Origin of the sequence: Chromatium okenii (assembly GCF_016583745.1) — a bacterium.
Classification (GTDB): Bacteria; Pseudomonadota; Gammaproteobacteria; order Chromatiales; family Chromatiaceae; genus Chromatium; species Chromatium okenii.
On sequence record NZ_NRRQ01000007.1, the window covers coordinates 57,672 to 104,391 of the forward strand.

Sequence of the window (46,720 nt, forward strand, 5' to 3'; positions counted from 1 at the left end):
CCATCTGACCAAGGAATTCGCCATTTTCCATTGGTGCCAATGGGTCTTGATTGGTCAACTGCGTGGTCATTAACTTAAGGAAATCATCTTGCCCAAGTTTATCATTTTTTTCTTTTACAACAGGCGTTGATGAATACGTTGTTAGTCCAATGCCAGTGTAGGCTTCTGCGGATACATTTGCCACGAGTGATACTCCTAATTCTGACCAACTTGCAGGGTACGTTGTAATAATTGGCGCGCAGTCGTCATTACTTCCACGTTGGCTTCATAGCTGCGAGATGCTGACATCATATTTGCCATTTCTTCAACCACGCTAATTGCTGGTCGAAAGACATAACCGTCGCCATTCGCTTGGGGGTGATTGGGTTCATAAGTTGGAATTGGTTGTGACGGAGCGTCAACAATATCAACCACGCGCACTGGCATTGCTGCTTGATCGGGGTCTTCTTTATCCAAAATCGTTTGAAATAACACCTGTTTGGATTTATAAGTTGCATCCGGTGTTTTAGAGGCAGTATTCGCATTTGCTAAATTCGATGCAACCGTATTTAAGCGGATAGATTGCGCAGTGAGCGCCGAGGCGGAAGTATTAAAAATGCGAAACAAATCACCACTCATGGCATTACTCCTTACGCAACGCAGCGCGAATTCCAGAAACGCGGCGACTTAAAAATTCAAGCGTGCTTTGATAGTGCATCGCATTATCTGCAAATGCTGCGCGTTCCAATTGCGGGTCAACGGTATTCCCATCAAGTGCAGGCTGGGCAGGAATACGATATAACAATGTTGGCGTAGCATCGACAGTGCGCCCGGGTAATTCCAAATGATTTGCCTGCGTTTTTACAATGTCTAATGTATTTCCTTTATCAACCAGCGTGGCTAATAAACCGCGCACATCAAAATCGCGTGACTTATACAATGGCGTATCAGCATTGGCGATATTTGATGCCAATAATTCCGTGCGATGCGCCTGTAATGTCATTGATGCCGGCAAGATGCCAAATGCTTTATCTAATGACAGGCTCATAGTCGAGTGCTCATCGCCAATAAAAGCGTATTGATCTGTGATGACATAGGAATCAGCAAAGGTTGTGCCAGTTGGGTTCAGGAGATGCCAATTCATCGTGGCGTTGTCGCGCCATTGCAGCCACCAGTGTTGTTATCGGCTGCTGAGGATGTCCGCTTGAGCGGCGGGGATGGAAATGAAAAAAGCTGAAGAAAAAGCGTTAGTTAGCGCCGGCGCAACATTGAGCCTTGCGGGGTGCGCAGAATTTCAAACGCATCGGTGTAAGAACCAACTGCTTCAGAAGCGCCGACAAACAGATAACCGCCGGGATCCATCTGGCGGGCAATGCCGTCAAAAATTCGACGTTTGGTATCGGTAGAGAAATAAATCAAGACGTTACGGCAAAATACGATCTCAAATTTTCCCAACGCGGTGTAGGAATCCATCAGATTGAGCTTTTGAAAGCGCACCCGCTGTTGAATATCCGCTTTGATGCGATGTCCGTTGGGCATCGTTTCAAAAAACCGCTGCCGCCGTTCTGCACTCAGCCCGCGCACGATGCTGAGACCGTCATAAATCCCCGACCGCGCTTGTGCTAACACGCCTTCCGACAAATCAGTCGCCAAAATGCTGACTGGTACCAACTTCGACGGATGACTGGTTTCCCATTCGTTCACGATCATGGAAATGCTGTAAGGCTCCTGACCGCTTGAGCAGGCCGCCGACCAGATGCGAATCGGCTTTTGTTTAGCTGCCAGCTCAGGAAAGACGATTTGTCGAAGCATTTCAAACGGATAGTTATCACGAAACCATGAAGTTTCATTGGTGGTCATCGCGTCGATGACCCGCGATTTCAGCGTCGGATCTGCCGAACGCCGCAAGGCACGCAATAGGTCTTCAACCTTGGCAAAGGCGAATTCATCGAGCAGACGCGACAGGCGACTAGAGACGAGATATTGACGGTTTTCACCGAGCACCAAACCACAGCAATCGGCAAGAAATCGGGAAAACTCGGCATAATCCTGCGCATCAATCACGGCTGAACCTTTGTGCTATGGACATCAATAAGGGAAACAACAGCCGCGCCCAGCGTTATATTGGGGTGCAGCAGGTTGCAATACGCGCATCAATTATGTTGGTCGCGCATGTTTAAGCACCGTTGATGCCAATTCATCAGGATCAAATTTGGCTAAAAACGCATTGGCACCAGCGCGTTTAACCATGTCGTGATTGAATTGACCACTGAGGGAAGAATGCAAGATGACATGCAAGTCTTTTAACTTATTATTTTCCCTAATTTTGCGGGTTAGTGTATAGCCATCCATGCGTGGCATTTCAATATCAGCAATGATCATCTCAATCGTGGAATTGACCAAATCTTCAGCGGCAAGTTCTTCGAGATATTGTAGTGCAGAAGCGCCGTCGGAGCGCGTTTCGGTGCGGAATCCCATTTCCAAAATGGCGCGTTCAATTTGCTTACGCGCCACCAATGAATCATCAACAATTAAAATCCGCCGGTCGTGATCTAAGGTTTTTGCTTGCTTTTGTACGTCTTCAGAAACGTCGCTTTTCAAATGATTGATTTGTGCAAAAACGCGCTCAACATCAATAATTTCTACCAAACGATTGTCCACTTCCGTCACTGCGACGAGATAACTCTCGCGTTCCGTACCCCGCGGCGGCGGTTTTACGGTTTCCCAATTCACATTCACAATACGATCAACCGCCGATACCCAAAATCCTTGTACGGAACGATTAAATTCAGTCACGATGACTTTTGCATCCAGATCATCGGCTGCTGGTTGTCCCGCCAAGCCAATTGCGAGCGCCAAATCAATCACCGATACCGTGCGCCCGCGAATGTTGGCAACGCCGCGCACCGTCGGATTGGAGCCGGGCAAATGACGCAAGGTGGGTTTGGCAATGACTTCGCGCACCTTAAACACATTAATGCCGAAGGCCTGTTTATTACCAAGATGAAACAACAATAATTCCATGCGATTATGACCAACCATACGAGTGCGTTGGTCAACATCATCAATAAAATGACTCATCAACAGTTCCCCAGATCAACAGTGATCGCGTTTAAGTCTAACAGGATGAGCGCGGCGCTTCTCGGCCGCCAGCGTTTCCGGTTGCGTTGCGCATGGCAAGGGTTGCGAACTTGGTTTGGGATCGGTCTGCTCCTGTGCAGTGCCAGTCTCAGCGCCCAAAGCGCGGGCACGGAAGAAGCGGCAATTGAACCATTGGAGCGGATTATGGCGACAGTGCGCTCCTTTGTGTTGGCATCACTCGGTGACGCGGCGGCAACCGCAACGCGGATTGACATCGGTCAATTAGATAGCCGTTTGCGCCTTGCTCGCTGTGCGCATCTGCCGACTGCTCAACTTGCGCCCGGTTCTCGCTCCCTCGATAACGGTACCGTCAACATTCGTTGCACGGCTCCGGTGACATGGTCAATTTTCGTGCCAGTGCAAGTTGAGCGAGAAGTGGCGGCGGTGGTCGTCACGCGCCCGTTGTCGCGCCAGCAGGTGATTACTGCCGCTGACGTGCGTTTAGAAGCGACCAGTTCGGCAAAACTTGCTAACGGCTATTTCGACACGCCAGAAAACGTGATCGGGCTGCAAACGAAACGGGCGCTGCTGCCCGGGCAGGTGCTCAATGATGCGCTGCTCACGCCCGCCAAGGTGGTGAAACGGGGGCAACAGGTCACGTTGATTGTGGTCACGCCCGGCGTGACGGTGCAGATGAAAGGGGAAGCGTTGGAAGATGGGGCGGTGGGGCAGCGGATTCGTGTGCGCAACAGTACATCCAAACAGATCGTAGAAGGTGAGATTGAGGCATCGGGGATGGTGCGATTACAGTTGTGAACTGCTACAACAGTGCGAACTGGTCTACAGTTTTCGCATCACCAGTCGTTATTGGACGCAAGGCTTGTGTTGATGCAAATCACAACTTTTTTCTGAAATCCAACTTAACGGAGGCAGCGAGACGAGCGACCTCACCGCGCCATGCACGGGGCGCTATTCCGCCCCGCCCTAAAGGTCAAGTTCTCGCGTAAAAATTATGAATATCAACGGCATAACCAACATCAGTTATCGCACTGAGGTGTCATCCTCAACCAGCAAAACGCGGCTCACTGAACCAGCCAGTACCGCGCCCGCCGTGAGAAGTGGCGGCACGAGCGAATTGCTCACCCTGACGCCGGCAGCACTCACGCTGAGTGCCGCTCGTGATGGAGCGGGTACCGTGCCCTTTAATGAGGAAAAGGTGGCGTCAATTCGGGCAGCAATTGCCGAAGGTCGTTATCCTGCCATTGATAATAAAAAGCTGGCGCAGCAAATTCTTGATTCTGATCTTGATTTTGCTCCGAAGCATTTATTCAAATAATGACCGTCAATTCAATTTAATACAGTCAACGGGTTCAAATTTAATTGCGGCATTCCACTGAGGTCATTGATCAATGAGCAGCCAGCCGACACTCACGCCACAACTGATTCATCATTTCGTGCAGGCGCTGATGCAGACGCTGCGGCTGCTGCAACAGTTGGAAACCACCATGCTGGATGAGACGCGGGCACTCGCCAGCCGTGATCCTGAACTGTTGCAACAAATCGTCATCCGCAAAGAGGCGCTGGTACACGCGGTGGAGCAGGAAACGCTCAAACAAAAGCAAAGTGTTGAAACGGCAGCGTATTCTTTCACCCCGGCTGGACTGGCGGCTTTCTTTGCGGCTGGCGCGGCACCGCAGATGGTGCGCGAGCAGTGGGCGCAGGTGTGTGCGTTGGGGCTGCGCTGTGCGCAACTCAATCAAGCCAATGCCCGTTTAATTGAGCAGGATCGCAAGCGCATTGCCGGTCTGTTGCGCATCCTCAGCGGTGATGACGCACCTTCAGCGACCTACACGCCGCAAGGACGCACACAATCAGCAAGTTCCCGCAGTCGCACCCTGATTCGCGCATAATTCGCGCATAATATGTGGAACACAATCGGCATTGGATTCACAGCTTGTTTAACTTTTTTTTATTAGATGCAACACAGTCGTCGCGGCGGGGTCATCCATGACAGCGACGAATCAGCCCGCAGCGCAGGATGCCAACAGTCATGTCGTCACCAATCCTGAGCGCATCACCGCCGTTCTCCATGAACTCCGCCAACAGTTGGTGTTGGTTGGGGTGCGAATCGGCACCGATGGTCCGTTATACAACTCGCTGTTGGTGCGGCTCGATCCCGAACAGCAACTGCTGTATTTAGATGAAATCAATTTGTTTGATGCGCGTGAGCAGATCGTGCTGGGCACCGAGATTCATGTGTATGCCAGTCTGCGCGGGATCGCCATTCATTTTCAGATGACGGTGGAACGCCTCATCAGCGAAGAGAATAAACAGCTTTACATCGGCGCTTATCCCAAACAAATCAATTATTTACAACGGCGCGATGTGTTTCGTGTCTCCCTGCCGCCTCACGAGCGCCGCAGCGTTGTGTTACAGCACGAATACTCCACAGAAGACTTCACTGCACGTCTCATTGATATTTCAGTAAAAGGTTTTTGTGTGGGGCTGTTGGAAGGCACCCTTGAGCGCAGCTTGTTAAAAACCCGCTTTCGCTATTCAGGCATGGAACTGCCCGGCTTGCGCACCCCGCTGTCTGGACACGCCCGCTTTGTTAATCTCCGTCCGTCAGCGCATTTAGGGATTGTTTCTGCTGGTTTTTATATCCTAGACCTTGATCCGCAAACCGAACGACTGCTCATGCGGGCGGCGCTTTACTATCAACGTGAGGCGCGGAAATTGGAATTTCGCCATGACTGATGTCGCTGCAAGCGGGCGCTGTCAGCGCATTTTCGCAGGTGTTGAGCGATGCCCGAGCCACTGCTGCCTCCTGTAATCAATGCTCGACAACTCACCGCACTTCAAGCTGCCGCCCCCACACCGGCTGCCAAGTTATCTCCCGCTCCTGCGCTTTCACCCGCGCCATCTGCCACCGCCGCGCACACTTGGCTTGACGGACAATTGCGCCAGCATTTGCCCCGCGCCCAGCCGTTGCGAACGACGCTAGAACGCTGGCATACGGCACTCGCCGCTGCCCCTAACACCCAGACCCGCAGCACTGAACATCAATTGTTGGCGACCTTTATCACGCAGTTGCCAACCGCCAAAGATTTGGTGACGCCACAACGCTTGGCGGACACCTTCCAACATTCCGGTCTCTGGCTGGAGGCGCAACTGGCAGAAACTGCGGCGTCGCCGTCACAACCAGCGCCTGATTTCAGTCAAGACCTCAAAGCACAATTGCTGTGTCTTGCCGCCGAGCTGCGAGCAGCCGCCAGCGCCAATCCGTCGCCGCCTCCCGCTGAAGCAACCGAGGTCGCAGTGGCGGAAATTATCAGCAGCGCGATCTTGGCGGAAGCAGCACCGGTCGTTGAGGACGCCTCAACCGCTGACAGCGAGACAGATGCTGACGCGGACTGCGAGGTTGGCGATGAATTGGACTGTGACGACGAGATTGATGAGGGAGATGACGACGATACGGAGCTGACAGTGGATGCTGACGGCGACGATGACGCCGATGCTGAGGATGATGGCGCAGCGACCTTTGCCGACGCGGAAGGTGATCCCAATTCCAACTCAGCAGAAACTGCGCCACAACTGCCTGAAATAATAGAAGAAGATGAAATAACCGCTGCAACGTCCGCTCCGCCCGCCGCTTCTGCTGCGGCAGCCAGTGACCGCGCATCAACGGCACAGGCGCTGCTCCGCGACATTGATGGTGTACTCGGACAGATGGTGACGTATCAACTGCTCAGTTTGGATGCGGCAACCGGACAAGCGCATTGGCAGTTGGAGCTGCCATTTCGAGCGCCCAGCGGGGCGATTTTTACCCTGACGACGGAATTGCACCAAAACCCGCGGCGGGATCCGAGCGGCGCTGAAAGTTGGACATTGCGGCTACAGCTTGATTTGCCGCGCCTCGGCCCGTTGGTGATTCAGCTCAGTGTCCGCGCTGACCGCCTTGATGCCGCTTTACAAGCGGGCACCGAAGCTGGCGCGGCAGTGTTGCAGGAACATTTGGCCACACTCCGCGCCCAATTGCTGGCGCAACGGCTGGAAGTGGCGAGTCTTTATGCTGGCTATCGTCCGTTATCTCCCGCGACTCCGCTGCTGCCGCCGCACTTGGCGCTGATTCGTGAGCTGGGTTGATGACGACTGCTGATCCGTCTCCGTCTCCCGCACCCACGCAGGCGGTGGCGCTCCAGTGGGATCGGCACCGCGCTCCGCGAGTGACGGCAATTGGTGAAGGGAAAACGGCGGAGGAAATCATCCGCATCGCCGAAGCTGAAGGAATACCGTTGCAATCGGATCCAATATTGGTGGCGGCGCTGGCGCAAATACCGCTGGGGCGCGAGATTCCGCCCAATTTGTATCTGGCAGTGGCAGAAGTATTGACGTTTGTATTTTTATTAGAAGGAATTGATCCGTATGCAGAAAACGAATAACAACGCACTAAAAATGCCAATAAAAAACCCCGCTCTTTCATCACAAAGAGCGGGGTTTTTATTGGATCAAAAATTACAGCGTCTTGGCTTGTTCGGCCAGATAAATCCAAGTATCAATCACGGTATCAGGATTGAGCGAAATGCTGCTGATGCCCTGCTTCAATAACCAATCCGCGAAATCTTTATGATCGGATGGCCCTTGACCGCAAATGCCCACATATTTGCCCTGAGCACGGCACGCAGTAATTGCCATCGACAGCATCTTTTTCACTGCCGGATCGCGCTCATCAAAGCTCTCCGCAACCAAACTGGAATCCCGATCTAATCCCAGCGTGAGCTGCGTCATATCATTGGAACCAATTGAGAAGCCGTCGAAATACTCTAAAAACTCATCGGCTAACACGGCATTGGATGGCAATTCGCACATCATAATTAACCGCAATCCATCTTTGCCGCGTTCCAATCCCTGCGCCGCCAATGCTGCAACAACTGCCTTCGCTTGTGCCAACGTCCGCACGAATGGAATCATAATCTCGACATTGGTTAATCCCATGTCATTGCGCACTCGTTTTAATGCCTCGCATTCCAATTCAAAGCACGCTTTGAAATTGTCGGCGATATAACGTCCAGCGCCACGGAAGCCAATCATCGGATTTTCTTCTTCGGGTTCATACCGCTTGCCGCCAATCAAATTGGCGTATTCATTCGATTTGAAATCCGACATCCGCACGATCACGGTATTGGGTGAAAAAGCCGCTGCCAGCGTCGAAATGCCTTCTGCCAACTTGGCAATATAAAACTCACGCGGGCTTGCATACGCAGCAATACGCGGCGTGATCTGCGCTTGTAATTCCGCTGGCAATTGATCGAATTCCAGCAGCGCCTTCGGATGAATACCGATCATGTTATTGATGATGAATTCCAGCCGCGCTAATCCCACGCCCGCATTCGGTGTCGCCGAAAACGCAAAAGCGCGATCTGGATTGCCGACATTCATCATAATTTTAACCGGAATCTCTGGCATCGCGGTTAATTCGATGGTTTTGTAATCGAATTCCAATTTGCCATCGTAAATATAACCGGTGTCACCCTCGGCACAACTGACCGTCACCAATTGCCCTTCTTTCACAATCTCAGTGGCGTTATTGCAGCCAACTACTGCCGGAACGCCCAATTCACGCGCAATAATTGCGGCATGACAGGTTCTTCCCCCACGATTAGTCACAATCGCCGCCGCCCGTTTCATAATCGGCTCCCAATCGGGATCGGTCATATCGGTAATCAGCACATCGCCGGGCTGGACGCGATTCATATCGGCGATGCTTTCCACCACCCGCGCCACGCCCGCGCCAATGCGACTGCCGATGCTGCGTCCGCTGGTCAGAATCGGCGCTTTTTCGCGCAGGATGTAACGCTCGATGATGTTGCCGGAGCGACTTTGCACCGTCTCAGGCCGCGCCTGCACGACGTAAATTTTGCCGTCCATGCCATCTTTTGCCCATTCGATGTCCATCGGACGACCGTAATGCTGCTCGATTTGCATGGCCTGCTTCGCCAATTCCTCCACTTCGGCATCGCTGATGCTGAACAACGGGCGCATCTCTTCCGGCACTGGCTCCGTGCGCACCGGGCTGGCAGCGCCAGCTTCGGCGTACACCATGCGGATGGCTTTATCGCCGACGGTGCGGCGCAAAATCGCGGGGCGACCGGCAGCAAGTGTCGGTTTATGCACATAAAATTCATCGGGATTGACCGCGCCTTGCACGACCATTTCGCCCAAGCCGTAGCTGGCGGTGATGAATACGGCGTCGCGGAAACCAGACTCGGTGTCGAGCGTGAACATCACGCCAGATGCCGCTAAATCGCTGCGCACCATGCGCTGAATGCCAGCGGACAGCGCGACGTTGCGATGCTCAAAACCTTGGTGAACGCGGTAAGAAATGGCGCGGTCGTTGAATAGCGAGGCGAACACTTCTTTGATGCGATGTTTGATGTGATCCAAACCTTTGACATTCAAAAAGGTTTCTTGCTGACCAGCAAAGGACGCATCCGGCAAATCTTCCGCCGTCGCCGACGAGCGCACCGCCCACGACACTTCGCTGCCAGCGGCGGCAGTCAATTGGGCATACGCGGTATCAATTGCGGTTTCCAGCGCAGTCGGGAACGGTTGCTCCAACACCCAGCCGCGAATGCGCGGGCCAGCTTCAGCGAGCGCAGCAACGTCATCAACATCCAGCGTGTCGAGAATGGTTTGAATCCGCTCATCCAAGCCTTCGTGCGCGAGAAATTCGCGGTAGGCATCGGCGGTGGTGGCGAATCCGCCCGGCACTTGGACGCCGAGATCGGTGAGGTTTTGGATCATCTCACCGAGCGAGGCGTTTTTGCCGCCCACGACGGGCACGTCTTCCATTCCTAAGTCTTTGAGCCAGCGGACATAATCGGTCATCGTTTGCGTTCTCTAGGTGGTGAAAAAATGCGAGCCACTCCATCAAACGCCCAAAGCGTCGCCGAACTGCTCGCTGTACGTTTGGTTATGATGCAACTGCAACATGATTAAGATCAATGAAAATTGCTGCACTTGCGAAAAAGCCGTTATTAAATCAGCAATAACGCACCACGCAGGATTTTGATCTGATCCCATCTCCGCATCTGAGCAACCAGACCAGACTTGTATTAACCTTGCTGTTTATTTGACGTTCTAACGATAGGATCAACCTCAATGAGTGAAGTAACCCCCGGCTTGATGCCCGCAGCTTTAAGCAATATCGGCAGCACCAAAGTCATTATCGGCGGCGTGATCGTGCTGGCAATTTTTGGCGTTTCACACGCGATTTCTAACGGCATGATTGGTGCGGAAGCGCCGAGCTTTACGACCGAACAATTGAGCGCCAACTTGGCGCGGATCGGCACCGTCAACCTCACCAAACCCGTCGCACCACCAGCGCCAGTCGCTGCGCCAGCTCCAGCGGTCGTTGAAGCACCAGCTCCGGCAGTTGACGCCGCACCTGCGGCTGAAGCGCCAGCTCCGGTTGACGCCGCACCAGCAGCAGAAGCTCCGGCAGTTGACGCCGCACCTGCGGCTGAAGCAGAAGCGCCAGTAGTCGAAGCCGCACCTGTGGCAGTTGAGACCGCACCTGCGGCTGAAGCGCCAGCTCCGGTTGACGCAGCATCTGCGCCAGCAGCGGAAGCTCCGGCAGTCGAAGCGCCAGCTCCAGTTGAAGCTGCACCAGCAGCTCCGGCAGCAGTTGAAACTGCGCCTGCTCCAGTTGCCGCTCCGATGCCGCATCCGCAACCGGAATGGATGCTGCACATGGCACCACTGAGCACACCAGCGCGGTCGCCACGATAACCTGCCAGCCGTCATCACGCAGTCGTTTGGCTGCGTGATGATCCGTTTTAATCAAATCAATTCAATTATTTATCTTCGCGGCGCTGCCGGAAGTGCTGGCGCAGGATTAACGCTGCGCGGCACGGCAATTTCGCCACTCCACGCTTGCAGCATTTGCACCAGCGGCGCAATCGCCACCGGCTCAGGATCGGTCGATACCGCCCGCGTGAGCAGCCCGCGATGCGATGCCGGCAGCGCGAGCGGCGCTGGCGCATTCGGCAGCGCGAGCGCCTCCAGCGGTAACACGCCATCGCCGAGCTTGGCACCCAACTCTGTCCACCACGCCATCAACGCTTCTTGAAACTCCACCACCGCCGTCGCCTTGACCAAGGCCGCGATGCTGGCGGTCATTTGCGGCGTTGGTGCGGTCAACACGCCACCAATCAGTTGCAATCCCACCGTTTCCGGCCACGCTTGTGCATTGAGCGCAGTGAGCGTGGCGCTGCCGGGCTGCACATCAAGAACGGCAGCAGCGGTGCCATCGCGCAGCGCCGCAAAGAGCGCAAACCGCCGTTCTGTGTCATATAAAAATTGATCGCGCAGTTCCAACCACACCCGCAGTCGCGCCCAGTCGGTGCCTTGATTGGGCGTCGCAATCAGCACCGCGCCGCGCACCACCGCACCCGTGCTGCGCGGCGGACTGCCGACCGGATGCCGCCAGCGGGTGATGAACTCGCGGAGCACCAGCCCGCCCAGATCGTGACCAATCACAATCACCGGGCGTGTCGTCGGCAGCGTTGCCCACCGCTGCGCAAAATCCTGCGTGATCGCGTCAAGGGATTGATCTTGCGGGTAGCGAAATTCCCACACCTCAAAACCAGCGGCATCCAACACCGGAAACAGGTCATGCCAGATGTTGCCGGGCTCATCCATGCCATGCACCAACACGATGCGCGGTTGTCTTGAATTCACCGCCCGCACCCGCTGCTCCAGCCCGTACCAACCATCATTGACGGGAGTGGGCGACTGCGGGAACCAGCGCCGTAATTGTTCCTGCACGATCACGCCCAGCGTGCGATTTTGGAACGTGCGCTGGTGCGAGTCGTTGCCCCACCACGTCAACGGCAGCGCCAATGCAATCAGCGCCAATAAACCGATCAAGGTCGGACGAATCCAGCGCGGCGGCTGGCGCAGTAGGTTTTGACTGCGGCGCTGAGACAGGGGTCGCGCAGCAGAACGAGGCGGTGGTGGTTTCATCAAAAACGATCCTAAACAAGAAAATAATTGCGACTGTGATGCGGCTCAATGGCGTGGCAGTCGTGGTAAAAAAATGACGAACTGCGGCGTGGACAAAAAAATCTGGTTCCAAGCGTTTGGCGTCGGTGTTGCACAAATTAGAGTGACGCAGTTGCGGATATAAGTGATTGATTGCGTTGTCAGTTATTACTGATCGCTAACAACCGTGCTTTTCACTGCCAACCGCCAACTGACAACTGACAACTTTTTTGCAACTGCGCCACCCGTAAGCAACTGTCGCATTCAAAAAACATTCGTGGTAAATATGACACGAAGGCAGAAAAAGTTGCTCTTTTGAGGCAGTTGTGGGCTAAAATGTCTGTGGTTTTACTTTGCGACTTGATCTGGTTCCGTCGCAAAAGCATGACGCTGTTGTTTTTTGCAGACGACTTGCCGCATTGTCAGCGTTGGCTCTTTGGTCAACCATCTTCACTTTTGCAATAGGATTTTGAATATGCACACCTCACTCCCGATGTCACGTTTAGCCACCGCGTTGGTGATTGCTCTGAGTGTGACCGCTCCACTGGCGGCACAGGCAGGCGATGATTACAACGATGAGCATTTTTGGTCAGCGCAACCAGAAGGCACTGCCTGGGTGAATAACTATGATGAATGTTGGCAGAGTTTGCATGGCGATGGCGACTTGTCGCCCTGCACCAAAGCTGCGCCAGTGGCAGCAGTTCCCAAAGAATTCACGGTGCGCTTAAATTTTGAATTTGATAAATACCAACTGAGCAACATCGTCAACGATAATGAATTGCGGCGCTTGGATGATTACATTACACAAGTGAAGGAAACGCCGACCCGCGAACAGATTTCATTGACCGGTCACACTGATGCGAAAGGATCAGATGAATACAATTACCGGCTGGGACAACGCCGCGCTGAGACCGTGCGTGAATACATGGTGAGCAAAGGCGTTCCTGCGAGTGACATCGTGTCAGTAAAAAGTCGCGGCAAGCAAGACATGATTCCCGGGGTTGATATTTATTCAGTTGAGCAACGTCGGGTGAAAATTAACGCCGAATACGACGGTTAATGTCAATCTTCGCTACCAGTTCGCTGTGAATAAAAAGCCGATTTCAATCACGAAATCGGCTTTTTATTGTCTATCAAATGCTCGCCAGTCGCCTTATACCGCCAGCGCCAATTGCGCCGCAATTCCTACATAGGTCGCCGGCGTTAATGCCCGCAATTCCAATTGCGCTGCGATTGGCAATTCTAAGCCAGCAACAAACGCATCTAATGCTGCCGCACTGATCCGCTGCCCGCGTGTCAATTCCTTGAGTTTTTCATAGGGTTCCGCCACACCATAACGGCGCATCACCGTTTGAATTGGCTCGGCGAGCACTTCCCAATTCGCCTCTAAATCTGCGGCTAATCGCGCTGGGTCTGCTTCTAATTTACTGATGCCTTTCAAAGTCGAATGCAAAGCAATGGTTGTATGCGCAAAGCCAACGCCGAGATTGCGCAATACCGTTGAATCAGTGAGATCACGCTGCCACCGTGAAAGGGTTAATTTGCCGGCGAGATGTTCCAAAATCGCATTGGCTAAACCGAGATTGCCTTCCGCATTTTCAAAATCAATCGGATTCACTTTATGCGGCATGGTTGAAGAACCAACTTCACCAGCGACCGTCCGTTGTTTGAAATAACCGAGCGAAATATAGCCCCACACATCGCGGCAAAAATCACTCACAATGTTATTAAACCGCACCACACCATCAAATAACTCCGCCATATAATCATGTGGCTCAATTTGCGTGGTGTACGGATTCCAAGTTAAACCCAATGAAGTGACGAATTCCTGCGCGAGTTCTGGCCAATTCACTTGCGGATAAGCAACGTAATGGGCGTTGTAATTTCCAACTGCACCGTTGATTTTTCCAAGCAAGATCACATCGGCAATGCGTTGACGCTGCGTGCGCAACCGATACACCACATTTGCGATTTCTTTACCGAGTGTAGTTGGCGTAGCAGGTTGCCCGTGAGTACGCGCCAACATGGGTTGCGCCGCATAACGATGTGCAAGTTCACGCAGCGCAGCAATTAATTGATCCATATCCGGCAATAGCACTTGCGCACGTCCTTCTTGCAACATTAACCCGTGTGCAAGGTTATTGATGTCTTCTGAGGTGCAGGCAAAATGAATGAATTCGCTCACCGCTGCCAATTCAGCATTATCAGCGATCCGTTCTTTCAAAAAATACTCAACAGCTTTCACATCGTGATTCGTGGTGCGCTCAATCTCTTTAATGCGTTGCGCATCAGCGAGCGTGAAATTGTCAGCAATGTGATTGAGTAATTGCATCGCTGCCGCAGAAAAAACGGGCACTTCCGCAATCGCAGGATGCTGTGACAAGTGTTGCAACCAGCGAATTTCAACCCGCACGCGCTGGCGCATTAAACCGTATTCACTAAACAGCAAGCGCAATGCCGCTGTGCGGGCAGCATAACGCCCGTCAACTGGTGAAATAGCGGTGAGCGTGGACAGTTCTATCGACATCATTTCATTCCCCAAAAATTGTATTTTTATTTCATCTGTGCAGGCGGAAATTCACCATCTGCCCAAGTACGGCGAGCGGGCACACCCAGCACTGGAATCAATAGCGGTGCGAATTGTAGCAGTGACCAGAGATTGAATTCTAGCGCATCCCAGCCGCCAAATGCGACAATTGCCCATACGATAGACAGCATAAATAACGTATAGGGCGCTAATAATAATTGCCAATATGGGCGCAATGGATGCCGCCAAGGAGCGCAATAATAAATCATTCCACCCGCCACTGCGGTCAATAGCAATCCACTTGCGCTTGCTCGCCATTGTCCTTGCCAACCACACTGCATTGCCAGCGCCGCGACCCATATAAAACCGCCCAGCCAGCCGAGTGTCCAGCCGAATTGTTCACCGCGCCGCCGGTTGATGCGCATTTTTTATTCTCCTGAATTCCGCGCCGCGCCGCCTAATCAGCCGCCGAGCGGAAAATCCAGTATGATTCAACGATTTTTCTAACCAGGTATTCATATTTCTCCGATGGTTACTCGTCTGTTTAAGAAGATTTTTGGGAGCCGCAATGAGCGGCTGGTGAAAACGCTGCTGAAATCTGTGGCGCAAATCAACGCGCTGGAAACGCAGCTCGCGCCGCTTTCCGACGCGGAATTGACCGCTAAAACCGCAGAATTTCGCCAGCGGTTGACCACCGGCGCAACACTTGACAGCTTGCTGCCGGAAGCGTTCGCCGTCGTGCGCGAAGCGGGCAAGCGCGTGCTCGGAATGCGCCATTTTGACGTGCAAATGGTCGGCGGCATGGTGCTCAACGACGGCAAAATCGCCGAAATGCGCACCGGCGAAGGCAAAACGCTGGTCGCCACCCTCGCCGCTTATCTCAATGCGCTGCCTGCCAAAGGCGTACACGTCGTCACCGTCAATGATTATTTAGCGCGTCGTGATGCCGCGTGGATGGGGCGTTTATATCATTTTCTCGGTTTATCAATTGGTGTCATCAATTCATCTGGCGGTTTAGGCCCTGATGTCTCCTCTTATCAATTCGATCCGCAATACGAAGCGCATGAAAATGATGGCGGTTATCGTCATTTGCGTCCAGTCACGCGCAAACAAACCTATGCTGCTGACATTACCTACGGCACGAATAATGAATTCGGTTTTGATTACCTGCGCGACAATATGGCATTTACGCCGGAACAGCGCACGCAACGCGAACCCTTTTTCGCTATTGTTGATGAAGTGGACTCCATTTTAATTGATGAAGCGCGGACGCCGCTCATTATTTCTGGCACCTCTGAAGGCAGCACTGAACTCTATCAACACATCAATAAACTGATTCCGCGTTTAACTCGGCAAGCGCCGATCACCAACGATGAAGGGAAACCTGATTTTGGTCCCGGTGATTATTCAGTTGATGAGAAACTGCGGCAGGTGTATCTCAGTGAAGAAGGGCATGAAAAAGTCGAGCAGATGTTGGTAGAAAGTGGGCTGCTTGATGAAGGCGCAGTGCTATATGATCCCAGCAATATCGTATTGATGCACCATGTCTATGCGGCATTAAAAGCGCATGTCTTGTTTCAAAAGAATGTCGAATATATCGTCCGCGATGGACAAATTATCATCGTGGATGAATTCACTGGACGCACCATGCCCGGGCGGCGCTGGTCAGAAGGATTGCATCAAGCAGTAGAGGCGAAAGAAGGCGTCGCTATTCAATCCGAAAACCAAACGATGGCGTCGATTACCTTTCAAAATCTATTCCGTTTATATCCCAAGCTCGCTGGCATGACTGGCACGGCTGACACTGAAGCCTATGAATTCCAACAGATTTATGGGCTAGAAGTGGTCGTGATTCCCACCAATCAACCGATGATCCGCGATGATCGTGGTGATTTGGTGTATTTAACGCAGAATGAAAAATATCAGGCCATCATTACTGATATTCAGGATTGCGTGCGACGCGGGCAGCCGGTATTGGTGGGCACTGCATCAATTGAAACTTCGGAATTGGTGTCGGCGCTATTAAAACAACACGGCATCACTCATGAAGTGTTGAATGCGAAACAGCATGAGCGTGAGGCGGGAATTATTGCGCAAGCCGGTAAACCCGGCGCAGTGACGATTGCAACCAATATGGCCGGTCGCGGTACTGATATTGTGCTCGGTGGTAATTTAGAGGCGGAATGTGCTGCTGCGGGAGTGAATGAAGATATTGATCACATTCGTACAACTTGGCAAGCGCGTCATGCACAAGTGATTGCTGCTGGTGGGCTGCATGTCATTGGTACTGAACGCCATGAATCGCGGCGTATTGACAACCAATTGCGCGGGCGTTCTGGGCGACAAGGTGATCCGGGTTCATCGCGCTTTTATTTGTCATTGGAAGACAATTTGATGCGGATTTTTGCCTCCGAGCGCGTCGGTAAAATGATGCAGCGGCTTGGAATGCAAAATGGTGAAGCGATTGAACATCCTTGGGTCACGAAGTCGATTGAAAATGCGCAGCGCAAGGTTGAAGGGCGCAATTTTGATATTCGCAAGCAATTATTAGAATATGACGACGTGGCGAATGATCAGCGCAAAGTCATTTATCGGCAGCGCCGGGAATTGATGGATAGCGTGGATATTTCCGAGACCGTTGATGCCATGCGCGAGGATACGTTGCAGGCAATTATCAATGCGCACATTCCACCAGAAAGTTTGGAAGAGCAATGGGATATTGCGGGCTTGACGGCAGCATTAACTGATCTATTCGGCGGTGAGTGGCCAATTCAATACTGGCTGGATAGCGATGACCGTTTGCATGAAGAGAGTTTGCGCCGCCGTATTCACGATACGCTCATTGCCCGCTATACCGAACAGGAAGAACAAGTTGGGGCAGCGCAATTGCGGCAGATTGAAAAAGCGGTGATGTTGCAAACGCTTGACAGTGAATGGAAAGATCATCTGGCGGCAATGGATTATCTGCGCCAAGGAATTCATTTGCGCGGTTATGCGCAAAAGAATCCGAAACAGGAATACAAGCGCGAGGCATTTGAAATGTTTTCGGCAATGCTCGATACCATTAAACATGATGTGGTGACGACGTTGGCGCGATTGCATATTGGCGCTGCGCCTGCGCCGCTTAATTTCGCTCCGCCATTGCCGACGTTTGAATTCAAACATGATGAATTTCATGGTTTTGCGGATGATGAGACTGAAGCGCCAGCCGCTGCGGATGCAGAACATAAAACGGCTCCCGTATCACAACCGTTTATTCGCACGAATGAAAAGATCGGGCGCAATGATCCTTGTCCGTGCGGTTCGGGTAAGAAATACAAACAATGCTGCGGTAAAGCGAGTTGAAAATGAACGGAGTTGAACTTTCATTTTTACCGGTCGCCGGAGTGCAATTGGCGACCGGCGCGGCGGGTATTCGTTATCACGGGCGCGATGATTTGCTGGTGTTGGCACTCGCGCCGGGCAGCAGCGCCGCCGCCGTGTTCACCCGCAATGCCTTTTGTGCTGCGCCGGTCACGTTGGCGCGGCAGCATTTGGCGACGACTGCGCCGCGTTATTTGCTCATCAATTCCGGCAACGCCAACGCTGGAACCGGCGAGCGCGGGCTGATTGACGCGCAGGCTTCGTGCGCAGCGTTGGCGGAGCTAACTGCTTGTTTACCTGAGCAAATTCTGCCGTTTTCGACCGGCGTGATCGGCGAACCGCTGCCGGTGGAGCGCCTCGCGGCTGCGCTGCCGGAGCTGTTGACGCGGCTGGATGCGAGCGCGTGGCCGCTCGCAGCGCGGGCGATTATGACGACCGACACGGTGCCCAAACTGGTCTCGCGTCAATTTGAGTTGAATGGTCAGACGGCGACGGTGACGGGCATCGCCAAAGGTGCGGGGATGATTTGCCCGAATATGGCGACGATGCTGGCGTTTATTGCCACTGATGCCACTGTTGCGCCTGCGCTACTACAACGTTGTTTGGAGCAGGCAGTTGCCGGTTCATTCAACGCAATTACGATTGACGGCGACACATCAACCAACGATTCCTGCGTGTTGATTGCCAGCGGTGCGCTCGGCAACCCGTTGATTGATCACGCAGAAAGTGCCGAATATGCGGCGCTGCAAACCGCCGTTGATGCAGTGTGTCTGGAATTAGCCACTGCGATTGTCCGCGATGGCGAAGGCGCAACTAAGCTGGTGACGGTGCGGGTGGACGATGCGGCAGATGTTGCGGAAGCGCGACAGGTCGCCTACACCATCGCGCACTCGCCGCTGGTGAAAACGGCGCTGTTTGCGTCCGATCCGAATTGGGGGCGGATTTTGGCGGCAGTCGGACGCGCTGGCGTGACGGATTTGGACATCGCCCGCGTGCAAATTGATCTCGGCGACGTGCGAATCGTCAGCAATGGCGGACGCTCGCCGGAGTACACCGAGGCGGCTGGCGCGGCAGTGATGGCGGCTGCGGAGATTGTGATTCGCGTCATTTTAGGGCGCGGAACGGCGGCAGCGCAGGTCTTAACCTGTGATTTTTCTTACGATTATGTCCGCATCAATGCCGAATATCGCAGTTGAGCGCCCACCGCTGCACGTCATGGTTGGCATCATTCGGGACGCGAGCGGACGGGTGCTGATTAGCCAACGTCCGCCGCAGGTCGCGCACGGCGGGTGCTGGGAATTTCCCGGCGGTAAAGTCGAGCGCAGCGAAACGCCGGAGCAGGCGCTGGCGCGGGAATTGGCGGAGGAGTTGGGCATTGCAGTTTTAGCCAGCCAGCCGCTGCGGGTGGTGCGCCATGTGTATCCGCCGCAGACCGTGTTGCTGGACGTGCGGCAAGTGACTGATTTTGTGGGTATCCCGCACGGATGCGAAGGTCAGCCGCTTGACTGGCAATTGCCGACAGCGCTTGATCCGAGCGTCTTTCCCGCCGGAGATCGCCCAATTATCAATCTGTTACGTCTGCCGCCATTGCTGCAAATCACTGACGCTGATCTGGCGCTGGCGCGGGGAATTCAACTGCTGCAATTTCGCGCTCACGACCGCACCGATACCGAATACAACCAATTGGCGCGTCAACTCTTTGCTCGCTGCGAACAGCACGGCGTGCGGCTGGTGCTCAATCGCGCTCCCGACCGCGTCATCAATGTGCCGCGACACGGGCTGCATCTCACCAGCCATCTATTGATGACGCTGACCGCTCGCCCCGGCAGCGCGACCGAATTGATTGGCGCGTCCTGTCACGATGCCGCGCAGTTGGCGCAGGCCGAGCGGCTCGGTTTGGATTACGCGCTGCTCTCGCCGGTACAAAAAACTGCCAGCCATCCCGATGCGATGCCGCTGGGCTGGGCGCGATTTGCGGAATTGGTGGAACCGCTGGCGCTGCCGGTGTACGCGCTCGGCGGTGTGACGCCAGCGGATTTACCGACGGCGCGGGGACACGGAGCACACGGAATCGCTGGAATACGCGGATTTTTTGGAGATTGCTGATGACGACTTTAACGCTTGATTTAACAGCAGATTTACCCGCTCCCGCCCTGATCGCCGCGCAGGTGGCGACAGCGTTGGCGGAGGATGTGGGCACGGGCGATTTAACTGCTGCGCTGCTGCCTGCCGGACAAACGTTGCGGGCGGAGTTAATCACCCGCGAAGCGGCGACGCTGTGCGGAAGTGCTTGGTTTGAAACGGTTTTCAAACAGCTTGATCCGACGTGCTGCGTGAGTTGGGCAGCGCATGACGGCGAACGCATCGCGCCGGGGCAGCGGTTGTGCAGCGTGGAGGGCAACAGCCGCGCATTGCTGACTGGTGAACGCACGGCGATGAATTATCTGCAATTGTTGTCGGGGACGGCGACGCGAGCGCGGCACTTTGCGGATGCGGTCGCGGGGCTGCCGGTGCAGGTGTTGGATACGCGCAAAACCTTGCCGGGCTTGCGGCTTCAGCAAAAATACGCGGTGCGCTGCGGCGGGTGCCACAATCACCGCATCGGGCTGTTTGACATGATTTTAATCAAGGAAAACCACATCTTAGCGGCGGGTTCGATCCACGCTGCGCTCGCAGCGGCGCAGGCGCTGAAGGCGGGAGTGGCGATTGAGATTGAAGTGGAATCGCTCGCGGAATTGGATGAGGCGTTGGCGGGTGGAGCGCAGTTGATTTTGTTAGATAATTTTTCGCTGGCGCAGTTGCGCGAGGCGGTCGCGCTCACCTCTGGGCGGGCGCAGTTGGAAGCGTCTGGCAATATGAATCTGACGACGCTGCGAGCAGTGGCGGAAACTGGCGTCAATCGGATTTCGGTCGGCGGTTTAACCAAAGATGTGACGGCGGTGGATTTGTCGCTGCGGCTGGTGGCGAAATAAAAAAATCGAATGAGCAATTGCCAATTCGACTGCATTTTTCATAACAACTGATGTCAATCAGTGCGTTTCAAGTTCGCTCTGCAATTCTGTTGTCTTTTCTAAAGCCTCTTGGTTAAGCAGTTGCGCGTAAGGAATTGAACGCCGCAGCTAATCGCTTAATACTTCATGTTCACCGCTGTAATTCTGCCAATTTCATCACCTTTGGAGAATGACAATGCTTGACCGACCATATGCGATCTTTTCATGCACTGGTGCGTGGGGCGGATTGCCAATCAGAATTAGAAGTGCTGTCATTTTTATGAACACACGCGATAAAAATCTTGCTCGAATGCGCAACAATCCACTTAATTGGAGAATTGATGATTTGCATCATGTAGCACAGCATTATGGCATCGATTGGCGCAATGAAGGTGGAAGTCATCATGTATTTTCTTTTCCCGGCATAGAAGAAGATGTCTGCGTTCCAGCACATCGTCCTCTCAAGCCTATTTATGTACGGCGTTTTGTAGCACTAGTCGATCAAATCAGGGAATTAAGCCAATGAGTGAAATTAAAATTGCACATGTTGAAGCTCCATATCCGTTTGAAGCATATACCCGCATCGTCGCGCCATTAACGGCAGCAGATGGTGGTGGTTATTTAATTACTTTTCCTGATCTGCCCGGCTGCATGTCGGATGGTGCAACTGAAGCGGAAGCAGTGACTAATGCACGGGATGCGTTTTCGGCATGGATGTCTGCTCGCGCTGATTTAAATAAACCCATTCCCAAACCCACTCATTACGGTGAAACTGCCGCACCAGTGCGCTTGGTGCAGCGTTTACCGCGTAGCTTGCACGCCAATTTGGTGGCTCGTGCCAAGGCAGAAGGAACTTCGTTAAATACGTTAGTCACGATGCTGTTGGCAGAAGGAGTTGAACGCCGCAGCTAATCATTTAATACTTCATGTTCACCGCTGTAATTCTGCCAATTTCATCACCTTTGGAGAATGACAATGCTTGACCGTATGCAATCTTTTCATGCACTGGCGCGTGGGGCGGGATTGATCGCTCTGCTCGTGCTGACTATTCCCGCATCTGCCGCCAGTTAATTTCATTTTTAATGAACACACGACACAACTCAAAATATAAGGAGGAGCAAACCATGCTGTTTAGCTGCACTGCCAGATATACGCCCTTAAACAAGGGACTCGTTGAGTGGCCAGAAGTCGTGACGGAGGGAATTGATCTTGATGATTGTCGCTTGCTACTCCGCGACGCGCTGAATGAAATGATTTTAGCTTATCAAGCACTCGGTCAGGATATTCATGCCAAAAATTAGAGTGCTAAAAAATCGTCTGTTAAAAGCAGGCTGTGTTTGCGAGAATGCAAAAGGCAGTCATACGAAATGGTCGCATCACCTGTTGGTTAATAAGCTGATTTTATCTGGTAATGATGGCGCTGATGCAAAACCTTATCAGGAAAAGCAAATTACTGACTATCTAAAAGAAATCACGGAGGCGCAATGACTCACCATTACAGTATTTTTATTCAATGGTCTGAAGAAGATCAGTGTTACATCGCTTCGCTGCCTGAGTTTGGATCTTACGCACATACGCACGGCGCAACCTATGATGAAGCATTGCAAAATGCCAAAGAAGTATTGACACTGTTGATGATGGAAACCATGCCGTTACCTCATCCAAACACCTATCACTCACATCAAGCTGTTATTGTTTAGCGGCATTTTCTGACGTTTTGCACTCTCGTCCCGCTCGTTCCCACCACCTTGGAGAATGACAATGCTTGACCGTATGCGACCTTTTCATTCACTGGCGCGTGGGGCGGGATTGATCGCTCTGCTCGCGCTAACTATTCCAACTCACGCCGACGGTCTCAACGACACCGGCATTACCACCTGCTCGAATGCCACGCAAAATGGTTTGCCGTGTCCGGTCGCGGGTTTTCCGCGCCAAGATGCTGAATCCGGCAGCAACGGGTTTAATTTCACCAAGTTAGATGCAACGGGAAATGATTTGCCCGCCAGCGCCACCGATCACACTTGCGTCCGCGATAACGTCACCGGTTTGATCTGGCAAGTGAAATTCAGTGATTCATATTACACCTTCAACCAAGCCGCTACTTATACTGGAACTGTTAATACAACTGGCTTGTGCGGATTTAATGATTGGCGAATGCCGAATATAAAAGAATTATTAGGAATTGCCGATCACGGAAAAACTAATCCTACAATTGATACCAATTATTTCCCAAGTACGCCGAGTTCGCGGTTTTGGTCGGGTTCTCCGTTTGCCAACGGCGCGAGCAGCGCGTGGGGCGTGAATTTCTACAATGGCGACGCCTACAACTACAATCGGGTCAGCAACAGCAGCGTCCGGCTCGTCCGCGGCGGACAGTCTTTTGATTCTTTTGTTGATAACGCGGATGGCACCGTAACGCAGTCGAACACTGGGCTGATGTGGGCAAAATGCAGTGAAGGTCAGACGGGTAGCGGATGTACGGGCACGGCAACAACAATGAATTGGAGCACCGCTTTAACTGCCGCGAATACTTCCCGCTTAGGTGGTTACAGCGATTGGCGGTTGCCTAATTTCAAAGAGCTGCAAGCCTTGGCAGATTACAGCCTCTATAGCCCCGCAATTAACACCAGTTATTTTCCCAATACGCCGAGTTTGTGGTTTTGGTCCGGTTCTCCGAGTGCCAGCATCGCGAACGGCGCGTGGCGCGTGAATTTCAACGATGGAAACGCCCTCAACCTCAAACGGGGCAATGCGCTGCTCGTCCGGCTCGTTCGCGGCGGTCTCGCTGCTGTTTCCTTTTTTGATTTAACCGTCACTAAAACTGGAAGCGGTGCAGGCACGGTGACGAGCGGCGATGGCAAGATCAATTGCGGCAGTATTTGCTCTGCCACATTGAATGGCAGCATTACCCTTTCCGCCACCGCCGATGCCAATTCGACCTTCAGCGGCTGGAGCGGCGCGTGTTCCAATACAACTGGCGATTGCACGGTCACAATGTCTGAAGCGCAAACCGTCACCGCGACATTTACCGCCACCGCCACTCACGCCGCCGGTCTCAACGACACCGGCATCACCACTTGCTCAAATGAAACCGAAAACGGCTTGCCGTGTCCGGTCGCCGATTTCCCCGGTCAAGACGCCGAATTCGGCACCAACGGTTTTGATTTTACGAAATTGGACGCTGCCGGAAATGATTTGCCAGCAACGGCAACCGATCACACCTGCGTCCGCGATAATGTTACCGGTTTAATCTGGCAGGTAAAACTCAGTGATTCATTTTTCGCTCCTTACCAAACCGCTGCTTATGCTGAAACTGTTAATTCAACTGGCTTGTGCGGTTTTAATGATTGGCGAATGCCAAATCCAAAAGAGTTAATGGGAATTGCCGATCACAGCCGCTATTCACCGGCAATTAATACCAATTATTTCCCCGATACGCCGAGTTCGGGGTTTTGGTCCGGTTCTCCGCTTGCCGACGACGCGCAATACGCGTGGGTCGTGGGTTTCAACGATGGCAACGCCCACTCCGACGTTTGGATCTATGAACTGTTAGTCCGGCTCGTCCGCGGCGGACAGTCTTTTGATTCTTTTGTTGATAACGCAGATGGCACCGTAACGCAGTCGAACACTGGGCTGATGTGGGCAAAATGCAGCGAAGGACAAACCGGCACGAATTGCACCGGTGATGCAAAAACAATGAATTGGAGCGCCGCATTAACTGCGGCGAATACATCGCGGTTGGGTGGTTATGATGATTGGCGACTACCGAATGTAAAAGAATTACAAGCCTTGGTCGATTACAGCCGCTATTCACCGGCAATTGATACCACTCAATTTCCCAATACGCAGGGTTCGTGGTTTTGGTCGGGTTCTCCGGTTGCCAACTTCGCGAAGTACGCGTGGTACGTGGGTTTCAATGGCAACAACAACTACATCGTGTATGACGAGTTTGGCGATGCCTACTACGGCTACGCCGATCGGGACTACGACCTCCACGTTCGCCTCGTGCGCGGCGGACAGTCTTTTGATCTTTTTCAATTAACCGTTAATACATCTGGCACCGGCAGCGGTAGCGTCAGCAGCAATCCAGCGGGAATTAACTGCGGCAGTATTTGTTCCGCCACATTGAATGGCAGCATTACCCTTTCCGCCACCGCCGATAGCAATTCCGTATTCACCGGCTGGAGTGGTGGCGGTTGTTCGGGCACTGACAATTGCACTGTCAATATGAATGCGGCGCAAACCGTCACCGCTAATTTTGATTTGTTCAGTTATTTCTCGTTTGAATTAACTGTCAGTAAATCTGGAAGCGGCAATGGTACTTTCAGCAGCAGCGACGGGATAATTAACTGTGACCCAACTTGCTGGTCATTTTCGACCGGTTTTAGCGGTGGCGCTATTGTCAATCTTATTGCCACTGCCGATAGCAATTCCGTATTTACTGGCTGGAGTGGCGGCGGTTGTTCAGGCACTGGTTCTTGCACCGTCACCATGAATGCCGCGCAAACCGTCACCGCTAATTTTGCGCCCACCAGTTATTCGCTCTCAATCAATAAAAGCGGCAACGGATTGATTTACAGCGACGACTACAAAATCAATTGCGGTTCGACTTGTTCCGCCAATTTCAATGGTGGCATCATCGTTAATCTCAATGCCACGCCCGATGCTGGCTATATGTTTAGTAATTGGAGCAATGGCTGTACCGGATCAGGCGCGTGTTCAATTCTAATGAATAGCGCAAAAGCGGTATTAGCAACGTTTAATCCTGCGCCGACTTATGCCATCGGGTTAGTTGCCAATCCCAGCGCGGGCGGCAGCGTGACTTGCAGCGTTAATCCAGTAATACAGGGCGGCTCAACAAATTGCACTGCAACGCCAAATACCGGTTACACATTTACTGGCTTTGGTGGCGATTGCTACGGCACGAGTTGCAGCTTGACGAATGTCACGGCGAATAAAACTGTGACGGCGAATTTCACTGCTAAAAAATTCACCGTTAGCACACTTGCTAAGCCTTCAATTGGCGGAAGCGTGAGTTGCAGCGTTAATCCAGTTAGTTATGGCGGCTCCAGTAATTGCACTGCGACAGCAAATGCGGGTTATACGTTTACTGGATTTGCTGGTGATTGCAGCGGCACGAGTTGCAGCTTGACGAATGTCACCAGCAATAAAAATGTGACGGCGAATTTCACTGCTAAAAAATTCACCGTTAGCATACTTGCTAATCCTTCAATTGGCGGCGGCGTGAGTTGCAGCGTGAATCCGGTTGCTTATGGTGGTTCGAGTAATTGCACTGCGACAGCAAATACGGATTATACGTTTGCTGGATTTAGCGGCGATTGCAGCGGCAAGAGTTGCAGCTTGACGAATGTCACGGCGAATAAAACTGTGACGGCGAATTTCACTGCTAAAAAATTCACCGTTAGCACACTTGCTAAGCCTTCAATTGGCGGAAGCGTGAGTTGCAGCGTTAATCCAGTTAGTTATGGCGGTTCGAGTAATTGCAGCGCCACGCCAAACTCCGGTTACACGTTTACTGGATTTGCTGGTGATTGCAGCGGCACCTATTGCAGCTTGAATAACGTCACCAGCAACAAAACTGTGACGGCGAATTTCACCGCAATCACTTATCCAATTAACGCCACTGCGAATCCTTCAATTGGCGGTAGCGTGAATTGCAGCGTTAATCCAGTGAGTTATGGCGGCTCCAGTAATTGCACCGCAACAGCAAATGCGGGTTATACGTTTACTGGCTTTGGTGGTGATTGCAGCAGCACCTATTGCAACTTGAATAACGTCACCGGCAATAAAACTGTGACAGCGAATTTCACCGCAATCACTTATCCAATTAACGCCACTGCCAATCCGTCAATTGGTGGCAGCGTGAGTTGCAGCGTTAATCCGGTGACTTATGGCGGTTCCAGTAATTGCACCGCAACGCCAAACTCCGGTTACACGTTTACTGGATTTGGTGGTGATTGTTACGGCGCGAGTTGCAGTTTGACGAATGTTACTGCGAATAAAATCGTGACGGCAAATTTCAAGTTAACAGCAGGTTATGTGCTTAATGTCATTAAAAAAGGCACGGGATCGGGTGTTGTCACTACTACTGATGGTAAAATCAACTGCGGCATGGATTGCAATGAAAGCCATACAAATGGACAATCAGTCACACTGAAAGCGATTGCTGATGTTGGTTCTGTATTTACCGGTTGGAGTGGCGCTTGTAATGGCTCAAGCACCTGCACGATCAGCATGAACGCAACACAAAATGTTACAGCAACATTTACTGCAACTGCGGTTGATTTGGCAATTACCAATATGGTTATTACGCCCACGACACCAATCATCAATGGTCTTTTTGATGTGGCAGTTACGGTAAAGAACTTTTCTAAAAAAGCATTGGACGCTGGCAGTTTAACCATTTGGAAAAGTCAAACCAAGATCGGTACTTGCGGGGCATTGGGCAATGCACAAACTAAAGTTGGTAGCTTGGCTGCTGGGGCGAGTCGCACGTTAACAGCGCGATTACGGACTCCCAACGCGGGAACTTATACTGCACGGGCATTTATTGATAGCCGCTGCACTACAACGGAATCCAACGAAGCGGATAATCAACTGACCAAAAGCTATACAGTGAAATAATCACCATTTTTAGTGTGATCTTATCAGCCCTCTTTTATTGAAAGAGGGCTTTTTTATTTTAATAAACATCTTGATGTCGATTCCAGATGTTGGAATACAATAATAGATTTATACCCATCGTTGTCAGTGACTTGTTTTATATTTATCGCTGTGGCTGGTAACGCTGTAGCTGAAATCACCGCAGCGCGGCATAACGCCCCGTCCATTCCAGCAGCCAGCACGGTAATTCCGCTGCTGGCATTGCTTTGGCGACAAAATATCCCTGCGCTAAATCACAATCTTGCTGGCGCAGAAATTCCCAATCCGCACGATCTTCCACCCCTTCGGCGACAGCCTTCATCTCTAATTGGCGGGCGATGCCGAGACTGGCGCTAAAAATGGCGTGCTTGGTGTTGTCTTGATTGGCGTTGTGGACGAAACCGCGATCAATTTTGAGTTCACTAAACGCAATATCGCGCAATTGCGCCAGCGACGAATGACCCGTCCCAAAATCATCAATCGACAGGCTGATATGTTTCAGCCGCAGGCGGGTGAGAACGTCCAACGGAATGCGTAAATCGGTCATCAAGCGCGATTCCGTCACTTCTAAAATCAAATCTTGCGCCGCTATTCCCGCATCAACCAATTGATCCAATACAAAATCAGCAAAATCTAATTGCAGCAAATTATCCATCGACACATTCACCGCCACCCGCAGCGCCAGCCCGGCATCGCGCCAGCACCGCGCTTGCGCCAGCGCCTCAATCAACACCACGCGAGTGAGCGCGTCGATCAGTCCGTGCGTTTCCGCCACGCTAATAAACCGATCTGGGAACACCAGCCCGTCGTCGGGATGTTGCCAGCGCACCAACGTTTCCACGCCAACGAACGCACCGGTCGCCACCTCCACCTTGGGCTGGTAATAGTTGACCAGCTCGCCGTTCGCAATGGCGCGTTGCACCGCCGCTGCGCCATACGTTCGCGGAATTTCCTGCACCATTTCTGACATCTGCTCCGACCAGCGCCCCAGCAATATTTGCAACACTTCAGGCTGAATTGGTTTGTGGAGATGTCCTAACATCATCAACTGATGCGCCTGCCCCAGCCGCACCGCCATTTCCAAAATGCGCTCATCCTCACCGCTAAACAGCACCAACGCGCCGCGATAACTCCGCGCCACAAGCTGGCGGATGAACTTCACCCCGTCCATGTCGGGCATATTAAGATCAAGAAAAATCAACCATCTAGTGGTCGGCTGGGCATCCAACATACCCAGTGCCTCTTGACCAGAAGTGCAGGTCTCGACGGAATTCTGTCCGAGGTTGACGAGCTGGCGGGCGAGCAGCTTGAGCTGAAAAGGTTCATCGTCAACGAGCAGAATGCTGGGACTCACAGATCAAATTCCTATTCTGAAGGAAGGGCGGCAAGCACCGCCGCGAGGTCACGCTCGAATATAAGGGCAAGCGCTTGGATAGTAACGGCATTTTGTGCTTTGCCCGCCTGTTCGAGCTGGGTGCAGCTCTCACCTAACGCCAATGCGCCCACTGAACGCGATGAGGATTTCAGCTTGTGAGCGCCATCCGCTACCGCTTGCCAATCACTCCGCACGAGCGCAGCGCGGATTTCTGCTGCCACCCGCTGCGCTGAAATGCGGTAATCCTGCATAAATTCAGCAACCTGCGCCGGATCATCGCCGATCAGCGTCGGTAACACGGTGCGATCTAACACCGCGAATGCCTGCGTTACCGCTACGGCAGGCAGCGGCAGCCACTTCTCCAGCATCGCCTGCAACCGGTCAAGCAACACCGGCTTGGATAAATAATCATCCATGCCTGATGCTTTGCAGCGCACTTCCTCACTTTTCAGCGCGTTAGCAGTCAGGGCGATAATCGGCAACCGCTGCCCCGTCCCTTCGGCGTGGCGAATCGCCGCCGTGAGTTCATAGCCGTCCATTTCCGGCATATTGAGATCAGTCAACAGCAGCGCGTGTTGCCCCGTTTGCCACCGCTCCAGCGCCGCTTGCCCGTTGTCAGCCACATCCGCCACATAACCGAGCAGCGCCAACTGATGCAAAATCACGCTCTGGTTAATATCGTTGTCTTCGGCAACCAAAATCAGGCTGCCGCGCCGCAGCGTTGTCTCATGCGACAACGGCGTCACCGCCGCGTAAACCGCGCTCTCATTGAGCGATTGTTCCGAAGCTGGCGCGGCGCGACCGGCAGCGATGGCAACTGCGTTGAGCAGCGCCCGGCGCGTCAACACGTTGTCGTTGACCCGCACCAGATTGACATCTTCATCGCAGAAATCGCGCCCAATCACGACAAAATGGGTATCGCTGTCGGGATAAGCACGGGCGCTGGCGCGGAGATCATCCAGCAGGGAATTGGCATTGCGGGCGTCGATGACCACGATTGAGCGTCCGGCAGCATGATTGGCAATCCACTGCCGCGCCGTCGTCAGATCGGCAGCGCGGTCAACGAGTGCTTGATCGTAGGTCAGGTAGGTGGCGAGATCGTCAGCAATGCCATCCGCGCTATCCATCACCAAACACGGCAGTCCGGCGACATTGGATTGCACCGGATCACCGCCACCGCATTGTTGCGTCGGCAACGCAAACGGGATGCGCACACTAAACAGCGAGCCTTGATCGGGTTTGCTTTGCACCGCGATTTCACCGTCCATCAAGCTGGCGAGCTGGCGCGAGATTGCCAGCCCGAGTCCGGTGCCGCCGAAATGGCGCGTGGTGGAAGTATCTGCTTGAATAAACGGCGTAAACAGCCGCTCCAGCGTAATTTCATCAATCCCAATACCGTTATCAGCAATTTGAAATTCCAAAATCACCTGTTCAGGGTGCTGTTCAATCAGGACGGCTCGCACCGACACCCGCCCGGGTCGCTCTTTACCACTGGAAAATTTGATCGCGTTATTGACGAGATTGATGAGAATTTGCCGCAGCCGCCCTGGATCGCCGCTCACGGCGGCGGGAATCGCCGGATCGGTAAACAGCGTTAATTCCACGCCTTTTTTCAGCGCCATCCGATCCATGACTTCGCAAATTTGCTCCACCACTTCCGCAACGCCCATCGTCACGCAATCAAGTTGGAGTTTTCCGGCTTCAATTTTAGAAAAATCGAGAATATCGTTAATCACCGCCAGCAGCGCAAAAGCAGAATCGCGGATGATAATTCGCCATCGCCATTTGTGATTTATTGAGGCTGCTTTGCTGCAATACGTCGATCATGCCAATCACGCCATTCATCGGCGTGCGAATTTCGTGACTCATCGCCGCCAGAAATTCGGATTTAGCAAGATTTGCTTTTTCGGCAGCAATTTTGGCGCTTTCCAATTCGACGTTCTTTTGTTTTAACGCCTGATCAAGCATTTCCCGCTCAATTTCGACCTGACGACGAGCGGTATTATCAGTGCCAATTAACAGATAACCGATAATCGCGTTTTGAGCATCGCGCAGCGCCGTCACTGAAACCACTGCGGGAAAACGGCTGCCGTCTTTGCGGATATAAGTCAGCTCATAAATATCCTCGATGCCGCGAGAGGCCTTAAAAATCAACGCCTCAAAGCCGGGCGTAATTGGCGTTGACAATTCGGCGCTCAATTCCTTGGCGCGGACGATCAATTCTTGTGGATCAGAAATATCGGCGGGTGTGATTTGATTGATCACTTCCGCCGAAGCGTAGCCGAGCATTCGTTCTGCGCCGACATTAAAAATCTGAATCACACCCTTGGCATCGGTAGCAATACTGGAAAAATTGGCGCTATTGAAAATCGCATTTTGTAAGGCTTTCGAGGTGTTACGCGCACTAATGTCGCGGATGGTGGTCTGAATCACAGCGTATCGCTCATTAAAGTCTCACGCGAATGTTATTGCTACAGTTGACCTACTTTGAGCTTGTTTTACACAGATTGCCAACGGTATTTCAGAATGAGGCTTAAATCGCCAATCCAGAATCAATTGATTGCGACCAACAAGTAGGATTGAAAGATTTTCATCGTAAAGAAGGAACAGAGCATGAATGAACTCAGTAAATTATACGATACTGATTACAGCGCGTGGACATTACAAACAGCGGAGTTAATTCGCGCCGGTCGTTTTGCGGAATTGGATATTGAACATTTATTAACTGAACTCAGTGATATGAGTAAAAGTGACCGCCGCGAACTTTATAATCGGCTTTTGATTTTGATTGCCCATTTATTAAAATGGGAATATCAACATCACATTTTATCTGAACGCTGGAAGGATTTTGATGGTCGTAGTTGGCAACGCACTATTATTGAACAACGCAAACGGGTTGCCGTGTTATTTCGGCAATCACACGGCCTAAAAGGCGTTGTGGACGAAGTGGATTGCTGAGGTTTATCCTGATACAGTTGAGTTGGCGAGCGATGACACGCAACTGCCACTCGCAACTTTTCCAACGATATGTTCTTATACGCTTGCACAATTACTGGATAAAACATTTTATCCACAGCAGTAATTTTATTCTATTAACGCATTCACCACTTTGGAGAACTACTAATGCGTCACCACCAATCCATTGCTGTATTGACGCGCAGCGCGGGAGTTGCCGCTCTGCTGCTCAGTTTTTCCATCAGTAACGCCGTCGGTCTTAATGATACCGGCATTACTACTTGTTCAAATGCGAATCAAAATGGCTTGCCCTGTCCGGTCGCTGGTTTTCCGCGTCAAGATGCAGAATTTGGCAGCAACGTATTTACTTTCACTAAATTAGATGCTGCTGGCAATGAATTGCCCGCCAGTGCCACCGATCACGTTTGCGTCCGCGATAATGTCACTCGTTTAGTATGGCAGGTTTACAATAGCAATACGGGTTACACCGTCAATCAAGCGATTGATTATGTTGAAAATGTTAATGCAGCGTGGCTGTGCGGATTCAATGATTGGCGGTTGCCAGAAGTGAAAGAATTGAGCGGAATTGTCGATTATTACGGCAATTATTCTGATCCAACGCTTGATAGTGATGCTTTCCCAAATGCGCCGAATTCGTGGTTTTGGACGGGTTCATCTTATTCCGGCAGCGCGGATTCGTTTTGGTATGTGTATTTCAGTGATGGCGATGTAAATTATGGCGATCCTAATTACAGTCTTTATGTGCGCCCGGTGCGCGGTGGTCGCGCAATTGATACGTTTATTGATAACGGCGATGGCACGGTCACGCAGTCGTATACCGGGCTGATGTGGGCGAAATGCAGCGCCGGTCAAACTGGCAATACTTGTGCGGGTGCTGCAAGTGAAATGGTGTGGAGTGAGGCGCTGAATGCTGCGTACAATTCACGGTTGGGCGGATATAGCGATTGGCGGTTGCCGAATCTGAAAGAATTGCAAGCGTTGGTGAATGAAACCCGTATTGATCCCGCAATTGATACGACTGCGTTTCCGAATACGCCGAGCGCGTGGTTTTGGTCAAGTTCGCCCTATAGCAGTTATTGGAGCTATGTATGGAATGAGGTAAGCTATGTGTGGAATGTGAATTTTTACGATGGTGATTTTTATAATAACTATCAATACAATTTTAATCATGCGCGATTCGTGCGCGGTGGTCAGCCTTTTACTTCTTTTGATTTAAGCGTTGCTAAAAAAGGCAGCGGCACGGGCACGGTGACGAGTTCGCCCGCCGGTATCAGTTGTGGCACCACCTGCGTGGAACGGTTGGGACAGGGAGCCGCAATAACGCTCATCGCCACCCCGGATGCCACGTCCAATTTTGGCGGCTGGAGCGGCGCATGTACCAATAAAACAAGCACTTGCATTGTGAACATGTCAAAAGCTCAAACCGTCACCGCCACCTTCGCGCCCTTGCCCAATGACAGTCTCACGGTCAGCACCGCCGGCTCCGGCAGCGTGACCAGTTCACCGGCGGGCATTCGCTGCGGCACGGCGTGTAGCAAAGCATTTATCAGCGGCACCGCCGTCACGCTCACCGCCACTGCGACCGCTGGCGCGATCTTCAGCGATTGGGCGGGCTGCACGCCGCTTGTGACTAACCCGTTGCAATGTAAGGTTATTTTGAACGGCAAAAAGTCGATCACGGCGACGTTTGGCACGGCAGATATGATCGTCACCGCCATTGCGTTAACGCCAGTTTCACCTGCCGCCAATAGCGCCTTTACTGCCAAGATTACTGTGAAAAATCAAGGCACTGTGAGCGCAAATGGCGGTTATATGGATGTGTGGGCACATCAAGCAGCCAAGCAAGGCTGCGGCGCAGATGGTGAACAATGGCTTGAAATTGGCGTATTGGCTGCCGGTGCAACAAAAACATTTACGGTGTCATTGCCAGCGCAAAAGGCGGGTAATAAAACGCTGCGGGCGCTGGTTGATAGTTGGTGCCAATTACCAGAAACGAATGAAATGAATAATGAGTTTACAACCAGCTATACGGTGAAATAAAAAACAATCGCCGTTAATGCGGTATTCAGTAACGGCACTGCACTTTTTTTGCGCAGAGACAGTGCCGTTGCATTGCTAGGCGTAGCGTGGTTTTCTATCCACATTGTTTCATTGTGAAATCCCGACTCGCCTCACCATGTCCGTTACTTGGCTTAAAGCGCAGCGCCCATTGGCAGGCTTCGCTCTCACCTACACCGTATGGCTCAACACGCTCAACGGGTTATTGGCGATTGCTCAGGCGTGGTGTCTGGCAGTCATTCTCAACGCCGTCATTTTTGACGCCGCCGACCGCACCGCAGTGCTGCCGTGGCTGTGGGGTTTGCTGGGACTGTTGCCAGTTCGAGCGGTCGTGCTGTGGGGCGCAGAACAGACCGCATTTGCGGCAGCGGCGGCGGTACGCATCACGCTGCGCGACCGCGTTTATCGTCATTTACAACTGCTCGGCCCCGCGTATCTCGCCACAGAACGCAGCGGGGCGCTGGTGGAAATCCTGACCAAAGGCATCGACGATTTGGAGGGTTATTACGCCCGCTTTTTACCGGCGATGAGTTTGGCGATGATTTTGCCGCTGGTGCTGCTGATCGTGGTTTTGCCGCTCGATTGGCTGGCTGGCGTGGTGTTATTGATGACCGCGCCATTGATTCCGCTATTTATGATTTTAATTGGTTCCGGCGCAGAAGTGCGCAATCAACGCCAGTGGAAACAATTGGCGCGGATGAGCGCCCATTTTCTCGACGTGATTCAAGGACTCACCACCTTAAAACTGTTTGGCGCAAGTCGGCGCGAAGTCGAAATTATCGGCACAATTTCCGACGATTACCGCGTTAGCACGATGCAAGTATTGCGCATCGCTTTTTTATCTTCAGCCGTGCTCGAATTCTTTGCTTCAATTGGCATCGCCATCGTCGCAGTATTTATTGGTTTTCGTCTATATGGATTGGCGCTGCCAGTGCCACCTTGGTTTGTGGTTCCAGAAATTGACTTTTTACGCGGTTTATTTGTGTTAATGCTGGTGCCTGAGTTTTATGCCCCGCTGCGTAATCTTGGCGCTCAATATCATGCTCGCATGGCCGCCACCGCTGCTGCCGAACAATTGATTCGTCTCTTGGATGCTAAACCCAATCATGCAGTGTTAGCGAATGAACAGCGCACCACTGTCATTCACTTTGCCGCAGAAGAAATGACACGTCCATCAATTGCGGTGCGTTTTGAAGCAGTGGAATTTTATTATGAAGAAGGGCGTCCAGCATTATGCGGAGTCACGGCGGACATTCCCGCGGGACGCCGCATCGCGGTGGTGGGCACCAGCGGCGCGGGGAAAACGACGTTTATCAATCTGCTGCTGGGATTTTTAACGCCGACGAGCGGACGGATTTTGATTAACGATCAAGACCTTGCGCAACTCGATTTGACGACGTGGCGGCAGCATTTGGCGTGGGTGCCGCAGCAGCCGCGTTTATTTCAGGGCAGCATCGCTGACAACCTCCGGCTCGGCGCACCGACGGCGACGTTAGATATGCTGTGTGATGCGGCGCGTCAGGCGCGAATTGATGCGTTTATTGCAACCTTGCCAATGGGTTATGACAGCATTATTGGTGAGCGCGGGGCGGGATTATCTGGCGGACAAATTCAGCGGCTGGCGCTGGCGCGTGCTTTTTTACGCGATGCGCCCTTCGTTATTTTGGATGAGGCGACCGCGAATCTTGATCCCGACAGTGAGCGGCTGGTGCAGGAAAGTATTGATCTGTTGGCGCAGGGGCGCATGTTGCTGGTGGTTGCGCATCGCTTGGCAACGGTGCGCAAGGCCGATCAAATTTTAGTTTTGGAGCAGGGGCGTATTATTGAACAGGGCGATCATGCGACGCTGGCGGCAGCGGGTGGGCGTTATGCGCAAATGATTGCGGCTGATCAAGGGGGAATAAAGCGCGGCGAATAACACGCGCATTTTTAATGTGATGATGTGCGATTTACTGAATACAGAAATCTGAAAAGCAATGTTAAATATGGTGCGCGTGTTGGTTTAATCGGTGCAGTTATTCAATTGATTGCTGACATCGCAACATGCTAATACGCGCCTTATTTTAATCACAATAAAAATGAAGTTTTTGCATTGTCACGGATCAAATAATGACTGAACTTTCCTTGCAAGGCTTTTTAACCGAGTGCGAACGCGAGCAGTTGCATCGCGTGCAAGCGATCCAGCCAGATGGGGCATTGCTCGGCGGGTTGGTCGGTGATCCGCACATTCAATTTGCCAGCGCCAATCTCGCCGCGTGGATCGGGCGAGCGTGGGAAGCGGTGCTCGGCCAATCGTTGCTGGCGCTGGTGCCGAATTTTCCGCCGCCGCTGGTGGGCGTGACCAGCGAAATCACGGCACAGAATTGGATGCTGCCATCACCGGAAAAGCATTTGTATCGTCAACTGTTTAACGGCGTGAACGGTCATTTAGACGGTCTGCTGTCGTGTACGGATACGACTTGGCTGTTGGAGCTGGAGCCGTCGTTGCCGGAGGCGCAGCAACATGAGGCTTATCGTCCGGTGCCGCATCATCTGTATCGAATGCCCTACACCGAAGCGGACTGGACGCAACAGTGTCAAGGTTTGGCGGATGCGCTGCGGTCGGCGACGGGCTTTGATCGGGTGATGATTTATCGTTTTCGTGATGATGAGTGCGGCGAGGTGATTAACGAAAGCGTGATTGACGGGTTGTCGTCGTATCTGGGGTTGCGTTATCCGGCGTCCGACATTCCACAGATCGCCCGCACGTTGTATTTGTCCAATCGACATCGCCAGATCGCGGATGTCAGCGCCGCGCCGGTGCCGATTCACAGTCTCGCCGCGCAGGTGGCGGATTTGAGTTGGTCAGATTTACGCGCCGTGTCGCCGGTGCATCTCACTTATTTACGCAATATGGGCGTGACGGCGTCGCTGTCATTTCCGCTGGTGCTGTATGGACGGTTGTGGGGTTTGGTGGCTTGTCATCATTACAGTCCGCGCCAGTTGCCGCTGTCGGTGCGCGAACGTTGCGCGGAAATGGCGCAGGTGTTCACGCTGGCGATTGGTGGTTATAACAATCATCGGCGGTTGATGGAGGTCAATGGCAGCGATCTGGAGATCATGCGGCTGTTGGATGCGCTGCATGAGGCGGAATATCCGGCGCAGAAGGCGGGGACGAGCGATGGTTTGGTGCATCCGAGTCAGGCGTTGGGACGGGCGCTGCTGTCGTTGGTTGGCGCGGAGGGCGCGGCGCTGATTGATGGTGAACAGGTGATTACGTTTGGAATTGTGCCGACGCTGGCGCAGATTCAGGAACAAGTGCAATGGCTGCGCACCAGTTTGGACGATCAAATTGTTGCGACGGATGCGCTGCCGGAATTGTTGGCTCCGGCGGTGGAATACGCAGATCGCGCCAGCGGGTTGTTGGCCGTGCGGGTGGGGCGCTTCACTCGCGTTGGTCAGCGCATCGAACGGACGTTTTTATGGTGGCGACCGGAGCAGCCGCGCACCGTGTATTGGGCGGGCGATCCGCGCAAAGATGTGCATTTTGATCCCGACACGCAGCATTTAACGCCGCGTTCATCGTTTGAACGCTGGATTGAAACCACGTCCGGTCATTCCGAACCTTGGTCAAGCAGCGATCTGTTGCGGGCAAAGAAATTTCGGAGTTTGGTGCTGCGGGCGGTGAACGCGGAGGTGTTGCTGCACGGTTGACATTAGCAACGCGGAAAAGTGTCAAATTTCCTGACACTTTGTCCGCGTGGCGCACCGGACGCGCCGCAGTGCCACACCAGACAAAAAGGGCGACGTGAATCAACACATCGCCCTTTTTACTTGCAAAAATAACGGGTTAGCTCTTAATCACTGACCGGGCAATTTGTCCGCCCATAATTTGCGCGGAAAGTCACGAGATCGGTGCCGTCAACATCGCCATCCTTGTCAAAATCCGCCCGCACGTTATAACGCGCTTGACCAGTGCGTGATCCAAAAGCAGCGCCAAAGACCGTTTTATCGGCGTCATCGACATCGCCATCACTGTCAAAATTTCCGACACAGAGCGCAAGCGCTGCGGCTGGCCATTCAATAGAATTCACTGCCTTGGCTAAATTGAGCCGCCCGTGTGCGGTCATTCCAGTGAGTGGATCAATTAAATCGGTATTTTCCAAAATCCGGTTAATTCGATCCGCCATTGGTTCTTTATACAGACTTGCCAAGAAACCAATTGCACCAGTGACGTGTGGCGCTGCCATTGAAGTGCCGCTCATCCAAGCGTAATTATGTGTAGGCATTTCCTGACCAATACCGATGTCATCCAAATAAACACCATCGTCTACGTTAGAACTATCGGTATTTAAGACAAATGCAACACGGAAGTTAGCGGTATATAACGCCGGATCAGACAGTGGAATGTTATAGTTAATCCATTCACCATCACTGCTACCAGTAAGACCACCTACATATTGATACCGTTCACCAAAAGTAAGCCAGTGATTTGTTCCTTCCATACTATCACTGAATACAGTTGTGCTATTTACTATAACACTGAAGTCATCAAGATAATAACCATCATAAGTGATCATTTCGTCAGTCCAGAGCACAAAAGAGATTTGCGCTTTATCGACTAAACAGGCATCTGGTAGCACTGCTGTAACCTGCGTCCAATCCGTTAATACAGCACTCACATAACCGACGTAATGATAAATGCCATATTCGCTACTACCACAATATACTCCCAACATATCATAATCTGGTTCAACTGCACCTTTCAGATAAAAGCTGATGCTGGCAGTGCCTGACGCCGCAGCAGAAAGATTTATCTCAGGGCTAATGGTTCCAGAATATGTATTATTGAAATAATTTCCATTAGGACTATCAGACCACGCCTTAGTTCCAGTATGTTTTTGTTCGGTAGTGATTTTCCAAGCACTGGGAATCACATAGTAAACATTCAGAAAATCATAATTGCTTTCCAAATCGTGTTTCACATTAAATCCGAACGATAAACCACTTTTTCCAACCAAGTTAATTGGTCGGCTGATAAGCGCAGTAGATTGATCATCAACATAGTCCCCATCTGGGCTATCCGTCCACGCATGGCTAGATGAAAGTGAGGCGACATCGGTAATTGCCCAAGGTGCGGGTAAATCAAACTCCCAACCATTTGCCCCCGATTCAACATTATCAAAGAACACATCACCTGCTTTAGGCGTGTAAATTGTTGACCAATAGGTGCTTAGAATTGCGCTGCCGGGCGCTCCTAAATCCACTGAAGTTGCACCATAATTGGAATACCAAGCCAGCGAATCAGTATCATCAGTTGCCGCGACGCTAATCACATTAGGTAAATTATAACCCGCCGGATAACTGGGTTTTTTATCATTATCATTTTGTGCATTTCCAGCAGCAGCAACGAAGACAATACCGACATCTCCTAATTTTTTAGTTGCGGCTTCCATGACGTCACTGTAGCAACCAGCACATCCATAAGACGCATTGACTGCCACGATATTTGTGCCCTTGTTTTTCATGGTGAGAACGTACTGCAAGGCGGCTAATTCTGCATCGTCATACATATAGCCATCAGGTGAAAAACTTTGTATCGCCATGATGCGTCCGCGCCAATTGATTCCAGTAACACCCTCACCATTGTTTCCTTCAGCAGCAATGATGCCGGCAACATGGGTACCATGCGCAGCGGTCGGATATGGGTCACTATCACCCGTTCCTGTATCAATCCCGTAAATATCATCAGTGTAACCGTTCTGATCATTATCAACGCCGTCGCCCGCGATTTCTCCCGGATTTTTCCACATATTATTTTTCAAATCTGGATGCCGATAATCAACGCCGGTATCAATAACAGCAATCACCACATTTTCAGAGTTGGTGTGCTGATCCCAAGCATCAATAGCTTGAATATCAGCACCGGAATTTCCTCCCGTTTGTCCGCCATTATTCAATGACCATTGATAACCAAATCCAGGATCATTTGGAGATGTATCACTAATCACCGATGGGCGTTTTCCATAATTCAACGCCACTGCTTGAACGCGAGAATCTCTTTTCAGATTCTTCATTAACTGCGCACTGCCCACACCCTTGCTACCGCGTACTAATGCGAAAACTTGTCCAGTACGCGCCGTCAATTGATCAAAACCCTTGACCACTGTTGCTGCTTTCGCACCGAGTGCGCTACTTGCAGCGGTTTTTGTAACGCCTTTATTAAATAACACCAATACTTCGCCGTCTTTATAATGCGGCTTTTCTGGAGTTGATGTGGTGCCATCTTTAGGAGTCGGCTGAGTTGGCTCAGGAACCGTTAATAAGCGATCACCTTGGGCATTGGGTGTCACGTTATTGGGAACGAGTTGTGAGCGGCTCGTTGGCGCTGTGGGATGATTGAACGCAGGCGCGGGACGATCTTGTTTAAGGGTCATCGCTGCTGGCGTCAGTATTAAACCAGTGCTGCTGGCGGAATATGAGTTCATCGTGGGCAACATGCCGATAATGGCAGCAGCACACAGGGTATAACCCTTAATATGAGGGAAGTGAAAATGGCGCATGGTTATTGCTCCTTGGTGCGCAGTTCAAGACGGTTTTTTGCGATCAGCAGACCTAATAAACCAGAGGCTAATAACAACATTGAACCGGGTTGAGGAATTGTTGGTGCCTCAACATCTAAAGGTGTTCCATTACTTAAAATGAAATCATTGTTGATCCCATCAACAATTTTCACATCCGTTGATGTTGCCGTTGCCGCAATTCCTTGGAACTGTACACTCGCTAAAAGAATGTTATCTCCAATACGAGTATCCACTAACATTCCCGCATTCACGATTAAAGGTGAATCAGTGAACGATGAGAAATTATAAAAATCCCAGCCTTCTGCCTTTGCATTGAGAATTTTTAAGGCGCTGTAGTCATAATCAAGTTCAAAGCCCACGCTGATCAAGCCCGGAGAATCAACTCCAGAAATGTAAATATCTGCCCACGTTGTTTTATCAAAGCCAAGACTAAAACTGCTGTCATAATCACCATCTCGACCAAAATCAACGTTAAAGGTCAGGGCGGCTGATACGGGTAGCGCCAGCGTTGATAACAACACTGCTGCAATTGGAAGCATTCGTTTCGTGTTCATAAAACATTCTCCTATACATTGGAGAAGCACAAAGTCAGTGTTTGTGTTCTCTCAATTACTACGGACAACCCAATTCGCTTGGTTTGCCATTTAGTGATTGCATCAACAATCACTTTGGAGTGGTTAGCAAAAATGAGACCACATCCTAACTCACTCAAATCATTCAAATAAACGCAATAGCCAGATCGCAGGTGTAAAAAAAGCTGACGCTGTGATGCGGTCAGCTTTGATAAAAAATCTCGATTTCGCTCATCAATTCAAAGCGTTAATGACGAATCACGCGATTACGCCCGTCGGCTTTGGCTTGATACACCGCGCTGTCGGCAACGGCAATCATCTGTATCAACGATCCTTCCAGCTCCGTCGTGAAGCCAACGCTGGCAGTGATCGGAACCAATTGTTTTTCTGCATAAAATTCAATGCGCTCAACCGCAGCGCGTACCCGTTCAAAAACCCATTTCGCGTCGTCTTCTTGCTTGAGCACCACCACGCAAAAAAACTCCTCGCCGCCATAACGCCCCACGATGTCGGAAGAACGCAGCGTTTTACACAACGCATTGGCGATCACTTTGAGCACTTCATCGCCCACCAGATGCCCAAAGGTGTCGTTCACGCGCTTAAAATGATCGACGTCAATCATGCCCAGCGCAATACGAAAATGACCGCGCCGCGCATTGGCGTATAGCGTTTCACTCATTTCTAGCGCGTGACGGCGATTAAAAATGCCAGTTAAAAAATCACGGGTGGCAGCATCACGCAAACGCCGTACATATTCAATCATATTCGTGTTTTGCGTGACGCGACAAAAGAATTCTTCTGCTTGAAATGGTTTGGCAATGAAATCATTTGCGCCAGTTTTTAATAATAACGCCGGCAAATTCGGGCGCGACGCATCCGACATGCCAATAATTGCTAAATCTTCCCGCCGATGCTGTTGTCGAATCGCTTCAATCAATTCCAAGCCGTTCATGCCCGGCATATTCACATCTGTGATAATCAGGCTGATATTCGGATGTAAATCAAGCAGTTCCAGCGCCTCTAGCCCATTATTGGCCGTCAGCGTTTGATACCGATAGCTTTCCAATAAACTTTGCAAATACGCCCGAAAACTGCGCGAATCGTCCACCACCAGCACCTTCACTTGGCGGTTGTGCCACAAGCGGCTGATGGTTTGCGCGACCTGTTCAACCTCGTTGCGATTGTGTTTGATGAAATAGTCCACCACCTGCCGCGCCAGCATCATCTCCCGCCGCGCAAAATCCATTGATCCCGTCAGCACCACCACCGGAATGCCGTAATGCCGCACCAAATCAACGATCTCGCCATGCTCCGCATCGGGCAAATGCAGATCGAGCACGGCGGCGAAAAAACGGCTGGCGTGAGCAACGAGTTCCCGCTGCGCGTCGGCAAATGTGGCGGCCTCCACCGTTTTGATGCCGTGCATATCGTCAAGGTAGGCCGTCAACAAACTGCGCATCGCCCGGCTGTCCTCAACAATCAACACCGTGCCAACATCGTTATTTTTATCAAAGGGTTGCATCATTAAAAAGGGTCTCAGCCAGCGCCGGAGGGTAAATTCCGGCGCTGTTGATGGGTTAAATCACTGCTCAGGCGCTCGTGTGCGGTGCCACCGCGTCAAGATGCCAGATGTCGCGGCTGTATTCCGTAATCGTGCGATCAGAGGAGAAATGCCCACTCCGCGCCGTGTTCAAAATGCTCATCCGCAGCCAGCGTTCCCGATCCCGATATGCCAGCGCCGCCTGCTCCTGCACGTCGATATAGTTGCGGAAATCCGCCGCCGTCATCCATGGATCGTGCGGGTTGCGAATCGCAAAGATCACTTGATCGAACGCGCCGCCCGCAAACTGATTGAAATGCCCAGATTCCAACAGGTTCATCACTTCCAACAGCGCCGGATCGCTGGCGATGATGCCGTTGGGATCGTAATGCTGCCGCCGCGCTTCCACGCCCGCTGCCGTCATCCCAAACAGGAAGAAGTTTTCATCGCCCACCTGCTCGCGGATTTCGATGTTCGCGCCATCCAAGGTGCCAATCGTGATCGCGCCGTTCATCATAAATTTCATGTTGCCGGTGCCAGACGCTTCCTTGCCAGCGGTCGAAATCTGCTCGGACAAATCCGTGCCGGGCGCAATCACTTCCATCAGCGACACGCGGTAATCCGGCATAAACGCCATCCGCAGCAGCCCGGCGGTATCGGGATCGCCGTTGATGGTGCGAGCGACGTGGTTAATCAGCTTGATGATCTGTTTCGCCATCATGTAGCCGGGCGCTGCCTTGCCGCCGATGAGTACGCAGCGCGGCGTCCAATTGCGCGTGTCGCCGCGTTTGATGCGGTTATACAAATGGATGACGTGCAGCACGTTGAGGAGCTGGCGCTTGTACTCGTGAATGCGCTTGACCTGCACATCAAAGATCGCCTCCAGCGGAAACTCGACCCGGCACAACTGCGACACCTGCTCAACCAGCCGCTGTTTATTCTCCTGTTTGATCGCGTGCCAGCGGGCGCGGAATGCCGGATCAGCAGCGAACGGCTCCAACTGTTTGAGCTGGCTGAGATCGCGCACCCAACCATCGCCAATCGTCTCGTTGAGCAGCTCGCGCAGCCCCGGATTGCACATCGCCAACCAGCGCCGCTGCGTGACGCCGTTGGTTTTATTGTTGAATTTGCGCGGCCACAGCTCGTTGAAATCGCGGAATAATCCGTCAATCAACAGTTCCGAATGCAGCGCCGCCACGCCATTGACCGAGAAGCTGCCGACAATCGCCAGATATGCCATCCGCACCTGCGGGTCATAACCTTCCTCAATCAACGACATGCGCCGTTGCCGATCCACATCACCGGGCCAGCGGCTGGCGACTTCGGCGAGAAAACGGGCGTTGATTTCAAAGATGATTTCTAAAATGCGCGGCAGCAATTGCCGGAACAGCCGCACCGGCCAACGTTCCAACGCTTCCGGCAACAGCGTGTGATTGGTGTACGCCATCGTTTGGCGCACGATCAGCCACGCTGCATCCCATTCCAAATCGTGCTCATCCATCAATTGCCGCATCAATTCCGCGACCGAGACTGCCGGATGCGTGTCGTTGAGCTGAAAACAGTTGCGCTCGGCAAAGCGGGTGAAGTCGTTGCCGTGCCGCCGAATCCAATCGCGCAACACGTCTTTGATGCTGGCGCTGGCGAGAAAGAACTGCTGGCGCAGCCGCAATTCCTCGCCACATTCGCTGGCGTCGTTGGGATACAACACCATCGTGATGTGTTCAGCGGCATTTTTTTGCGCCACCGATTCGGGATAGCTGCCGGCGTTGAATTCGTCGAGATTGAATTCATCCGTCGCTGCCGCTTTCCACAGCCGCAAGGTGTTGACGGTGTCGTTGCGATACCCGGGGACGGGCACGTCATAGGGCACGGCGAGCACGTCGCTGGTGTCGATCCAACGGACGCTTTTGCGCCCAAAGCGGTCGGTGCTGGCTTCGGTGCGCCCACCAAACGGAATGCGCTGCGTGAATTCGGGGCGCTCCAATTCCCACGGATTGCCGTCGCGCAGCCAGTGATCTGGCTCCTCATGCTGTTCGCCGCCTTCAATTACTTGGCGAAACATGCCGTATTCATAACGCAGCCCGTAGCCGCGCACTGGCAATTGCAAGCTGGCGCAGGAATCGAGAAAACACGCGGCCAACCGTCCCAAACCGCCGTTGCCTAAACCAGCGTCGGGCTCGTTGTCCTGAATTTCCTCCAGCGCCAGCCCCATCTCATACAAACCCTGCGCGACGGCATCGTTGAGGCCGAGATTGAGCATGGCGTTAGACAGCGCCCGCCCCATCAAAAACTCCAGCGAGAGGTAATAGGTGCGCTTGCAATCGGCCTCGTCATACGCATTGCGGGTGTTTTTCCAGCGTTCCACCAGCCGATCACGCAGCGTGATCGACAGCGCCTTGTAGGCGTAATAAATGGTTTGATCGTCGCAATCGCGCCCCAGCGTGTGGGCGTAATAGCGCCGAAAATCATCCGCCATGCCCTCGGCATCCAGTGGCAACGGCGGCAAATCAAAGCAGTTCGCGTTGGGGTGATTTTTAATCAGGTCGGTCAAAGGGGACATGCGGTGTAAGTTCCTAAGTGGTGACATTGGAGTGAGAAGAAGGTGATTATAGTAGCCATTGCTGATACAGGGTGCGAATCGGTCAGCCCGTTTGCGCATCTGTGGCTTGCGTATCCGCTAGAAAATAACCCTCTAATAAATAATGCAGCGGCGTATTCAGATTTTAGCGAATAAAAATCACATCTCATTTTAACAGTATTGAGTCAAACAGCAATGAATCAACGACGCACTTCTGATCCGCTGCGGCATCATCTCACTGTTGCCCCGTCGCCCATTCACGGTCAAGGTTGTTTTGCGCGGAATAGTATTGCTGCTGGCGCATTGATTGGCACCTTTACCGGAACAGAAGTGGATGAAGATGGAACGCATGTGCTCTGGTTTTACGATCCAGAAACGCAAATCTTACAACGGCGGCGCGGTGATAATTTATTGCGCTGGCTCAATCACAGCGACCAGCCGAATGCCGTATTTTATGGATTTGATTTATACGCCAGACAATGGATTGACGCTGGCGTTGAAATCACCATTGACTATAGCGCCGCACCTTAAATTGAGTTGACAGTTGACGGTAAAAACGCTGTTTTTGACTGACAACCGACAACTTTTTTCAACTACGCCGCACCTTAAACCTGCTTTTTTATCATTGGAGTTTTACTGATGCAAAACCGTCCGCTTATTCACACCGCCATGCCCAAACGTCGCTATCGGGTAGGGCGTTATTTTGCGACGTTATTGGGTGACATTGAAAGTAGCGATGAACATTGCTATCACTACATTTTAGCGTTTGTATTGGAAGGACAAAGCGATCCAGTTGTTTACGTTTGCGCGGAAGTCACGCCACCGCCGCAACAAGCAAACGGCGCATATCAATTGCGGGTGATTACAGAAAAGAGAGCAGAAGTCGTCAACATTGCAGATCGCTGGGGTGATTTAGAGATATTCGCAACGCAGGCGCTCAATGTGGGAATGCAATTATTACGCTTGCGACAAGCATTGATTGAGCGGTTGTAACCGCGTATTGCAGTGACGGAAACGCTGGCGCAAATGGTCAGCGTTTCCGCCGGTTTATTTATAACTCTGACTGCTGCGCTAAGATCAATTGGCTATTTGTGTTTTATCTTGCTACTCGCGGCACTATCCATAACTATTAAGCCGCAACTTTGATACCGTCATTTGCCGCTATCTATTCCCAACCTGTTAAGCAACTGATCCGGTGAATAAATTGCTGATTGAGAAAATGGCTCGCGTTGCATGAGCACATCCAAAATGACATTGGTATCAAAAAGAATCTTCAAAGATATTAGGAGTTACGCAGTTGCGAACAAGCCATACAATGGTGCTGATAAATAAAATCGCACGGCACTGCGCACGATCTTATTTTTTGCTTCCATAATGCTTATTCCAGTTCGATAGAAGTAGCGTTCCAAA

41 protein-coding genes (1 of these 41 running past the window's edge) are annotated in these 46,720 nt (G+C 52.1%); 25 read left to right on the forward strand and 16 right to left on the reverse strand.

Going from position 1 to position 46,720, the window contains the following annotated elements; genetic code table 11:
* The 5 genes from CKO12_RS04080 to CKO12_RS04100 all read right to left on the reverse strand — a co-directional run.
* A protein-coding gene (locus tag CKO12_RS04080; RefSeq protein WP_200153461.1) for a flagellar hook capping FlgD N-terminal domain-containing protein crosses the window boundary here: on the reverse strand, window positions 1-184 show its beginning. It extends 497 nt beyond the left edge of the window; the window shows 184 of its 681 coding nt (coding positions 1-184); its start codon is at window positions 182-184; its stop codon lies beyond the left edge, outside the window.
* A gap of 11 nt (window positions 185-195) precedes the next feature.
* Window positions 196-618: a flagellar basal body rod protein FlgC gene (flgC, locus tag CKO12_RS04085; protein WP_200153462.1), complete on the reverse strand. Its 423-nt coding sequence runs from the start codon at window positions 616-618 to the stop codon at window positions 196-198.
* Window positions 619-622: 4 nt separating this feature from the next.
* Entirely contained in the window at window positions 623-1,027 is a 405-nt protein-coding gene (flgB, locus tag CKO12_RS04090) for a flagellar basal body rod protein FlgB (RefSeq protein ID WP_200153498.1), read from the reverse strand.
* A 203-nt stretch (window positions 1,028-1,230) separates the two neighbouring features.
* Window positions 1,231-2,043: a CheR family methyltransferase gene (locus tag CKO12_RS04095; RefSeq protein WP_200153463.1), complete on the reverse strand. Its 813-nt coding sequence runs from the start codon at window positions 2,041-2,043 to the stop codon at window positions 1,231-1,233.
* 93 nt (window positions 2,044-2,136) lie between these two features.
* Complete coding sequence (locus CKO12_RS04100; RefSeq protein ID WP_200153464.1) at window positions 2,137-3,060, reverse strand: chemotaxis protein; 924 nt, start codon at window positions 3,058-3,060, stop codon at window positions 2,137-2,139.
* A gap of 45 nt (window positions 3,061-3,105) precedes the next feature.
* On the opposite strand from CKO12_RS04100, the gene flgA reads away from it, so the two are divergent.
* The 6 genes from flgA to CKO12_RS04130 all read left to right on the forward strand — a co-directional run bounded on the left by flgA (window position 3,106) and on the right by CKO12_RS04130 (window position 7,502).
* A complete protein-coding gene (flgA, locus tag CKO12_RS04105; RefSeq protein ID WP_200153465.1) occupies window positions 3,106-3,876 on the forward strand; it encodes a flagellar basal body P-ring formation chaperone FlgA in 771 nt (256 codons plus the stop codon).
* Window positions 3,877-4,072: 196 nt separating this feature from the next.
* Complete coding sequence (flgM, locus tag CKO12_RS04110) at window positions 4,073-4,396, forward strand: flagellar biosynthesis anti-sigma factor FlgM (RefSeq protein WP_200153466.1); 324 nt, start codon at window positions 4,073-4,075, stop codon at window positions 4,394-4,396.
* Between the two features lie 73 nt (window positions 4,397-4,469).
* Entirely contained in the window at window positions 4,470-4,970 is a 501-nt protein-coding gene (locus CKO12_RS04115; protein WP_200153467.1) for a flagella synthesis protein FlgN, read from the forward strand.
* A 97-nt stretch (window positions 4,971-5,067) separates the two neighbouring features.
* Window positions 5,068-5,817 (forward strand): flagellar brake protein, encoded by a 750-nt coding sequence (locus CKO12_RS04120; protein ID WP_200153468.1) that lies wholly within the window; start codon window positions 5,068-5,070, stop codon window positions 5,815-5,817.
* A gap of 48 nt (window positions 5,818-5,865) precedes the next feature.
* Window positions 5,866-7,206, forward strand: a complete 1,341-nt coding sequence (locus CKO12_RS04125) for a flagellar hook-length control protein FliK (protein ID WP_200153469.1) — start codon at window positions 5,866-5,868, stop codon at window positions 7,204-7,206.
* Complete coding sequence (locus tag CKO12_RS04130) at window positions 7,206-7,502, forward strand: EscU/YscU/HrcU family type III secretion system export apparatus switch protein (RefSeq protein WP_200153470.1); 297 nt, start codon at window positions 7,206-7,208, stop codon at window positions 7,500-7,502. The genes CKO12_RS04125 and CKO12_RS04130 overlap by 1 nt, the downstream gene beginning before the upstream one ends.
* 73 nt (window positions 7,503-7,575) lie before the next feature.
* Here the strand turns inward: CKO12_RS04130 and ppsA are convergent, their stop codons facing one another.
* Window positions 7,576-9,948, reverse strand: coding sequence for a phosphoenolpyruvate synthase (ppsA, locus tag CKO12_RS04135; protein WP_200153471.1), 2,373 nt, complete (start codon window positions 9,946-9,948; stop codon window positions 7,576-7,578).
* Between the two features lie 273 nt (window positions 9,949-10,221).
* Between ppsA and CKO12_RS04140 the strand changes: the two genes are divergently transcribed.
* Window positions 10,222-10,851 (forward strand): hypothetical protein, encoded by a 630-nt coding sequence (locus CKO12_RS04140; protein WP_200153472.1) that lies wholly within the window; start codon window positions 10,222-10,224, stop codon window positions 10,849-10,851.
* A gap of 69 nt (window positions 10,852-10,920) precedes the next feature.
* On the opposite strand, the gene CKO12_RS04145 is transcribed toward CKO12_RS04140, so the two are convergent.
* Window positions 10,921-12,087, reverse strand: coding sequence for an esterase/lipase family protein (locus CKO12_RS04145; protein WP_200153473.1), 1,167 nt, complete (start codon window positions 12,085-12,087; stop codon window positions 10,921-10,923).
* A gap of 493 nt (window positions 12,088-12,580) precedes the next feature.
* On the opposite strand from CKO12_RS04145, the gene CKO12_RS04150 reads away from it, so the two are divergent.
* Complete coding sequence (locus CKO12_RS04150; RefSeq protein ID WP_200153474.1) at window positions 12,581-13,165, forward strand: OmpA family protein; 585 nt, start codon at window positions 12,581-12,583, stop codon at window positions 13,163-13,165.
* 93 nt (window positions 13,166-13,258) lie between these two features.
* On the opposite strand, the gene purB is transcribed toward CKO12_RS04150, so the two are convergent.
* Complete coding sequence (gene purB, locus CKO12_RS04155) at window positions 13,259-14,632, reverse strand: adenylosuccinate lyase (RefSeq protein ID WP_200153475.1); 1,374 nt, start codon at window positions 14,630-14,632, stop codon at window positions 13,259-13,261.
* A gap of 26 nt (window positions 14,633-14,658) precedes the next feature.
* Entirely contained in the window at window positions 14,659-15,057 is a 399-nt protein-coding gene (locus CKO12_RS04160) for a hypothetical protein (RefSeq protein WP_200153476.1), read from the reverse strand.
* Between the two features lie 103 nt (window positions 15,058-15,160).
* Between CKO12_RS04160 and secA the strand changes: the two genes are divergently transcribed.
* The 10 genes from secA (at window position 15,161) to CKO12_RS04210 (ending at window position 27,630) form a co-directional block, all read left to right on the forward strand.
* On the forward strand, window positions 15,161-17,977 hold the full coding sequence (secA, locus tag CKO12_RS04165) for a preprotein translocase subunit SecA (RefSeq protein WP_200153477.1): 2,817 nt from the start codon (window positions 15,161-15,163) through the stop codon (window positions 17,975-17,977).
* Between the two features lie 2 nt (window positions 17,978-17,979).
* On the forward strand, window positions 17,980-19,191 hold the full coding sequence (argJ, locus tag CKO12_RS04170; RefSeq protein WP_200153478.1) for a bifunctional glutamate N-acetyltransferase/amino-acid acetyltransferase ArgJ: 1,212 nt from the start codon (window positions 17,980-17,982) through the stop codon (window positions 19,189-19,191).
* On the forward strand, window positions 19,160-20,101 hold the full coding sequence (locus tag CKO12_RS04175) for a Nudix family hydrolase (RefSeq protein WP_274599894.1): 942 nt from the start codon (window positions 19,160-19,162) through the stop codon (window positions 20,099-20,101). Before argJ ends, CKO12_RS04175 begins: the two co-directional genes overlap by 32 nt.
* A complete protein-coding gene (gene nadC / locus CKO12_RS04180; RefSeq protein ID WP_200153479.1) occupies window positions 20,101-20,967 on the forward strand; it encodes a carboxylating nicotinate-nucleotide diphosphorylase in 867 nt (288 codons plus the stop codon). The genes CKO12_RS04175 and nadC overlap by 1 nt, the downstream gene beginning before the upstream one ends.
* 214 nt (window positions 20,968-21,181) lie before the next feature.
* Window positions 21,182-21,511, forward strand: a complete 330-nt coding sequence (locus CKO12_RS04185; RefSeq protein ID WP_242466195.1) for a hypothetical protein — start codon at window positions 21,182-21,184, stop codon at window positions 21,509-21,511.
* Complete coding sequence (locus CKO12_RS04190; protein WP_200153480.1) at window positions 21,508-21,897, forward strand: type II toxin-antitoxin system HicB family antitoxin; 390 nt, start codon at window positions 21,508-21,510, stop codon at window positions 21,895-21,897. Before CKO12_RS04185 ends, CKO12_RS04190 begins: the two co-directional genes overlap by 4 nt.
* 212 nt (window positions 21,898-22,109) lie before the next feature.
* Window positions 22,110-22,286, forward strand: coding sequence for a type II toxin-antitoxin system HicB family antitoxin (locus tag CKO12_RS04195; RefSeq protein ID WP_200153481.1), 177 nt, complete (start codon window positions 22,110-22,112; stop codon window positions 22,284-22,286).
* Window positions 22,273-22,473, forward strand: coding sequence for a type II toxin-antitoxin system HicA family toxin (locus tag CKO12_RS04200; RefSeq protein WP_200153482.1), 201 nt, complete (start codon window positions 22,273-22,275; stop codon window positions 22,471-22,473). The genes CKO12_RS04195 and CKO12_RS04200 overlap by 14 nt, the downstream gene beginning before the upstream one ends.
* Window positions 22,470-22,685, forward strand: coding sequence for a type II toxin-antitoxin system HicB family antitoxin (locus CKO12_RS04205; protein WP_200153483.1), 216 nt, complete (start codon window positions 22,470-22,472; stop codon window positions 22,683-22,685). The genes CKO12_RS04200 and CKO12_RS04205 overlap by 4 nt, the downstream gene beginning before the upstream one ends.
* A gap of 61 nt (window positions 22,686-22,746) precedes the next feature.
* Window positions 22,747-27,630, forward strand: a complete 4,884-nt coding sequence (locus CKO12_RS04210; RefSeq protein WP_200153484.1) for an Lcl domain-containing protein — start codon at window positions 22,747-22,749, stop codon at window positions 27,628-27,630.
* 175 nt (window positions 27,631-27,805) lie between these two features.
* Here CKO12_RS04210 and CKO12_RS04215 read toward each other — a convergent pair whose 3' ends face one another.
* The 3 genes from CKO12_RS04215 to CKO12_RS15210 are packed head-to-tail and all read right to left on the reverse strand — an operon-like array spanning window position 27,806 to window position 31,456.
* Entirely contained in the window at window positions 27,806-29,002 is a 1,197-nt protein-coding gene (locus CKO12_RS04215; RefSeq protein WP_338032692.1) for an EAL domain-containing response regulator, read from the reverse strand.
* Window positions 29,003-29,013: 11 nt separating this feature from the next.
* Complete coding sequence (locus tag CKO12_RS04220; RefSeq protein WP_200153485.1) at window positions 29,014-30,759, reverse strand: ATP-binding protein; 1,746 nt, start codon at window positions 30,757-30,759, stop codon at window positions 29,014-29,016.
* Window positions 30,752-31,456, reverse strand: coding sequence for a PAS domain S-box protein (locus tag CKO12_RS15210; protein ID WP_200153486.1), 705 nt, complete (start codon window positions 31,454-31,456; stop codon window positions 30,752-30,754). The genes CKO12_RS04220 and CKO12_RS15210 overlap by 8 nt, the downstream gene beginning before the upstream one ends.
* 180 nt (window positions 31,457-31,636) lie before the next feature.
* Here CKO12_RS15210 and CKO12_RS04230 point away from each other — a divergent pair, with 180 nt between their 5' ends.
* The 5 genes from CKO12_RS04230 (at window position 31,637) to CKO12_RS04245 (ending at window position 37,750) form a co-directional block, all read left to right on the forward strand.
* Window positions 31,637-31,981 carry a DUF29 domain-containing protein gene (locus CKO12_RS04230; protein WP_274599895.1) on the forward strand — a complete coding sequence of 115 codons (345 nt, stop codon included), beginning with the start codon at window positions 31,637-31,639 and terminating at the stop codon, window positions 31,979-31,981.
* A gap of 22 nt (window positions 31,982-32,003) precedes the next feature.
* On the forward strand, window positions 32,004-32,105 hold the full coding sequence (locus CKO12_RS15135; protein ID WP_274599898.1) for a hypothetical protein: 102 nt from the start codon (window positions 32,004-32,006) through the stop codon (window positions 32,103-32,105).
* 41 nt (window positions 32,106-32,146) lie between these two features.
* On the forward strand, window positions 32,147-34,039 hold the full coding sequence (locus CKO12_RS04235) for an Lcl domain-containing protein (protein ID WP_200153487.1): 1,893 nt from the start codon (window positions 32,147-32,149) through the stop codon (window positions 34,037-34,039).
* Window positions 34,040-34,175: 136 nt separating this feature from the next.
* Window positions 34,176-35,975: a thiol reductant ABC exporter subunit CydD gene (gene cydD / locus CKO12_RS04240; RefSeq protein WP_200153488.1), complete on the forward strand. Its 1,800-nt coding sequence runs from the start codon at window positions 34,176-34,178 to the stop codon at window positions 35,973-35,975.
* Between the two features lie 191 nt (window positions 35,976-36,166).
* On the forward strand, window positions 36,167-37,750 hold the full coding sequence (locus tag CKO12_RS04245; RefSeq protein ID WP_200153489.1) for a GAF domain-containing protein: 1,584 nt from the start codon (window positions 36,167-36,169) through the stop codon (window positions 37,748-37,750).
* Between the two features lie 143 nt (window positions 37,751-37,893).
* Here the strand turns inward: CKO12_RS04245 and CKO12_RS04250 are convergent, their stop codons facing one another.
* The 4 genes from CKO12_RS04250 to CKO12_RS04265 all read right to left on the reverse strand — a co-directional run bounded on the left by CKO12_RS04250 (window position 37,894) and on the right by CKO12_RS04265 (window position 45,292).
* Window positions 37,894-40,599: a S8 family serine peptidase gene (locus CKO12_RS04250; RefSeq protein ID WP_200153490.1), complete on the reverse strand. Its 2,706-nt coding sequence runs from the start codon at window positions 40,597-40,599 to the stop codon at window positions 37,894-37,896.
* A 2-nt stretch (window positions 40,600-40,601) separates the two neighbouring features.
* Entirely contained in the window at window positions 40,602-41,174 is a 573-nt protein-coding gene (locus tag CKO12_RS04255) for a PEP-CTERM sorting domain-containing protein (RefSeq protein ID WP_200153491.1), read from the reverse strand.
* Between the two features lie 265 nt (window positions 41,175-41,439).
* Window positions 41,440-42,717, reverse strand: coding sequence for a diguanylate cyclase (locus CKO12_RS04260; RefSeq protein ID WP_200153492.1), 1,278 nt, complete (start codon window positions 42,715-42,717; stop codon window positions 41,440-41,442).
* Window positions 42,718-42,781: 64 nt separating this feature from the next.
* On the reverse strand, window positions 42,782-45,292 hold the full coding sequence (locus tag CKO12_RS04265) for a glycogen/starch/alpha-glucan phosphorylase (RefSeq protein ID WP_200153493.1): 2,511 nt from the start codon (window positions 45,290-45,292) through the stop codon (window positions 42,782-42,784).
* A 213-nt stretch (window positions 45,293-45,505) separates the two neighbouring features.
* Between CKO12_RS04265 and CKO12_RS04270 the strand changes: the two genes are divergently transcribed.
* Window positions 45,506-45,841, forward strand: a complete 336-nt coding sequence (locus tag CKO12_RS04270) for an SET domain-containing protein (protein ID WP_200153494.1) — start codon at window positions 45,506-45,508, stop codon at window positions 45,839-45,841.
* A gap of 108 nt (window positions 45,842-45,949) precedes the next feature.
* Entirely contained in the window at window positions 45,950-46,303 is a 354-nt protein-coding gene (locus CKO12_RS04275) for a hypothetical protein (RefSeq protein ID WP_200153495.1), read from the forward strand.
* The last annotated feature ends 417 nt before the right edge of the window (window positions 46,304-46,720 follow it).

What these genes read in the sequence shown, in the direction of transcription:
- CKO12_RS04250 (WP_200153490.1), bottom strand. Translation starts at nt 40,599, where the DNA reads ATGCGCCATTTTCACTTCCCTCATATTAAGGGTTATACCCTGTGTGCT.
- flgB (WP_200153498.1), bottom strand. Translation starts at nt 1,027, where the DNA reads ATGAGCCTGTCATTAGATAAAGCATTTGGCATCTTGCCGGCATCAATG.
- CKO12_RS04190 (WP_200153480.1), top strand. Translation starts at nt 21,508, where the DNA reads ATGAGTGAAATTAAAATTGCACATGTTGAAGCTCCATATCCGTTTGAA.
- nadC (WP_200153479.1), top strand. Translation starts at nt 20,101, where the DNA reads ATGACGACTTTAACGCTTGATTTAACAGCAGATTTACCCGCTCCCGCC.
- argJ (WP_200153478.1), top strand. Translation starts at nt 17,980, where the DNA reads ATGAACGGAGTTGAACTTTCATTTTTACCGGTCGCCGGAGTGCAATTG.
- CKO12_RS04265 (WP_200153493.1), bottom strand. Translation starts at nt 45,292, where the DNA reads ATGTCCCCTTTGACCGACCTGATTAAAAATCACCCCAACGCGAACTGC.
- secA (WP_200153477.1), top strand. Translation starts at nt 15,161, where the DNA reads ATGGTTACTCGTCTGTTTAAGAAGATTTTTGGGAGCCGCAATGAGCGG.
- CKO12_RS04160 (WP_200153476.1), bottom strand. Translation starts at nt 15,057, where the DNA reads ATGCGCATCAACCGGCGGCGCGGTGAACAATTCGGCTGGACACTCGGC.
- CKO12_RS04255 (WP_200153491.1), bottom strand. Translation starts at nt 41,174, where the DNA reads ATGAACACGAAACGAATGCTTCCAATTGCAGCAGTGTTGTTATCAACG.
- cydD (WP_200153488.1), top strand. Translation starts at nt 34,176, where the DNA reads ATGTCCGTTACTTGGCTTAAAGCGCAGCGCCCATTGGCAGGCTTCGCT.
- CKO12_RS04230 (WP_274599895.1), top strand. Translation starts at nt 31,637, where the DNA reads ATGAATGAACTCAGTAAATTATACGATACTGATTACAGCGCGTGGACA.
- CKO12_RS04205 (WP_200153483.1), top strand. Translation starts at nt 22,470, where the DNA reads ATGACTCACCATTACAGTATTTTTATTCAATGGTCTGAAGAAGATCAG.
- CKO12_RS04260 (WP_200153492.1), bottom strand. Translation starts at nt 42,717, where the DNA reads ATGATGCAACCCTTTGATAAAAATAACGATGTTGGCACGGTGTTGATT.
- ppsA (WP_200153471.1), bottom strand. Translation starts at nt 9,948, where the DNA reads ATGACCGATTATGTCCGCTGGCTCAAAGACTTAGGAATGGAAGACGTG.
- CKO12_RS04150 (WP_200153474.1), top strand. Translation starts at nt 12,581, where the DNA reads ATGCACACCTCACTCCCGATGTCACGTTTAGCCACCGCGTTGGTGATT.
- CKO12_RS04140 (WP_200153472.1), top strand. Translation starts at nt 10,222, where the DNA reads ATGAGTGAAGTAACCCCCGGCTTGATGCCCGCAGCTTTAAGCAATATC.
- purB (WP_200153475.1), bottom strand. Translation starts at nt 14,632, where the DNA reads ATGTCGATAGAACTGTCCACGCTCACCGCTATTTCACCAGTTGACGGG.
- CKO12_RS04275 (WP_200153495.1), top strand. Translation starts at nt 45,950, where the DNA reads ATGCAAAACCGTCCGCTTATTCACACCGCCATGCCCAAACGTCGCTAT.
- CKO12_RS04100 (WP_200153464.1), bottom strand. Translation starts at nt 3,060, where the DNA reads ATGAGTCATTTTATTGATGATGTTGACCAACGCACTCGTATGGTTGGT.
- CKO12_RS04195 (WP_200153481.1), top strand. Translation starts at nt 22,110, where the DNA reads ATGCTGTTTAGCTGCACTGCCAGATATACGCCCTTAAACAAGGGACTC.
- CKO12_RS04145 (WP_200153473.1), bottom strand. Translation starts at nt 12,087, where the DNA reads ATGAAACCACCACCGCCTCGTTCTGCTGCGCGACCCCTGTCTCAGCGC.
- CKO12_RS04120 (WP_200153468.1), top strand. Translation starts at nt 5,068, where the DNA reads ATGACAGCGACGAATCAGCCCGCAGCGCAGGATGCCAACAGTCATGTC.
- CKO12_RS04235 (WP_200153487.1), top strand. Translation starts at nt 32,147, where the DNA reads ATGCGTCACCACCAATCCATTGCTGTATTGACGCGCAGCGCGGGAGTT.
- CKO12_RS04175 (WP_274599894.1), top strand. Translation starts at nt 19,160, where the DNA reads ATGTCCGCATCAATGCCGAATATCGCAGTTGAGCGCCCACCGCTGCAC.
- CKO12_RS04130 (WP_200153470.1), top strand. Translation starts at nt 7,206, where the DNA reads ATGACGACTGCTGATCCGTCTCCGTCTCCCGCACCCACGCAGGCGGTG.
- CKO12_RS04185 (WP_242466195.1), top strand. Translation starts at nt 21,182, where the DNA reads ATGCTTGACCGACCATATGCGATCTTTTCATGCACTGGTGCGTGGGGC.
- flgA (WP_200153465.1), top strand. Translation starts at nt 3,106, where the DNA reads ATGAGCGCGGCGCTTCTCGGCCGCCAGCGTTTCCGGTTGCGTTGCGCA.
- CKO12_RS04125 (WP_200153469.1), top strand. Translation starts at nt 5,866, where the DNA reads ATGCCCGAGCCACTGCTGCCTCCTGTAATCAATGCTCGACAACTCACC.
- CKO12_RS04115 (WP_200153467.1), top strand. Translation starts at nt 4,470, where the DNA reads ATGAGCAGCCAGCCGACACTCACGCCACAACTGATTCATCATTTCGTG.
- CKO12_RS04200 (WP_200153482.1), top strand. Translation starts at nt 22,273, where the DNA reads ATGCCAAAAATTAGAGTGCTAAAAAATCGTCTGTTAAAAGCAGGCTGT.
- flgM (WP_200153466.1), top strand. Translation starts at nt 4,073, where the DNA reads ATGAATATCAACGGCATAACCAACATCAGTTATCGCACTGAGGTGTCA.
- CKO12_RS04210 (WP_200153484.1), top strand. Translation starts at nt 22,747, where the DNA reads ATGCTTGACCGTATGCGACCTTTTCATTCACTGGCGCGTGGGGCGGGA.
- CKO12_RS04245 (WP_200153489.1), top strand. Translation starts at nt 36,167, where the DNA reads ATGACTGAACTTTCCTTGCAAGGCTTTTTAACCGAGTGCGAACGCGAG.
- flgC (WP_200153462.1), bottom strand. Translation starts at nt 618, where the DNA reads ATGAGTGGTGATTTGTTTCGCATTTTTAATACTTCCGCCTCGGCGCTC.
- CKO12_RS04270 (WP_200153494.1), top strand. Translation starts at nt 45,506, where the DNA reads ATGAATCAACGACGCACTTCTGATCCGCTGCGGCATCATCTCACTGTT.